The sequence below is a fragment of the Achromobacter sp. Bel genome (genome assembly GCF_012928505.1).
Lineage (GTDB): Bacteria > Pseudomonadota > Gammaproteobacteria > Burkholderiales > Burkholderiaceae_B > Achromobacter.
The window spans coordinates 1-55,458 of record NZ_JABBJN010000002.1 but is presented as its reverse complement, the minus strand read 5'-3'; the positions used below and the strand labels follow the sequence as shown (position 1 = coordinate 55,458).

Genomic DNA, 55,458 nt, shown 5'->3' with positions numbered 1-55,458 from the left:
AGCTTGGGCGTGAACACCTGCGTGCTGATGGCTTCGGCGATGACGGTTTCGCGCGGCAATTCGCCGCGATGCAAGGTCTTGAGCGTGGGCTCGGCGATGAAATACGAGGCGATCAGCTTGGAGGCCTGCGCCGGCTCTTTCTGCAGCAGCGCGATGGCCTGGTTCTGCGCGTCCAGCGCCTTCCAGACGTCCTCCTTGCGCTTGGCCAGCGTTTCACCCGAGGTGATCACGACCATGCACGGGAACGGCCACGCCTGGCCCACTTCGTAGATCTGCTTGACCGGCGCCACCAGTTGCGCGATGCGGTCGTAGGGTTCGAACAGGAAGGCCGCATCCACGCGCTTGCCCACCAGCGACTGCACCGCCACCGCCGGGCTCACGCCCATGACGTTGACGTCGTCGGCGCCCAGGTTGCCTTGCTTGAGCACGACGCCTTTGAGCACGACGTCCGCCGTGCTGCCTTCGGCTTGGGATGCCAGCGTCTTGCCCTTCAGGCCGGCGATGTCCTTGATGCCGGAATCATCGCGCACGATCAGCGAGTGATAGCCCTGCTGCGCGCCGCCCACGACTTTCAGGTCGGCGCCCTTGGACGCCCAGGCCACCGCGTTGGTGAAGCCCAGCACGCCGATATCCAGTTGGCCGCCGACGATCGCCTTGATCAGGTCGGTGCCCGACTTGAACTCGATCAACTCCGAATCCAGGCCCGCGTTCTTGTAGAAGCCGCCTTCTTGCGCGACGATCGCCTGCGCGTCGTCCATCACGCGCAGGTAACCGACGCGGAATTTTTCGGCGGCCATTGCGGGGGCCGCCGCCAGCAGTGCCGCGGCCAGCGGCAGGGTCAGCCATTGCTTCAATTTCATGAGTGGGAGCTCCAGGGGATTCAAAGTCGGCGGCGCCGTGGCACCGCCCGGAATAGGAATGCCGGTCAGGCGGCCAGGGCCAGGTCCGGGTGCGCCTGCGAACCGTCCACCGCGATGCCCAGCAAGCGCAGGATCTCGCGCTTTTCAGCAGCCAGGTCCGACAGGTCGTGGGTTTTCTCGCGGTGCGCAAGGTTGAATTCGCGCAATACGCGCGCCGGGCGCGGGCTGAAGACGACGATGCGGTCGGCCAGGAACAAGGCTTCGTCGACATCGTGCGTGACCAGCAGCACGGTGGGTTTTTCCTGGGCGATCAACTGGCGCAGCACATCCTGCAGGCTCAGGCGGGTCAGCGCATCCAGCGCGCCGAAGGGCTCGTCCATCAGCATCGTCTTGGGCTGCGCAATAAAGGCACGTGCCAGCGCGGCCCGTTGCCGCATGCCGCCCGACACCTGATGCGGGTAATAGTGCTCGAAGCCGCCCAGGCTGACGCGCGCCAACCAATGGCGGGCGGCCTCGCGGGCGCGCTTCTTGGGCGTGTTCTGGAATTCCAGCGCCAGCGCCACGTTGTCTTCCAGCGTCAGCCACGGATACAGGGCGTGTTCCTGGAACACCAGCGTGCGGCTGGGGTGCGGGCCACCAACTGCCTGGCCATCGGCCAGCACGTTGCCTTGCGTGGGTTTTTCCAGCCCGGCCGCCAGATGCAGCAACGTGGATTTGCCGCAGCCCGACGGGCCGACCAGGGCGACCAGCTCACCGGTCTGGATTTCGCTGGTAAAGCCATCCACGACGGGCAGGTCGCCGAAGTGCTTGTGGACGTGATCGAAGGTCAGGTTCATGGAACGAATCGTGGGCGCGCGTGGAGAACGAGGCCTAATCTAACAATTCGTTATATGAACTCAAACGATCAATATTGAATGTCTTAACTTCTTTTGGTTATGTAGAACACCAGCGGGGGCCCGCTACCCCGCTGCCTGTTGGCGCTGGGCGTGTCGCTGCAAGCCGAACGCGATCATGAACCCCGTCAGCACGGCCGCCGCGGCCGCCAGGAAGATGGACGGATATCCGTAGCCGCTGGAGATGTAGCCGGCGACCGGACCCGTCACGCCCAAGGCCAGGTCCAGGAAGGCCGAGTACGCGCCCAACGCGGCGCCACGGCTGCCGGCCGGCACGCGCGCCACGGCTTCCACGCCGATGGCCGGGAACACCAGCGCGAAGCCGCAGCCGGTCAACGCCGCGCCCAGCAGCGCCGCTGCGGGATTGGGCGCCAACCACAGCAGCAACAACCCCGCCGCTTCCACCAGGAAAGACACCTGCGCGACGCGGAAGCCGCCGAATCGGGTAATGGTGCCCGCGAACAGCAGGCGCACGCCGATGAATGCGCCGCCGAAGGCGCTGAGCGCGTTCGCCGCGCCTTCCCACGAGAAACTGGCGTAGTACAGCGCCACGAAGGCCGCCAGCGTGCCGAAGCCCACCGACCCCAGGCCCAGCGCCATGCCGTGTGGGAAGACGCGCAGCACCACACTCTTGAACGCCATCCGGTGGCCGCCCACGATCGCCACGGCCGCGCGTGATGCCGCCATCCCCAGCCCGGCCAGCCCCAGCAACAGCACCATGCCGCCCAGCGCGCCCATGCTCCATTCCTTCTCCAGATGGACGCCCAGCGGCGCGCCCAGCGCCAGGCCGCCGTAGGTGCAGATGCCGTTCCACGAGATCACGCGGGCGGTGTGCAACGGGCCGACGCGGGCGATCGCCCAGGTGGCCGACCCCGTGCCCACCCAGCTTTCACCGAACCCCAGCGCCAGGCGGCTGACGATGATGGCGGTCAGGCTGAGCCAGCCGCTGCGTTCGAAGGCATAGGCCAAGAGCAGGAAAACGCCGCTGGCCGCGCACGCGATCATGCCGATCACGACCGTTTGCTTGGGGCCCACCGTATCGGCCATGCGGCCCGCGTGCGAGCGGCTGAGCAGCGTGGCCACGTACTGCACGCTGATGGCCAGGCCGGCCAACACCGAGCCGTAGCCCAGGTTGCCATGCACGTAGCCCGGCAACACGGCCAGTGGCAGGCCGATGGCCAGATAGCAGATGAAGGTGAAGACGGCGATGGAAACGATGCGCGCGGTCAACGCGAACGTCCCGATGGGCTGGCCATCGGGCGTGGTGTGAGGTGTGGGGGGCATGAATCGGAAGGACGGAGTGGGCGCGCATTGCATCCGGGTTTACCCGAATCATAGCGCACGCCAAATTGCACCGGGCTGAACGCGGGAAGTCATGCCTCGGGCGATACGGAACTCGAATCACAGCCGCCGAAAACGATATTGGACGGCGTTGCCCGGGCTAATTACCGTGAAGCCACACATAACGGGGCCCACCCCGATCGGAGCGATATGGAACGAGACAACCACGCCGCGGCCCCGCCGCGCGGCGCGCTATCCCATTTGAAAGTCCTGGATCTGACGCGCGTGCTGGCCGGGCCCTGGGCCACCCAGACGCTGGCCGACATGGGCGCGGATGTCATCAAGATCGAACGACCGCAAGCCGGCGATGACACGCGGGCCTGGGGCCCGCCGTTCCTGGTCGGCGCCGATGGGGAAGAAACTCGGGACTCGTCCTATTTCCTGAGCGCCAACCGGGGCAAGCGGTCAGTGACGGTGGACCTTGCCACGCCCGAGGGCCAGGAGTTGATCCGCAATCTGGCGCGGGATTCGGATGTGCTGGTCGAGAACTACAAAGTGGGCACACTGGCGCGCTATGGCCTGGACTACGCCAGCCTGCGCGAGATCAACCCGCGCCTGGTCTACTGCTCGGTCACCGGTTTCGGGCAGGATGGCCCCTACGCCCCCCTGCCCGGCTACGACTTCGTGTTCCAGGGCATGGGCGGCCTGATGAGCATCACCGGCGAACCCGACCGGGAACCGATGAAGTCCGGCATCGCGATCACCGACTTGCTGACCGGCGTCTACACCAGCACGGCGATCCTGGCCGCGCTGGAACACCGCCACATCAGCGGCGAAGGCCAGCACATCGACATGGCCCTGTTGGATTGCGTGGTGACAATATCGTCGTATCAGGCCATCAATTACTTCCTGTCGGGCAAGGTGCCGCAGCGCATGGGCAATGCCCATTCCAACATGGTGCCCTACCAGGTGTTCGCTTGCCGGGAAGGCTCGGTGATCGTCGCGGTGGGCAATGACGGCCAGTACCGCGCGTTCTGCGCCGCGATCGGACGCCCCGAGCTCGCCGCCGACGACCGCTATGCCACCGCCGCCCAGCGCAACCGGAACCGCGCCACGCTGATTCCGCCCATCGCCGAGGCCATGCTGGCGCGGCCGATGCGCGAATGGGTCGACGCCCTGCAGACGGCCGGCGTGCCCTGCGGCCCGATCTACGACATTGAGCAGGTCTTCCAGGATCCCCACGTGCGCCACCGCGGCATGCAGTTGTCGCTGCCGCACGCCTCCGGCGTGCCGACGCCAGCGGTCGCCAATCCCATCCGCATGAGCGCTACACCCATGCGCTACGAACATGCGGCGCCCGAACTGGGCCAGCACACGGACGCCGTGCTGCGCGGCCGGCTGGGCCTTAGCGCCTCCCGCATTGCCGAATTGAAAGCCCGAGGCGTCGTCTGAACGCCCCCGACCCTGACGGAGACAACACCATGCGCATTCTCACTGCCGCCGCGCGCCGCGCGCTCTGGCTCCCGGCTCTGCTGGCCACCGTGCTGACCGCGCCGGCTTTCGCCCAGGAAGCCCCGGTCAGGTTCGTCGTGCCCTACCCACCGGGCGGCGCCGCCGACCAGATCACCCGGTTGGTCGCCCAGGAAATGAGCAAGGCCGGCGGCGCGCCCATCATCATCGAAAACAAGCCGGGCGCCGCGGGCATGATCGCCGCCGACCACGTCGCGCGCGCCAAGCCGGACGGCAAGACGTTCTTCGTGGGCTCCAATGCCCCGCTGGTGGTCAATCAGGCCCTGTACGCCAAGATGACCTACGACCCCGCGCGAGACTTCGTGCCGGTCTCCGGCATGGCCAAATCGCCGCTGCTGCTAGTGGTGCGCCACGATCTGCCGGCGCCCGATGTCAAGGCGCTGATCGCCCTGGGCCGGCAGGCGCCGGGCAAGTTGACGATGGGGTCGGCCGGCACCGGCAACATCACTTATCTGGCGGGCGAGTACGCGGTCAGCAAGCTGGGGTTCCAGGTCACCCACGTGCCCTATCAGGGCAGCGCGCCGGCCATCGTGGGCTTGATGGGCGGCAGCACCGACATGATGTTCGACGCCCTGCCCTCGTGCATGGCGCAGGCCCAGGCGGGCAAGATCCGGCCGTTCGCCGTGCTGGACGACAGGCGCTTCGCGGGCCTGCCCGACGTGCCCACCGCCGCCGAACTCGGCTACCCCGGCATCGACGCCAGCGCCTGGTTCGGCCTGGTGGCACCAGCCGGCACCCCGGACGCGGTGGTCCAACGCGTGAACCAGGACGTCAACCGCGCGCTGGGGCAAGTGGACCTGCAGCGCAAGCTGACCGCGATCGGCGCGGTGCCCATGCCGGGAGACTCCGGCGTATTTGCCGCGTTCGTGCAAGCCGAACGGGACCGCTGGCTGCCCGTCGCGCGCGACCTGGGCCTGAAAGCGCAATAGCGCCGCCCATCGTTGCGATCACCCCGACATCACGGAGGAGACATCACATGGCATTGACAATCACGCGCCACGGCGCGACGGCGGTCCTCAGCATGGAGCGGCCGGCCCAACGCAACGCGCTCAGCCAGGAAATGCGCGAGGCGTTCGACCGCGCGCTGCGCGACGTGCGCGACGACGACGCCGTGAAGGCGGTCGTGCTGACCGGCTCGGGCGGACACTTCTGCGCGGGCGGAGACATCAAATCGATCTCGCGAGCGCTGGCCGAGGGCCGGGACGGGTTCGAAGGCCGCGACCGCATCCGCCATATCCAGCGCTGGTTCGACATGCTGGTGGACCTGGAAAAGCCGGTGATTTGCGCGGTGGACGGCGCGGCCTTCGGCGCGGGCCTGTCGCTGGCGCTGTGCGCCGACTACGTCATCGCACAACGCAGCGCGACGTTCTGCGCGGTGTTCGCCCGCATCGGCTACGTGCCCGATCTGCTGGGCATGTACCTGCTGCCACGCGCCGTGGGCCTGGCGCGCGCCAAGGAACTGGTCTTTACGGCCCGCGTATGCGGCGCCGACGAGGCGCTGCGCCTGGGAATGGTGCAGGAGGTCTGCGACAACGCGCTGGACCGCGCGCTGGACATGGCCGAGCGCTTCCATTGCGCGCCCACGCAGGCCCTGGGCCTGGCCAAGACGGTCATGAACCGCAGTTTCGAATCCACGCGCGAGGCGGTCTACGCCCAAGAGGCAATGGCGCAAGCCATCTGCCGCGACAGTGCCTTCCACCGCGAAGCCGCCCGCCGCTTCGTGGACAAGCAACCTGCCCTTTACCAGTGGGACTGACCCATTGCCCGGCCGCGCGGGTGCGGCGGGGCAATGGGCATCCGGCCGGGATCAGGCCTCGATGCCGCGCGATTCCAGATAGTCTTCGTAGCCGCCGCGGTAGTCGATGATCTCGCCCGAGGGCAGGATTTCGATCACGCGGGTGGCCAGGCCGGACACGAATTCGCGGTCGTGCGACACGAAGACCAGCGTGCCTTCGTACTTTTCCAGCGCGAACTGCAGCGATTCGATCGATTCCATGTCCAAGTGGTTGGTCGGCTCGTCGAGCAGCAGGACGTTGTGCCGGCGCAGCATCAGGCGGCCGAAGGTCATGCGGTTCTTTTCGCCGCCCGACAGCACCTTGGGCGCCTTGGGCAGATCGTCCGCCGAGAACAGCAGGCGGCCCAGCACCGAGCGGATCGACTGGTCGTCATCGCCCGGCTGGCGATGGTCGCCCATCCAATCCAGCAGATTGATGTCGGTCTGCAGGAAATGGTCCGAGACGTCCTGCGCCATATAGCCAAGGTCGGCGTTGTCAGACCATTTCACCGAACCCGAGTCCGGCTGCAGTTCGGTGGCCAGCAGGCGCAGCAACGTGGTCTTGCCCACGCCGTTGGCGCCGATGATGGCGATCTTTTCACCGGCATCGACCATCGCCGAGAACTTGGTGATCACCGGCGCGTCGTAAGCCTTGGTCAGATTTTCGACCGTGACCGCCAGGCGGTGCATGACCTTGTTCTGCTCGAACCGGATGTACGGGTTCTGGCGCGACGACGGCTTGACCACGACCTGATCGGCCTTGATGCGGTCAATCTGCTTTAAGCGCGACGTGGCCTGGCGCGACTTGGATTTGTTGGCGGCGAAGCGGCGAACGAAGTCCTGCAGTTCGGCGACGCGTTCCTTGGCCTTGGCGTTGTTGGACACCAGGCGCTCGCGGGCCTGGGTCGACGCCAGCATATAGTCGTCGTAGTTGCCGGCGTAGATGCGGATCTCGCCATAGTCCACGTCGGCCATGTGCGTGCACACCTGGTTCAGGAAGTGGCGATCGTGGCTGATGATGATCATCGTGCTCTGGTAGCCGTTGAGCACGTTTTCCAACCAACGGATGGTGTTGATATCCAGGTTGTTGGTCGGCTCGTCCAGCAGCAGGACGTCGGGGTTCGAGAACAGCGCCTGCGCCAGCAGCACGCGCAGCTTCCAGCCCGGGGCGACTTCGCGCATCGGCAGGTTGTGCTGATCCACGGCGATTTCCAGGCCCAGCAGCAATTCGCCGGCGCGTGCTTCGGCGGTATAGCCGTCGTACTCGGCGAACTTGGCTTCCAGGTCGGCGGCGCGCATGTAGTCGTCTTCCGTCGCTTCCGGATTCGCGTAGATCGCGTCGCGCTCGGACATGGCGGCCCACATTTCGGTGTGGCCCATCATGACGACGTCCAGCACGCGAAGGTCTTCGAACGCGAACTGGTCCTGGCGCAGCTTGCCCAGGCGCACGCCCGGTTCAAGCGAGACGTTGCCGCCCGACGCTTCAAGGTCGCCGCCGATGATCTTCATGAACGTGGACTTACCGGACCCATTGGCCCCGATCAGCCCGTACCGGTTGCCTTCCCCGAACTTGACGCTGACGTTCTCGAAAAGGGGCTTGGGACCGAACTGGATGGTGAGATTGGCTGTGGATATCACGGTGTATTTGAGTCTGAGGGCGCCCGAAGACGCATGCGGAGAAACCCGATAGTGTAGCAAATGGGGCTGCGGCCCCGATTTTCAATGTCCGGTCCCGAATGAAAACGCCCCCGGGTTCCGGCCGGAGCCGGATCCCGGGGGCGTCTCGCCACGGGTAAATCAGTGGTGGTGTTCGTCCAGCACCAGATGCGCCAGGCCCTTTTCGGTGGCGATACCCACCTTCTGCCCGATCGGCAAGGTGGCCTTGGTGGCCACATGGCCGTAAGGCAGGCCGGTGACGACCGGCACCTTGACCGTCTTGCGCAGCCAGGCGACGACTTCGTGCAGGTCATAGCCCTTGTCGTGCGGTGCCAGCTTGTAGTCCGAGAAGCGGCCCAGCACGATCGCCTTCTGCTTGGCCAGGACGCCGGCCTGCCACAGCTGGATCAACATGCGCTCGACGCGGTAGGGATGCTCGGCCACGTCTTCCAGGAACAGGATGCCGCCACGGATCTTCGGGAAGTACGGCGTGCCGAGCAGCGACGTCAGCATGGCCAGATTGCCGCCCCACAGGATGCCGCGGGCATCGACCGGGTCGGCGTCTTGCGTTTCGAAGCTGAGGATTTCGAGCTCGCCGCGCATGACTTCGCCGAACAGCGCTTCCGTCAGGTCATCGACTTTCTTGCCGCCGAAGTCGGCGACCGCGGTGGCGCCGGTGTAGCTGACGGCGCCCGTCTGCGCCAGGAGGCCCAGGTTGAAGGCAGTGAAATCGCTCATGCCGACGAAGCGCTTGCCGCTGTCGGCCATCGCTTTCCAATCGATCTGATGCAGCAACCGGCCCATGCCGTAGCCGCCGCGCGTCACCATGACGATGGGCAGCTTCTGCTTGACGGCGCGCGTCAGGCTGGCCAGGCGCTGCGCGTCGGTGCCGGCGAAGCGCTGGTGTTCGGCGTAGGCGGTGCGATCGATGACCGTCTTGAAACCCTGCTGCTGCAGGCGTTCGCGGGCGAGTTCGACCGTGGCCGGGTCGCGCACGGCCGAGGACGGCGAGATCAGATAGATGCCCCGGGCGTCCGGCAGCGTGTGGCTGTGCCCGTGGTCGTGGCCGCAATCCTCGTCGCAGGCGGGGCCGTGGCCATGATCGTGGTCGTGGTCGTGGGCGGGGGTCTTGATGGCCGTCTTTGCAGCCGTCTTTGCAGCCGTCTTTGCAACGGTCTTTGCAGCCGGCTTGGCGGCGGTCTTGCCGGCGGCTGCCTTCGTGCCCGCCTTGGCGGCTTTGGGGGTGCTCATGCTATGGATTCCTTGGCGCGGCGTTCGCGGAAGAACCGGCGCAGCAAGTCGCCGCAAGGTTCCGCCAGCACGCCGCCAGTGACTGAAGTGTGATGATTGAGTTTCGGGACCGACCCGACGTCCAGCACGCTGCCGCAGGCGCCGGTCTTGGGGTCGTAGGCGCCGAACACGACACGCGCCAGCCGCGCATGCAGCATGGCGCCGATGCACATGACGCAAGGCTCCAGCGTGACATAGACGGTGATGCCCGGCAGGCGGTAGTTTTCCATCTGGCGCGCAGCGCTGCGCAAGGCGACGATTTCGGCGTGGGCCGTGGGGTCGTGGTCGATGATGGTGCGGTTATAGCCGCGCCCCAGGATCTCGCCTTTGGCGGACACGACCAGCGCACCCACGGGCACTTCGCCGATGTCGTAAGCGGCCTGGGCCTCTTGCAGCGCCAGGCGGATGTAGCGGGCGTCTTCTTCGGTCCAGGGCGGGACGGCCGCAAGCGGACCGGCCTCAACCACGGTACACCCGGGATTTCAGCGCAATGCGGCCGGCCAGGCTGGTCACGGCCTCTTCCAGCCACTGGTAAAGCTCGGCCTGTTCGTCGTAGCGCGCCTGGTTCAGGTTGGACACCCGCCCTTCTTCGATGAACCCCCACGCCCGGCTGCGCTTGTCGCGGTGCTTCGGATCCCAGACGCCGAAGGCAAAGCCGCCGGCCCGGCGGATCAGCGAGAAGCACGGGATGTCGGTGTAGCCGTCGCCGACGAACACCATCTGGTCAAACGGCACGCGCAAGCGGTCTTCGGGCACCTTGCGGTTGACCTCGAAGGGCTTGTTGCGGAAGTCGCGCCCGATGATGCCTTTCTGGATGTGGAACAGATAGCGTGTCTTGTCGGTGAAACTGACGATGCGGCGCGGGAACGTGATGCCGCCGTCGTCGCCATAGACGAATTCGGATGCCCAGATTTCGGTGAATTCATACGCGATGGGCGTGGAACGCACCACGTCGCCGATGCCGCTTGAGATCAGGTAGAACTCCAGCTGCACCTGCGGCTGTTCGGCCCGCACCGCCGTCCGCAGGCGCTGGAACAAGGTCGGCACCCCGTCGTGCAATTCCAGGCGCGAGCCCCATTCCTTCAGGCGCTGCTGCGTGATGAGGCCATGCGTGCCCGCCTGGGACAGCTGGATCATCTTGTATAGATAGGCGGGCACCGGATCCCAGTCCTGCTTGGACAGCAGCGGGTCGACCTCGTCTTTCCAGAACGAGGCCGTGTCCACCCCGATGCTTTCCAGGAAACCGGACGTGCTGTCCGAAGCCAGCGTGTCGTCGAAATCGAAAATCAGGGCGATGACATCGGACATGGGATGCGTGAATAAAGGGCGGAATAAGGGCGGAAAAAGCGCAGCAGCCGCCATTTTGCCTGAATGTGGCGGCCGCTGTGCGCCCTCCCGGGCCCTATCCGGCCATTATTGGCGCATCGGGGCGTTCATCGTGCCGGTAGCCGGCGCAGGCGCCATTGCAGGAGCCGGCGCCATGCCGGGAGCCGGCGCCATGCCCGGCGCCGTGGTGGCCGGCGGGACCGTGCCTGCCGGCACCTGGATCACCGTTTCACGCAGTACCCCGCCGCCCTGGACGCTGCCGCGCACATTGGTGGGCGACGACATCTGGGTCAGGCAGTCCTGGCGGGACGCCGCCGGCAGGCGATTGCAGCGGTCGACCATGTTCTGCTGATGCTGGTCGGCGCTGCCTTCCTTCAGGTTCTGACGATTAGCTTCATCGCGGGCCGCGCCAGCTTCGCGCATGCATGTCGCGCGGTCCTGGTTGGTATTGCCGCTTTTGCACTTCGCAACGTCCTGCTCGTATTGGGACTGGATGGCGGCGCGGCCGATCGCATCTGCCGCGTGGGCCGCGCCCGCGGCCAACATCAAGCCCGCCGCGCAGAGGGTCGCTGCGAGGCGTTTGGTATGCATGGGTCGTACGTTCATGGCCAGCTCCTTGAAAGAATTGAACCGTAAGCGGTCAAGACCACCTGCCCGTCCCGCCGCTTGCTTGCGACCACTATCCCACGATGCCGCGTCGGGGACATGTCCAGCAACTTGATTTCGTAAGGTTACGTATCAAGCGTCAGATTTGCGAGGGGCGCGCGCACGGACGCGAATAGCTCCCACACCGGGCACGCTTGGCATGCTTGCCGCCCCAAAGCGGGCATTTTTTCTCCTGGGACAGCCCGGCGACAACAAGACAGGGGCACCGGGCCCCTGTCTTGTTGTCGCGTGGCGCAGTGCAACATGCTGCGGCGCATTCACATGATGTGTCGCTTGTTACCGGCGTTAGCGGGCATCCAGGTCTGCGTCGGCCTTGGTCAGCCGGTTGCGGTAGGTTGCCGCGCGCATCAGCAGCATGGCCGTAACGGGAGACGACACGACCAGCAGCAGCATGATGATCACTTCGTGGAACACGGGCCGCGCGGACAAGGCCGAGAACACCAGGATGGACGCGGCCAGCACGCAGCCGCATCCCAGGGTATTGCCGAGCGTGGGCGCGTGGATGCGCGCGTAGAACGTGCGGAACCGCAGCAGGCCGGCCGATCCGGTCAGCGCCAGCAGACCGCCCAGCACCAGCAGGATGCAGGCCGGGATGCCGGCCCACAGGGGGATGGCGGTTTCGATCATGGCTCGATCACCTCGCCGCGCAGGAGGAAGCGAGCCATCGCGGTGGAGCCCACGAACCCGAACAGCGCAATCAGCAGCGCGATGTCGAAATACAGCGACGCCCCCGAGCGGATACCGAAAACCAGCATGGTGAGCATGCCGTTGATATACAGCGTGTCCAGGGCCAGGACGCGGTCTTGCGCGGTGGGGCCGCGCAGAAGGCGGACGGCGGCGAACACCATGCCCAGCGCAAAACACACCAGGGCAAAGGACGCGGCCCAATACAGTGCGGTATTCATAGTCATTCGAACATCTCCATCAACGGGCGCTCGTAGCGCTCCTGCACCAGCTTGATCCAGTCATCTTCGTTCTGCAGATCCAGCACATGCAGCTTCAGGCGGTGGTCGGGCGTCAGGTCGACCCAGACCGTGCCCGGGGTATAGGTGACGATGCAGGCCAGCATCGCCAGGCCGTGCGGATCGCGCATGGTCAGCGGGATCAGGATGAACCCGGGCGAAAAATTGTTCCGGCGCGGATTCAGGATCAGCTTGCCCACGGCGATGTTGGACTTGATGATGTCCGTCGTGACGTGCAGGAACAGCGGCACCGCCTTCCACAGGCGGCGCGGCCGCGCATGCAGCGGACGCAGGCGCGAGGCGGCCCACGTAAACCACAGCGCCAGCGCCGCGCCCAGCGCGATCTGGCCCGCGGACAGGCTTTCGTTCAGCACCAGCCACAGGACGAACAGGAAAACGGGCAGGAACAGGAAGTAAAGGCGGCGCATCAGCTTCCCCCCTTGATGCCACGGACGGTTTGCGCGGACATGACGGCATCGATATACGACTTGGGTTGATCCAGCGAACGCGCGGCGTCGTCCAGATAGGCCGACACCGGCCCCGCGCCCGCCGCCAGGCCCACGCACAGCAACAGCAGCACGGCCACCGGCCCGGCTTCGATCACGCGCAGGCGCGGCGTGCTGCGGTCGTCGCTGGCCCAGAACACGCGGATGCCGGTGCGGCCCAGGCCCACCAGGCCGGCCAGGCCCGATACCAGCACCGCGGCCACCAGGATCCACGCGTCCAGCGGCGGCGCGGATTCCGTGGCGGCGGACACCGCCGCCGACAGCAGGGAGAACTTGGCCACGAAGCCCGACAGGGGCGGCAGGCCCGTCACCAGCAGCGCGCAGCAGATGAAGGCCAGCCCCAGGAACGCCATCGCCGCCGGAATCGCCACGCCGACCACGTCGTCGGAACGGTTCACGGACGCAGGGTCGTCCAGGTCGAACGCGTCCAGCGTCACGGCCAGCACGTTGGCGCCGAAGCTGCGGGTGCGCTCGATCAGTTCGGCCAGCATGAAGAACGCGCCTGTCGTCAGCACGGAGCTGATCAGGTAGAACAGCGCCGGGCCAGTCAGGGTCACGCCGGGCATGCCCAGCGCCGTCAGCAGCGTGCCGGCCGACACGATGACGCAATAGCCGACCATCTTCTCCAGCTGCTGAGTCGCCAGCAGGCCCAGCGCGCCGAACAGCAGCGTGGCGAGGCCCGCCGCGAACATCCAGTCCAGGCTGAATGCCGCCGGCGCGCCGGACGGCAGCAGCAACGACCCGATGCGCAGCAACGCGTAGATGCCGACCTTCGTCATGATGGAGAACATGGCCGCGATCGGCGCGCCGGCCGAGCCATAGCCCTTCACCAGCCAGAAGTTCAGCGGCCAGGCGCCCGCCTTCACCAGGAAGGCCACCCCCAGGATGGCGGCGCCGGCTTCGAACAGCATGCGTTCGGCGCCTGTCAGGTTGCCGGCGCGCAGCGCCAGGTCGGCCAGGTTCAGCGTGCCGGTCACGCCGTAGATCAGCGCGATGCTGATCAGCAGCAGGAACGACGCCACCAGGTTCACGGCGATGTACTGCAGGCCCGCGCTGACGCGCGCGACGCCCGACCCGTGCAGCAGCAGGCCGTAGGACGCCGCCAGCAGCACTTCGAAGAAGACGAACAGGTTGAACAGGTCGCCCGTCAGGAAGGCGCCGTTCAGGCCCATCAGCAAGAACTGGAAGAGTGAATGGAAATGGACGCCGGCGCGATCCCAGCGCGCCAGGGCATACGTCAGTGTCGCCAGGCCCAGCACGGCGGTCAGCGTCAGCATGACGGCGGCCAGCCGGTCGACGACCAGCACGATGCCGAACGGCGCGGGCCAGTCGCCCACCAGGTAGACGCCTACCCCGCCCGGCCAGACGCCAGGCACGCCGCCGCCGGCGACCGCCAGCAGCGCGATCGCGGCAGCCAGTTGAGCCAGCGTGGCGACCACGGAAATCGTACCCCGCGTGTAGCGGCTGGTATCGGCCAGCAGCAGCATCGCCGCGCCTGCGAGCAGCGGCGTGATGATGGGCAGTACAGGAAGGTGTTGAAGCCAGAAACTCAAGATTGGGACTCCCGTCCATCAACGTGGTCGGTACCCGTGAGGCCGCGCGAGGCCAGCAGCACAACCAGGAACAGCGCCGTGGTGGCGAAACCGATCACGATCGCCGTCAGCACCAGGGCTTGCGGCAGCGGGTCGGCGTACCAGGAAGGATCATGCGCCATGGCGGGGTCCACCACCGGCGGGCGGCCGGACGTGAGCCGGCCCATGGCGAAGATGAAGAGATTCACCGCATACGACACCAGCGACAGGCCCATGATGAACTGGAACGTGCGCGGCCGCAGCAGCAGCCAGACGCCCGAACCCGCCAACACGCCGATCGCGACGGCATAGATCAATTCCATCAGGCTTCCCCTGTTTGTGCGGCGGCCGCCTGGATCTCGGCGGCGGCCTTGCGTTGCGCGCGCAGCGATTGGTGGGCCAGCGCCACCAGCACCAGCACGGTGGAGCCCACGACCAGCATGTACACGCCCAAGTCGAACAGCAGCACGCTGGACAGGTGGACGTGGCCGACAAGCGGCAACGCCACGTCCCAGGCCAGCGCGGCCAGGAAGGGCTTGTACGCCAGCCACGCGGTCACGGCCGCGATGCCGGCGGCCAGCAGGCCGATCCCGATCCAATTCTGCGGGTTGAGCCGGCTGCGCGACTCCACCCAGTACACGCCGCCCACCATGTATTGCAGGATGACGGCGGTGGCGAAGATCAGTCCGCCGACAAAGCCGCCGCCCGGCTGGTTGTGGCCGCGCAGCAGGAAGTACACCGAAATCAGCGCGGCGGTGGGCAGCAAGAGGCGCACCAGCACCGTCGGCACCATCATCGGGCCGTCGGGCACCAGCGACTTGATGTCGGGCGCGGCCGGCACGCCGCCGTCCTGTTCTTTCTGCTGGCGCGGCAGGTCGGCGCTTTCGGCGGCCGGACGGAAGCGGCGCAGCAGCGCGTAGACCGTCAGCGCCACGATGCCCAGCACCGTGATCTCGCCGAAGGTGTCGAAGCCGCGGAAGTCCACCAAGATCACGTTCACCACGTTTGTGCCGCCGCCGTCAGGCAGCGCGCGGTCCACGAAATAGGAAGAGATCGTCTCGCCTTGCGGACGCACCAACACCGCGTAGGCCAACGCCGCCATGCCGGTGCCAGCGGCCGTGGCCATCAGCAAGTCGCGGAAACGGCGGCCCCGGGCGCGCAACGTGGCCTTCAGCGGTTCTTCGTCGTCCTTCTCGATCCGGCGCGGCAGCCAGCGCAAACCCAGAAGCAGCAGCACCACGGTGACGACTTCGACGGACAACTGGGTCAGCGCCAGGTCGGGCGCGGAAAACCATACGAACGTCAGGCAGGTAATCAGGCCTGCACCGCCCGCCAGCGCCAACGACGCCAGGCGGTGGTACTTGGCCTGATACGCCGCGCCCAGCGCGCAGGCGCCGCCCACGAGCCACAACAGCGCGAAAGCGGGGTCGACCGGCGTCATGCGACCCGTGCCCTCCAGCCATCCGCCCGCGCGCAGCGGCAGCCACGCCACGAACAAGGTGCCCAGGACGATCAGCAGCATCTGCACCTGCAGGCGGGATGAAGCCACCCAGCGCAGCAGCCAGGCGGCCGCGACGCTGGAGCCGTCCAGCAGCGACTCGAAGGTGCGGCGTCCGTCCAGGCGGTAGATGAACGGCACGCGTCCCGGGTTGGCGCGCTGATGCACGCGCAGCGCCAGGTACAGCAGCACGCCGGCCGCGGTGGCGACCAGGCTCATCACTAGCGGCAGGTTCAGGCCGTGCCAGACGGCCAGGCTGTATTCAGGCATGTTCTCGCCCAGGATGCTCTGCGCCGCGGTCGCCAGGAACGGGCCGACCGTCAGGCCCGGCAGCACGCCCACCAGCAGGCACATGAACACCAGCAACGCGCTGGGCAACAGCATCCAGCGCGGCGGCTCGTGCGGCGCGCGCGGCAGGTCGGTGGCCGGGGGGCCGAAGAACACTTGCAAGATGAAGCGCAGCGAATAGGCCACGCTGAAAGCACCCGCAATGGTCGCCATGAGCGGCAGGCCGATCTGAATAAGGCGATCGCCGCTAACGAACGTGGTCTCGGCGAAGAACATCTCTTTGGACAGGAAGCCATTCAGCAACGGCACCCCCGCCATCGATGCCGCCGCCACCATCGCCAGCGTGGCGGTGATGGGCATGGCCTTGTACAGGCCGGACAGCCGGCTCAGGTCGCGGGTGCCGGTTTCGTGGTCGACCACCCCCGCCGCCATGAACAGCGACGCCTTGAAGGTGGCGTGGTTGATCATGTGGAAGATGGCGGCCACCAGCGCCAATTCGCTGTTCAGGCCCAGCAGCAGCGTGATCAGGCCCAGGTGACTGATCGTGGAATAGGCCAGCACGCCCTTCATGTCCTGCTGGAAGATGGCGGCATACGCCCCCAACACCAGCGTGATCAGCCCTGCTCCGCCGATGATCCAGAACCACTCGTCGGTGCCCGACAGCACCGGCCAGAAGCGCGCCAGGAGGAACACCCCGGCCTTCACCATGGTGGCCGAGTGCAGGTAGGCGGACACCGGCGTCGGCGCCGCCATCGCGTTGGGCAGCCAGAAATGGAACGGGAATTGCGCGCTTTTGGTCAGGGCGCCCAGCGCCACCAGCACCAGCACGGCGGGGTACCAGGGATCGGCGCGCACCAGGTCGCCGGAGGCCAGCACGCGGTCCATGTCGTAGCTGCCGACGATGTGGCCCAGGATCAGCACGCCGGCCAGCAGGCAGAGCCCGCCTCCGCCGGTCACCGTCAGCGCCATGCGCGCGCCGCGGCGGGCGTCCAGGCGGTGATGCCAATACGCGATCAGCATGAACGACGCCAGGCTGGTCATTTCCCAGAACATCACCAACTGGATCAGGTTGCCCGACAGCACCACGCCCAGCATGGCGGCCATGAAGGCCTGGAAGAACGAGAAGAAGCGCGGCACCGGGTCTTCCGGCGACATGTAATAGCGCGCATACAGGACCACCAGCGCGCCCATGCCGGACACGATCAGCGCGAACAGCCAGGCATAGCCGTCCATGCGCAGGGTGAATTGCAGGCCCAGGGCAGGCGCCCAGGGCATATCGAACCGGACCACGCCGCCGTTGGCGACTTCCGGGTACAGGCCGGCAATCAGAACCACACAGGCCAGGGCGATCAGGCCAGCCAACCACGCCTCGGCATTACGGGCGTTCGAAGGCAGCAGCGCGGCGCACAGGCTGCCGGCAAACGGCAGAGCGAGGATCAGGATCAGCGACATGGCGTTCCGAGAATGTCCGGGCCCCCCCCCGCCGGCACGTGGCGGCGAGAGACGAAACAGACCGGGGATTGAAAAACGGACGGAACCCTGGCCCGGTGCGTCGCTGCACTACACGTTGCCCCGCGGGGACATCAACCAACGCCCCATTGAACGGCGCAGACAGAAACAAACGCAATAGCTTTCTTGCAAGACCGGCCAAGAATCTCATCCGAAAAATATCAGATTCTTGTAAGTTATGCAGAGATTTATGTATGAAACCGTCTAATGACAGCATGATGACTGCGCAATGATTGCGCAATGACAGGTAATGGGAAAATGTTCATCTTGTTGTCAGACATGGCTTTTTCGGCGATCTGACGCTATTTCCGCACAACGATCCGTCACTAAAAAAATATTTTCCAAGCTTGGGGGCAGGGAGAATCCTGAGTTGACCGTAGGGGATTTCCTGTGTGGAATTGCGCCCACGAAGCGTTGGCTACGCCGGCATCCCGGCAACGCGCGCTTCACCGACGCCGGCCCAAGAAGCCGGCCGGCTCGGAACAACAAAATATGGAGAAGACTCTTGACCGTGCTGTCTCATGCCAAGGCCGTCCTGGCCGCCGCCATCGCCGGCGTCTGCTTTAGTTCCGGCGCCCAAGCCGCCGACCCCTACCCCAACAAACCCATCCGCCTGATCGTTCCCTTCGCCGCCGGCGGCACGACGGACATCGTCGCCCGCATCGTGGCCGAAGGGCTGGGCCGCGAGCTGGGCCAGGCTGTCGTGGTGGAAAACCGCGGCGGCGGCGGCGGCTCGATCGGTGCCGACGCGCTGGTGCGTTCCGCCCCCGACGGCTACACCCTGGGCGTGGCCACCGTCAGCACCATGGCCACGAACCCGGCCACCAACCCGAAGAACCCGTACAACCCGATCAAGGACTTCACCCCGATCACCAACCTGGTGAACGTGCCGAACGTGCTGACCGTCAACCCGGCCGTGCCCGCCAAGTCGCTGGCGGAGTTCATCACGCTGCTCAAGGCCAACCCGGGCAAGTACAGCTACGCCTCGTCCGGCGCGGGTGGCATCGGTCACCTGGACGGCGAATTGTTCAAGTCGCTGACCCAGACCGACATGGTCCACGTTCCCTACCGCGGCTCGGGCCCGGCGTTGAACGACGTGATCGCCGGCCAGGTCAATGCACAGTTCGACAACCTGCCTTCGTCCATGCCCCACATCCAGGCCGGCAAGCTGCGCGCCCTGGCCGTGGCCGCCCCGAAGCGCCTGCCCGCCCTGCCGGACGTCCCGACCTTCAAGGAAGGCGGCCTGCCCGAAATGGACAACATGGCCTGGTACGGCCTGGTCGCGCCCGCCGGCACGCCGCAAGCCGTGGTCGACCGCGTCCACGACGCCGCCGTCAAGGCGCTGAAAGACCCGAAAATCGCCCAGCGCCTGGCCGACGGCGGTTCGCTGGTGGACGGCAACACGCCTGCCGAGTACGCAGCGCAGATCAAGCGTGAACTGGAACTGCGCCAGCGCATCGCCAAGGAACGCAACATCGTGTCGACGAACTGATCCTCACGCCGGGGAAGGCTGCCCCTTGAGACGGGGCGGCCTTTCCCACTTGACTACGATTGCGCCGGTGTTAGCATCTGGCCCCGTGCGATCCGATTTTTCTCCCATCCCTCCCGCTGCCTGCGTCCTTTGCGCCCTGCGCTCGACTCTGTTGAGCTCGCAGGAAGTCGCCGCGCGTTCCGCTTACGCGCGCTCCAAGCCCGGCTAATCACCCGGCTCCCTCGCTTTTCCCCTTCCTGTTCCGGCCTGTCGCCGGTGGCCCCCGCACATCCGTGCGCGCGTCGCCTGCGCCATGCCGGCGAACGCCCTGCCGCGTGGCCGGGCGCCCGCAGCTGAATCTTCGCCGCCCGCCCTGCCCGCCGGCGGCCGCGCCACGCAACGATCTCGCCTTAAGCGCCATGCAACTTACCAAGAAATTCGTCAAAGCCAAGAACCCCTGCGCGGGCGGCTACAAATGGTTCATCCGCGACCACAACGGCCAGGGGGACTACCAGGCCGTGCTTGACGCGCTGGTGGCCGACGGCCGCGTCAGTGACGCCTGCTGGCTGCTGGACCAGTTCGGCCCCACCGACGCCGTGCTGAAGCTGGATGCCGTCGACGCCAATGCCATCGTCTTCGCCGGGACGCTGGAAGTGCGCATGGGCATCAATGTGGACAGCGTCGTGCGCGCGGGCCGCAGCATTGTCACGGGCGGCGGCATCCGGGCTGGCGAAACGATCATGGCCGGCGAGAACATCACCGCAGCCGCCAATATCGCCAGCGGCGGCAACTTGCGCGCGGGCGGCGACATTTCGGCCGACTGGGGCATCGAAGCCGCCACCCGCCTGGACTGCGCCGGCAACGTGCGCGCCAAGTGGGACATCTGCGCAGGCCAAGACCTGGCCGTGACGGGCCACCTGCATGCTGGACAGGATGTGCAGACGCAAGGCGCCATCAAATGCGGCCAAGGCATCAAGACTGGCGGCGACGTGCGGGCAGACAAGGAAATCAATGCGGCCTGCGGTATCCAGGCCGGCGGGTCCATCCAGTGCGGCGACCATCTGGCCTCCGGTTGGGGCATGATCGCGGGCGGCGACATCCGCGCCGACGGCTCGATCCGCGCCGGCGAAGGCGTGCAGGCCGAGGGCGCGATCCAGGCCGGCGACGGCCACGGCGTCTATGCCGGACTGAGCGTCCGGCTGGACGCGTGGTCCGTCTGCGCCCGCGTCTCGGCCCAGACCCGCCCCGCCCAGCTCGTCAGCGGCTACTGGGTCGGGCAGGACGCAGGCGAGAACGGCGACGCCGCACTTGGCGCTACGCGGCCGTCTTGGCAGGCGGCCGCTTATCCGACGCTGGCCTGACGGCCGCCGCCGGATGGCGCAGCACCAGCATCAGGCCAAGCAGGATTGCCCCCATGCCCGCCAGGCTCAGCGCCGACAAACGGTTGCCCAGGATCAGGTAGTCCAGCGCCGCGGTGCCAGCCGGCACCAGATAGAACAGGCTTGTCACGTTGACCAGGTTACCGGCCTGAATCATGCGGTAGAACAGCAAGGTCGCGCCCACCGAGATCACAAGCCCCATCCAGACCAGCGGCAGGACGAATCCAAGGGTCCAGTCGGCCCGGACGGGCTGAAACGGCACGAACAGCAGGCATAGCGCCAGACTGACGACGTACTGCAGGGGCATCACGTCCATGGGCGCCTGCTTCACGCGCTTTTGCAGGATGGCGCCTGCGGTCATGCTGGCCAGCGCGGCAAAGGCAAACGCCATGCCCGCCACGGAAAAGCGCGCCATGCCGATGCTTTGGTACACCACCATGACCAGGCCGCACAACGCCAGGAACAGCCCGGCCAGACGCGCTGGCGAGTAGCGCCGTTCCATCATCGCCAGCGTCAGGATGGGCTGCGCGCCCAGCAACGTGGCCAGCACCCCTGGCGTAATGCCATGGTCCAGCGCCAGCAGATAGCAAATGGAATAGCTGCCGATGAGCAACAGCCCCGTCAGCGCCACGGTGATGCGCGTGCCGCGTTCGGGCAGCCAGCGTTTGCGCCACAGGCAGATCGCCAGCAGCACGGCCAGGGCAAGGATGAAGCGCAGCAGCAGGAAGCCGAACGCCGAGGCGTGCGACAGCCCCCATTTGGCGAAGATCGCACCGCCGCTCCACAGCAGCACGAACAAGGTGGTGGAGCCGTAAGCGGTCCACGTGGATCGATCGAAAGACATGAGTTTCACCTGTCAGGGTAAGAACAGGCTCCCGCCTTGCGCGCGTATGCCGGTGGCGGCGCACGCGCACGGATCAGCCGCGCGTGACGGACGCGATACGCGTCAACCGGTCAAGCGCACTGAAAAGGAAAGGGACGGGAGCGTCGGTTTGGCGGTCAGCCGAACACGACCGCCGAAGGCGGGTGGACGCCCGAGACCACGCCGGAAGGCGGCGAGGCAGGCGGCGATACCACTGCCGCAACGACGGCGGAGATGACAGGGGAAACAACAGGAGAGATGACACCGGCATGCCCGGACAGCCCGCGCGCACGACGGCCGGCTGCAAGAGCAGCGGCAGTGGAAGCGGCGAAGGGCATGAAGTCAGGCATTCCCGTAGCCTATCCGTTGCCCCCATGCCGCGTCAAGTGGATCTAGACCCGCGGATCTAGACCCGCGGATCAGGCCCCGCCGATCCGCCGCTGTTCGACCCCCATGTCGCGCCATGCCTCGCCGTGGCAGGTGAACATCAGGATCTGGTGGCGTGTGGCGGCATCGAACAACGCCCGTTTCATGAAGTCGCGCCGCGCGTCGTCGGTGTGCACAAGCGCATCGTCCAGCACCAGCAGCGTGGGGCGTCCGGCTTCGCGCAGCAAATCGGCATACGCGAACCGCGCCAGGATGCCCAGTTGCTCGCGGGTGCCGAAACTCAAGGCTTCAAGCAGGTCTTCGCCATCCCCCCGCCGCAATGCGCTGGGCAGCAGCGCGTCGTCAAGGCGCAACGCGGCCTCGGGAAACAGCAAGGCCAGATAGTGGTTCAAGCGCCGCGCCAAGGGCGCCTGCAGTCGTTGGGTGGCGGCGGCGCGCTTGTCGGTCAGCAAAGTCAGCAACAACTCCAGCGCGGCCGCGCGGCGCGTGAAATCATCGCGGCGGCGCTCAAGCCGTTCGCACGCGGCGGCGGATTCGGACAGGCGTTCGCCCAAGCCTTGCGCGCCCGCTTGGTCCAGCTTGCCTTGCAACTGCAGGATTTCGCCGTGGCGTTTGTGCTGCGCATCGCGCTCAATGGCGGCCGATTTCTCGTAGCGCTGGACGTCTTGTTCGACCAGTTCGGGACGATGCGCGGCCAACGCCGCCTGCGCTTCGCGCACGCGGCGATCCAGTTCGTCATGACCGCTGCGCACTTCGGCCAGCCGGCCTGCGCGCGCCTGCCGTTGCGCGGCACGCTCGGCCGATTGCAATTCCGCGCCGCGCGCCGCCGCCTGGCCTTCCAGCAATTGCGCGCGGGCGCTGTCCGCATCCAGCGTCCGCTGGGCGGCCGCCAGCGACGCGTCGGCCTGTGCCGCCACCGCTTCGGCCTCGCGCAACGCCTGGACCGCGGCGGGCAGGTCGTCCTGATCGGGCGCCATGCCCGTGGCCGCCGCGGGCAGCTTGGCAAGCCGCTCCTGCAAGGGCACGCGCCGAGCCAACGCGTCGTCGCGTTGCCCGCGTAGCACATCCACGCCCTTGGGCGCGTGGATGGCCAGCGTCTTGCGCATGCCGTCCAGCTCGCGCTGCAACGCCGTATAGCGCGCGTGACGCTGTTCGGCATCGGCTAGCGCCGTGACGCCCAGCCGTTCCAGCAAGGCGGCCCATGCCGCCTGCCCGCTGGCCAGCTCGCGTTGCAGCGCCGGCAAGTCCTGGCCGCCCGGTTCGATGCGGAAGCGCCCCACGCCCGGCAGGTCCAGATCGGCGGCGGAGGTCAGCAGCACTTGGTCCGCGCCCGCCAAGGGCCGGCCGTCCAGGGTGGCCGCCCGCCCCGCTTCCAACTGGTACGACAGCCGCGTGGCAATGGCTTGCTGGCGCAGTTGCAGATTGGCCAGTTCACGCTCGCTTTTGCGCAGCGCCTCGATATCGACATCCGCGATTTCGATCCGCAGGGCTTCCGCCTTCAATGTGGAACCTTGCTCGATCAGCGTGGTGACGGCTTTGAGCGCGTCGTCCAGCCGGTCGACTTCGGCGTTCAATTGCGCCAGTTGGCGCTCCAGGTCGCGGCGGTCGGCCACGGCCTGCACCGCAGCCACCTGCAAGCGGGCCGCGTCGACCGCGGCCGCATGGGTTTCGCGCTGCTGCCGGGCCCGCGCCAGCGGGGATTGCGCCGCCTCGACCCGGGCACGGGCCGCCTGGGCTTCCTGGACCAGCGCCTGGTAGTCGGATTCGTCCTGCTGGTCGCGGCGCACCTGATCCTGCAGCAGACTCAGCGTCTGCGCGGCCTGGCCCTGCTCGCGGCGCAGGCCCTCGAAGGCTTCGCGCTCCTTCGCCAGGGCGGCCAGCCGGGCGCGGGCCTCGACGGCGCGGGCCTCGAAATCCTTCCAGGGCTGGCTGGTTTGGGCGCGCTCGTGGTCGCGGCGCAATTCGGCCAAGCGGTCCACGTCGGCATTCAGCTGCGCCATCGCCTGCGCGCAATCGTCCCGTTCCGCGATGGCGCGCGCCAGGGCGTCCTCGGCATCCTTGTAGGCGCCCTTGGGACGCCCGTTGCGCGCATCCAGCAAGGCGGCGCGTTCAGACGACACGCGTTCGAACAGCCGGTCGCCGTCGCTGGCGGCAAGTTCGCCGGACAGCTGCGTCAGCGCCTCGCGCAGATGAGCGCCCGCATGGCCGGCGGCCTCTTGCAGATTGTGGCCGTCGCCCTGTTGGATCCATAGCAGGCCGGGAATGCCGGCAAGGTCGGGTTTGCTTTGGCCGCGTCCCGGCAGTTCGAACCCGAGCAAGGCGGCCAGCGCGTTCTCGGCTTCCTCGCCGTCCAGGCGTTGCGCGCCATCGTCGATCAACAGTTCGCATCGGGCACGCGACAGGAATTGCTTCTTGAGCACATAGGCATGACCCGCGTGCGTGAACGCCAGTTCGACACTGGGCCGCGCGCCGGACTCTCCGCGCGGGGCCAGATCGGCGACCTTGCTGGTACTGTAGCGTTCCAGAAACGCCGCGCGGATGGCGGCGGCCACCGTGCTCTTGCCGGCCTCGTTGGCGCCGACGAACAGGTTCAAGCCGTCTTGCAGGCCGTCCAGCACCATCGGCTGGCGGAACTTGCGGAATTCTTCAAGCGCGATACGCGAGAGCTTCATTTGGCGGCCCCCTGCGTCGCGCTTTCGCGCTGGAACCGCAGCAGCAGCCGCAAGGCCTCGCCCGCCACCGCGGATTGCGCGGCATCCGCTTGCAAGGCCTGCAATTGCGCCGCCACTTCGCCGACGTATCCGCTGGCGCCCAATTCGGCCAGATCGGCCTGATCGGGTTCCAGCCGCAGACCGGACAGGTCAGGCAGCAAGGCCCGCACCTGGGCTGCGGCCTGATCCACCGCGCGTTGCAGCGCATCCCATGTTTCCATGTTGACGTGGCCCTGCACATCCAGGCGCAGCACGTCTTGCGCACGCAGCGCCGCCAGGCGTTCGGCCAAGGCCTGTGCATCGGTCGGCAGGCTGACGGTCTCGGTCCAGGCGGACCAGCGGTACTTGCCCGTCGCCACGCGTTCGACCACGGGCTCGTCGCGCGGGCCGTCGATGCGCACGTCCAGCACGTAGCCGGGTTCATTGCCGCGGAAACGGTCTTGCTCAGGCGTGCCGGCATACCAGGTACGCGCGTCGATCGACAGGCAGCCATGCCAGTCGCCCAGCGCCAGATAGTCCAGGCCGGCACGGGCCGCGCGGTCGGGCGCGATGGGATTGGTGGCGTCGATGGTGTCGGGCAGGCGGCCCGCGACGCTGCCGTGAGCCAGGCCGACGCGCACGCGGCCGGCCGCCGTCTCAAGCGTATCGAAGGCCTGCGTCACGTCGTCATAGGTGTGCCGTTGGGTGAGCGGCGCGGCCAGCACGGCGAGGTTGATGCCGGGCAGGTCGACGACGTCCGTGCGCAACGGCACGTGCACATTGCCGGGGATGCAGCCCAGCTGCATCGCGCGGCTCCATACGCTGTCGGCCAATGCCGCATCGTGGTTGCCGGCGATCATCACCCAGGGGCCGGCGTATGCGGCCATGGCGGCGAACAGCCGGCGGATCGTGCGGTCGGAAACGCCTTGCGTATCGAACACGTCGCCGGCTACCAGCACGGCGTCCACGCCACGTTCCGTGGCAAGCGCCGCGATGCGTGCCACGACGTCAAAGCGCGCCTCGGCCAGCATGGCGGCGTCATCGGTTTCGAACTGGCCGTACTGACGGCCGATCTGCCAATCGGCGGTATGCAGGAAATGGGTCATGGGCCGATTTTGGCACAAGCCGCGCGATTCAAAACAGACAACGGCCCGCCCTGCATTTTGCGCAGGGCGGGCCGTTGCGGGCATGGCTTTTGGCCGATGCCCGATAAGCGGTGCGGGGCGTGCCGGAAACGCCCGATCAGGCGCGGTTGCCGTCCAGCACCAGCGGCGAACGGGACGATGCGCGGCGGTCATAGCGCGACAGGCTCAGCCCGTCGGTACGGATTGCCGGGCGCTGGCCCATGACTTGGTCGGCGACCAGCTTGCCGGAGCCGCAAGCCATCGTCCAACCCAGGGTGCCGTGGCCGGTGTTCAGGAAAAGGTTGCCGTAGCGGGTCGGGCCGACAACGGGCGTGCTGTCGGGCGTCATCGGGCGCAGACCCGTCCAGAACTCGGCCTGGGCGACGTGCCCGCTGTCCGGGAACAAGTCGTTGACGACGAGCTCCAGCGTCCTGCGGCGGGCGTCCTTCAGGCGCAGGTCGAACCCGGACAATTCGGCCATGCCGCCCACGCGGATCCGCTCGTCGAAACGCGTAACGGCGATCTTGTAGGTTTCATCCAGGATGGTCGACACCGGCGCGGCGGCCTCGTCTTTGAGCGGAATGGTCAGCGAATAGCCCTTGACCGGGTAGACCGGCAGGTCCAGGCCCAGCGGTTCCAGGAAGCCGCGCGTGTAGCTGCCGAAGGCGGCCACGTAGCGGTCGGCCGTCAGGACTTCGCTACCCACGCGCACGCCCGTGATCTGGCCGCCGGCAGTGTTCAAGCCGGAGACGGTCTGGTTGTAGCGGAAGTCCACGCCCAGGGCCGCAGCCATCTCGGCCAGCCGCGTGGTGAACAGGCGGCAGTCGCCGGTTTCGTCGTTCGGCAGACGCAAGCCGCCGGCCAGCTTGTGGATCGAGCGCGCCAGGGCGGGCTCCGCCGTCATCAGGCGGTTGCGGTCCAGGAGTTCGTAGGGCACGCCCACTTCTTCCAGCACGGCGATGTCGCGGCGGGCGGCTTCCAGCTGGGCCTCGGTGCGGAACAGCTGCAACGTGCCACGCGTGCGCTCTTCATAATGGATGCCGGTGGACGCGCGCAGTTCGCGCAGGCAGTCGCGGCTGTACTCGGCCAGGCGCAGCATGCGTTCCTTGTTGACCGAATAGCGGTCGGCCGAGCAGTTGGCCAGCATCGCCGCCATCCACCTTAGCTGGTACAGGCTGCCGTCCGGCCGGATCGCCAGGGGCGCATGCTTCTGGAACAGCCACTTGATGGCCTTCAAGGGGATGCCGGGCGCGGCCCAGGGCGTCGAATAGCCCGGCGACACCTGGCCGGCGTTCGCGTAGCTGGTTTCCTGGGCGGCGGCGGGCTGGCGGTCCAGGACCGTCACCTTGGCACCCTGACGGGCCAGATAATAGGCGGTGGTGGTGCCAATAACGCCGCTGCCGAGGACGATCACATGCATGATTCTTTCCGTATTTGGATTTGGTCAGTATTTTCGGTAGTCTATGAGCCTATTCGCAGTGAAAAGCACTGATTATTTTCCTTTGCCAGTGCTTTTCCCGGGCCCGCCCCTGTTTTTCGATCGCCAAAAGTGAAATGCGCGACCTAGACCGAATCGACCTGAAAATCCTGGATATCCTGCAGCGGGAAGGCCGCATTTCGGTCACCGAACTGGCTGATCGGGTGAGCCTGTCCGCTACCCCTTGCTCGGACCGCATCAAGCGCATGGAGCGCGAAGGCGTCATCACGGGTTACCATGCGCGCGTCAACCCGGCCGCGTTGGGCAAGAACCTGCTCGTCTTCCTGGAAATCAAGCTGTCGGCCAAATCCGGCGACGTCTTCGACAAGGTCAAGAAAGAGCTGCTATATGTGCCCGAAGTCATGGAGTGCCACCTGGTTTCCGGCGACTTCGACTATCTGGTGAAGGCCCGCTTGACGGAAATGAACGAATACCGCCGCCTGCTGGGCGAGATCCTCAAACGACTGCCGGCTTCCGCTGAGTCGCGCAGCTACGTGGTCATGGAGGAAATCAAGGAAACCCTGTACCTGCCCGTCGACCGCTAGGCCGCGCGCGCAAGGGTTTCCTGGCCCCGATATCCCAGGGGCGATGCGGTTTATTACGGAATTCACAGGCGCCGGCTGCTATGCTGGCGGCCCTCCGACCCGCGCCGGCAAGCCTGGTCAGACCCTAATTCTTTACGACTGCTTATGAATCGTCTCTACAAATACTTCTTCCGCGGCCTGATCACCGTCCTGCCGCTGGCCTTGACCCTGTATCTGCTTTACATCTTCCTGGCCTGGACGGAAGCCGTGGCGCTGACCTTCCTGCGCCCCTTCATCGGCGGCTTCTACGTGCCGGGCATGGGTCTGGCGCTGGGCATCCTGGGCATTCTGGCCATCGGCTACCTGGTCTCCAAGCAGCGCGTGCAGCGTTTCCTGACCGTGGTCGAAATGCCGTTCACCAACCTGCCGGTGGTCAAGAGCATCTATTCGTCCCTGAAGAGCTTCGCGGACTATTTTTCGCCCAGCTCCAAGAACACCGCGCAGCAGGTCGTGATCCTGCGCGTGCCGGGCCAGCAACTGGAACTGGTGGGCCTTGTCACCCGCCGCAGCGTGGAAGGCCTGCCCGAAGGCTTCACCCAAGGCGACCGCGTGGCCGTCTACCTGCCGATGGGCTACATGATCGGCGGCTACACCGTCTTCGTGCCGCAGGACTGGGTGCAACCGATCCAGATGTCGGTCGAAGAAGCCATGCGCTCGTCCCTGATCGCCTGGATGGCGCGTGCGGAAAGCGCCCCGCGCCCCGCCGCCCCCAGCGTGCCCGAGGCGCCGGCGCCCACCCCCGACAACACGGGCAGCAGCGGCCCCGTCTGACACGATCTGGCGCGGCCCGACCCGACCGCTTCCCCACCTGAATCCACGCACTTCCTCCATGCCCATCATCGAATTCACGCTTGCCGACGGCTGCCCCTACATTGAAGTGAACCAATTGCTGAAAGCCACCGGCGTCTGTGACAGCGGCGGCGCGGGCAAGATGCTGGTGGCCGACGGCCTGGTCAACGTAGGCGGCGTCGTCGAAACCCGCAAGACGGCCAAGATCCGCGGTGGCCAGATCGTCACCTGCGGCGACGTCCGCATCGTGGTGCGCGCCGCCGACACACCTGCCGACAGCGCCTGACCCCTCCCCGCCTGACCCCACATTCCCGACCGCCCCCGCAACGCCGCGAGCCGCCATGAAATTCAAGATGTCCCAGAACTCCATCTTCGCCGTCCTGCTGCGCTCGCCGTGGTGGATGAGCGCCGGCGTGGCCGTGCTGCTGTGCGTGGGTGGCTTTGCCGCCCTGCCGCGGGACTTCGCGGCGATGGGCGTGTTTGCGGCGGTGCCGTTCGCGGTCATTTCCATCATGGCCGCCTACAAGCAGCTGCGGGCACCCTCCGGCGCCCGCGTGCAGGCGGTGGCCGAAGCCGCCGCCGCCATGTCGTGGGCGGAATTCGCGGACACGGTCGAGGCGGGCTTCAAACGCGACGGCTGCGAGGTGCAGCGCCTGCAGACGCCCGGCGCCGACTTCGCGCTCAGCAAAGACGGCCATGTGGCCATCGTCAGCGCCAAGCGCTGGAAGGCCGCCCGCGTGGGCGTCGATCCGCTGCGCGAACTGCAGGCCGCGCGCGAACAGCGCGGCGCCCGCGAAGCCATCTACATCGCGCTGGGCGACGTGTCCGACAATGCCTGGGCCTACGCGAAATCGCAAGGCGTCTCGCTGATGACGGCGCCCGAACTGGCCAAGCTGCTGCGCGACCTGAAAGTCTGACCGCCGCGGGCAGGCGTCAAACCACCATCACGGAACTGGCCGCGATCACGCGCCATTGGCCGGACGCCGCATCCGGCGCCCAGGTCCGCATGAAGCGGAACATGCCATTGGCGGGCACGCCGTTGTAGCTGCCCGAAATCCGCACCTGCACCGACACGACGGCGCATTCCGCGCGCGGCAGGATATTCAGTTCAGAGAAGTCCAGCCCATGGATCTTCAGCATGCCTGAGCGGTGCGCGTCCAGGTCGTCTTCGCGGGTGAAGCTCCAGCCCATATGGTTCGTGAACAGCAGCGCCGGATCCAGCAAGCGCTCAAGCGCCGCGACGTCGGAAGCCAGCATCGCCTGGCGCAATTCTTCTTCGGCGGCTTGAATCCGCCCTGCTATCGTCTGGCCCATTATCTTTGCCTTCGCGGTGTATCGACGCCGGCATTCTATTCCGACACCAAGCGTCGTGCTTTGTTGCCAAACTCCCGCCCGGCGCCGGCGGCCTTACGATTAAATGCGAATCCGGCACACTTGCCGGCTTTTCTGAACCCGCCGAGAATCTTCAATGACATACCGCATCCTTGCCGACCTGGTCCTGGTCGTGCACGGCCTCTTCGTCGCCTTCGTCATGTTCGGCGGCTTGCTTGCGCTATGGCGGCCCCGCATTGCGTACTGGCACCTGCCCGCGCTGGCCTGGGGCGCCATGGTGATCGGCATGGGCTGGATCTGCCCGCTGACGCCGCTTGAAGTGTCGCTGCGCCAGCAGGCCGGCCAACAGGGCTACGCCGGCGGTTTCATCGAACACTATGTGCTGGGCCTGATCTACCCCGAAGGCATCACCCGGACTACGCAGATCGTGCTGGCCGTGCTGCTGATCGTGGGCAATATCGTGGTGTACGCGCTGTGGGCACGGCGGCGCCGGCGCAATTTTTCCCAAGGATCCCACGCATGACCTCCCTTCCCGACCCCACCCGGATGATCCTCGCCTATGACGCCGACGGCCGCGAGATCCGCGTCACCCGCGAGCAATGGCGCGACAACGTGCTGCCGGGTGCCATCCAGCAGGACTGGAATGATGCCGACCGCCTGGCCGGCCTGATCATCCAGTCGCTGAACGACGGTTTCATCGACGAGATGGCCCGTCCCGCCGAGCGGCTGGTGGAACTGGACCGCAACGCCGAACGCGCCGTGGTGCTGCAAGCCATCGTCTACATGAAACAAGGCCGACTGGACGACAGCGAACGCGTGCTCCAGACGTTCTGCGTGCAGCACGGCGAAACCGGCATCGTGCTGACCAATCTGGCCAAAGTCCATGCCGAACGCGATGACGAAGCCCGCGCGCTCGACACGTTGTGGCACGCGCTGCAGTTGGACCCGAACCAGGACAACGGCCTGGGCTGGTTCGAGGCCATCCACCGCGATGTCGGCGGCGACACGGCGGGCATCGCGGCGATGCGCAAAGTCGCCGGGTTACCCGGCAGCTGGCGCGCGCAACTGTGGCTGGCGCGCGGCGAGCTCGGGTCGCACAATTACGCGGGCGCGCTTGCCCTGTACCGCGAAGCGCTGTCGCGCGTGGGCCAGCCCGCGCCGGCCGACCTGCTGATGCAAATGAGCGGCGACCTGGGCAATGCCGGCCGCATCGCCGACATCCTGGAATTGGCCGGCCCCCAATTCCAGGTCCACGCGCATGGCCTGCAAGTCGGCAACAACCTGATCAAAGCCAACCTGCACATGGGCCGGTTGGACGATGCGCAACGCATCCTGGACGAACTGCGCGCGCAAAACCGTCCCGACTGGGGGGAAAACCTGGCATATTGGAACAAGGAACTGACGCAGGCCCGCCTGGGCAGCGCCCCGAACAACGGCTGAATCAGGATCGGCCGCGGCGGCGCGGCTTGGCAGGAAAACGCGCCGCCAAGCGGCCTAGAGGCTGCGGGCGATCACCAGCCGCTGGATGTCGCTGGTGCCTTCGTAGATCTGGCACACGCGCACATCGCGGTAAATGCGCTCGACCGGGAAATCCTTCAGATAGCCGTAGCCGCCCAGTGTCTGGATCGCTGCCGAGCAGACCTTCTCGGCCATCTCGGAGGCAAAGAGCTTTGCCATCGATGCCTCGGTCAATGCCGGCCTGCCGGCTTCGCGCAGTGCGGCGGCATGCAGCACCATCTGGCGTGCCGCATGGATCTGGGTCGCCATATCGGCCAGGCGGAACGACACGGCCTGGTGTTCCATGATGGGCTTGCCGAACGCCTGGCGGTCGCGAGCGTAGTCGCGCGCGCATTCGAACGCCGCGCGCGCCATGCCCACGGATTGCGACGCGATGCCGATACGCCCGCCTTCCAGGTTGGACAGCGCGATCTTGTAGCCCTCGCCCTCCGCGCCCAGCCGGTACGCGGCGGGGATGCGCATGTCTTCGAAGGCGATCACGCAGGTGTCCGAGGCGTGCTGGCCCAGCTTGTCCTCCACCCGCAACACTTGATACCCCGGCGTGTCGGTCGGCACGATGAACGCCGAAATGCCGCGCTTGCCGGCGTCGGGGTCCGTGACGGCGAAGACGATCACCGTCTGGCCGCTTTTGCCGGACGTGATGAATTGCTTGGCGCCGTTCAGGATGTAGTCGTCGCCGTCGCGGCGGGCGCGGGTGCGCAGGCTGCTGGCGTCGGACCCCGCCTGCGGCTCCGTCAGCGCGAAACCACCGATGTGCTCGCCGGTCGCCAGCGGACGCAGGAACTGCTCTTTCTGCGCGTCGGTGCCGAACTTCAGGATGGGCATGCAGGCCACCGAATTGTGCACGCTCATGATGGTGGAGCACGCGCCGTTGCCCGCGGCGATCTCCTCCAGCGCCACCGCATACGAGATATAGCCGCTGGCGTTGCCATCCCATTCTTCCGGCACCAGCATGCCAAAAAACCCCAGTTGCGCCATCTCCTGGATGGCGTCTGCGGGGTATTCGTGGTCGCGGTCCCAGCGTTCGGCGTTGGGCGCCAGGCGTTCCGCCGCAAAACGGCGCGCCATTTCCTGAATGCTCTGCTGTTCTTCCGTCAACAACATGGTCCTGTCTCCTGGATATTCGAGTGCGAAGCGGGCGCCGGATGGGCGCTGCCCGCTTTGTTCTGCTTCGCGCGCGCTTGGCTTGGTTGGCAGGCGCGCCACGCAATCGAGAATACACCGTCAAACGTGCGGGCTCTATGCGCCGGGTTTGCGCGGACGCGTCAGCTCGGCACGCGTCAGAAAGAAGTCCCGGTTGTCCGCCAGGCGCTCCACCATGAAATCGATGAATGCCTTCACGCGCAGGGGCTGTTCCGTCCGCCGCCGATAGTAGATGTAGAACGATTCCCGCTGCGTCAGATGCTGCGTCAACAGCGGCACCAGCAAGCCGGCGCGGATGGGTCCGGCGGCTGAAAAACTGCCGAGTTGCCCGATGCCCAGTCCCGCCACCACGGCATCGGTTTCCGCTTCGGCATCGTTGGTGCACAACACGGCCGGCACGTCGCGATACTGGATTTCGTCCCCGACCATGAACTCCCAGGGTGCTAGCTTGCCGGTGTTGACGCGCCGGTAGCCCGTGCAGCGGTGTTCGTCCAGCGCCTCGATGGTCCGGGGCGTGCCGTGGCGAGCCAGATAGGTGGGCGAGGCGCACACGATCAGTTGGATCGGCACGAGTCGGCGCGCGATGGCGCCTTCGGCCGGCGGCGAACCGCCCCGGAACCCGACATCGGCGCGGTCCGCGACCAGATCGGTGAACTGGTCATCGAACTGCACGTCCAGCTGCACGCTGGGATGTTGCGCGGCGAACGCCATCAGGGCGGGCCAGATCACGTGGCGCGCCATCGTCCTGGGCGCGCTGACGCGCAAGGGGCCGGCGATGTCCTGCCGCGACCGGCGCGCGTCATCCAGCGCGGTCGCGAACATTGCCAGGGCCGGCGCCACGCTTTCGAGCAGTTGCTGGCCTTCTTCGGTCAGGCTGAGCTTGCGTGTGGTGCGGTGGAACAAGCGCACGCCCAACTCCTTTTCCAGCTGCATCACTGCGTGGCTGGCGGCCTGGGGCGAAATGCCCTGGTCCACCGCCGCGCGGCGCAGGCTGCCCAGCACGGCGGCGCGCGCAAAGATGGTGACGGCACGGATTTCGTTCATGGCAGGCCCATTCGCAAATTTTTGTTGATTATATTTCCGCTATTTCCTATCTATTCCTGGATTATCGATCCCCCTACGATCGAGGCTCATTCCCCCCTTTCGGAGCCTCTCCATGCAAACCCCCGTCACCTCCTTCAAACGCGTCTGGCTCATCACCGGCGCCTCGCGCGGCATCGGTGCGCTGATCGCCGAGGCGGCACTTGCCGACGGCAACGCCGTCATTGCCGCCGGCCGCAATGTCGACGCCATCGCAAAACGCCTGGGCGACTCGCCCGCCCTGCTTCCCGTTGCGCTGGACGTCACCAACGAAGCCCAGGCCAAGGCGGCCGTCGCCGCCGGCCTGGCGCGATTCGGCCGTATCGATGTGCTGGTGAACAATGCGGGCTTCGGCTTGCTAGGCGCCGTTGAAGAGTCCAGCGACGCCGACGTGCGCCGCATGTACGACACCAACGTGTTCGGCCTGCTGAACGTGACGCGCGCCGTGCTGCCCACGCTGCGGGCGCAACGTGCCGGCCACGTGATCAACCTGTCTTCGCTGGGCGGCTACCGGTCCGGCGCGGGGTTCGGCGCGTACTGCTCGACCAAGTTCGCTGTCGAAGGGCTGACCGAAGCGCTGCATGCGGAACTCAAGCCGCTGGGCATCCACGCGACCGTCGTCGAACCCGGCTACTTCCGCACCGATTTCCTGGACGCGACGTCGCTGACCGTGGCAGGCGCCATCATCGACGACTACGACGCCACGTCAGGCAATGTGCGACGGATTGCGGCCGGCCTGAATCACCAGCAACCGGGCGACCCGGCAAAGCTGGCTGCGGCCATGATCACCCTGGCCGATGCCGAAACGCCCCCGCTGCGCCTGCCCTTGGGCACGGACGCCCTGCGCGTGATCGCGGAAAAGAACGCGTATGTGGCCGAGGAAACGGACGCCTGGAAGGCGCTGGCGCAGTCGACGGATTTCCCGGTGTAGGTGGAACGTGGCCTTCCACGGCAAGATACGACACATGACAAGTTGCATGAAACTCGGGTTCCGCCCTATCATGCAACTTAAGAAGTATCTTGATAGTCACTGAATAGGAATCCCGCCGATGACTTACGACGCCATCATCGTGGGCGGCAGCTTTGCTGGCCTGTCCGCCGCCCTGCAATTGGCCCGCGCCCGCCGGCGCGTCCTGCTGATCGACGGAGGTCAGCCGCGCAACCGTTTTGCCGCGCATGCGCACGGCTTCCTGGGCCAGGATGGCAAGCCCCCCCGGGAAATCTTGCGGCAGGCAAGCGACCAGTTGGCCCAGTACCCCTCCGTCAAATTCCTGGATGGCGAGGCGGTCAGCGCCAGCGCGCACGAAGGGCTGCTGCGCGTGACGATGGCGGCGGGACAGGAAGTCCAGGGCAGGCACCTGATCCTGGCAACCGGGCTGCGCGACCAATTGCCTGCGCTGGCCGGCCTGCAGGAACGCTGGGGGCAGACCGTGCTGCATTGCCCCTATTGCCATGGCTATGAAGTGGCCGGCCGCCCGCTGGGCGTGCTGGCCGCGCATCCGCTATCCGCGCACCAAGCCGTGCTGCTGCCGGATTGGGGCCCCACCACCTATTTCACGCAAGGCGAGTTCGAGCCGGATGCGGAACAGACAGCGCTGCTGGACAAGCGCGGCGTGCGTATCGAACGCACGCCCATCGTAGAACTCATGGGCACGACGCCCGTGCTGGATGCCGTCAAGCTCGCCGATGGGCGGCGCATGGCGGTGCACGCGCTGTTCGTCGCCAGCAAGACCCATATGGCCAGTCCGCTCGCGATGCAGCTGGGTTGCGCGTTCGACGACGGCCCACTCGGCCCCGTGATCCGCACCGACGAGTTCAGGCAGACGACGGTGCCCGGCGTCTATGCCGCGGGGGATGCGGCCATTCCGATGAGCAACGCAACGCTTGCCAGCGCGTCAGGCGTGATGGCGGGCGTGTGCGTGCATCGCGCGCTGGTCATGGCGTAGGCGGTGCCAGGCCAGGCCGGTCCCGGCCTGGCCTGACGTGAAGTGGCCTGGAGCGGCCTACAGGTGGGCCTTGAAAAACTCCACGACCTTCGCATTCAGGTCCTGGTGGAACTGCTGGCGGTCGAAGCCCGCCGCCTCCATGCAATATACGGACAGGGTCTCGGCCTGCTCCGCCGAGCAACGCGCCAGGAAATCGAAGTGCCCCGCCCCCATCGCCATCTGGAAGTCCGGCGCGGCGGGCAGCCCCTGGCGCACCGCCTCCACGCTGGCAGGGCTGACGCCATCGCCGCCCCGTTCCGATGCCCACAATTGCACCGGAATCTTCACGGCCTTCAAGGCATCGCCGGGAAACGCGTTCAACGGGTCCGCGATGACGGCCACCTTGATGCGGTCGTCATGCACATAAGACTGCTGCGGGATCTTCCCGGTGGCAATGTCGCGGCACATTGGCAGCGTCGGGGTGGTCTGGCAAATGGCAAGGCCGGCGCGGAAATCCGGCACGGCCCCCGCCAGCACCAGCGCGGTATAGCCGCCGCGTGAAAAGCCGTAAATGCCGATCTTGCCGTTATCCACCGTGGCCTTCTGCGGCCAGGCGGTCGTCATGTAGTCGATCAACCGCCGCATTTCCCGAGGGCGCGTCGAGAAAATCGATAGATACCCCTGCCGCGACCGGTCCTCCCAGTTGTCGCCCACATGATTGACGGCCGCGACCACGAAACCCGCATTGGCCAGCGCGGCAGCGGTGTCGTGATGGCCCAGGAACGAGCCGCTGGATCCGTGCGACATGACGATAAGCGGATGCCGGCCTTCAGGTACCGGGCAGTTCAGGACGCCGGAGATCGGCGTCCGACCGACCTTGATGTCGGCGGCGGGTGCTGCACACGGATACCAGATGGCGCCGGACAGACCGGGGCCGTTCTGGTCCATGGGAAGGGTCAGGCGCTGGAAACCGGCAGCTTGGGTGTGAGCGGCAGCGAGGCCGAGGAACGCGGACAGGCAAAAGCGGCCAAGAAGATGCGCAGACATGCGGAATGGAAGACCTGAAAAGAAACCAAGAGGAATCGTACAGGTGGCGATTATCCCATCGGCGCGTCGAAGAGAAACGTAGGATGGGGGCAACACGAACTTCTCGCGCCACACCCCTCCTACGGTCCCGTGCTGCCCTACCGGACCTTGCCCTCCTTCCAGGCCGCCAGCAGCTTTTCATAAGGAATGGTCTCGCCCTTGGGCTTCTCGTTCGCCAGTTTCTTCCAGGGCGCATGCTGATCCGACAGCCACTTGCCGGGGTCGCTCTTGGCGTTCAGCTTCGGCGCGCATTGCGCCATCCCTGCCCGCTCCAGGCGCGCCATCACCTGGTCCATTTCATTGGCCAGGTTGTCCATCGCGGCTTGCGGGGTCTTTTCGCCCGTGACGGCCGTGGCGACGTTCTTCCACCACAGTTGCGCCAGCTTCGGATAGTCCGGCACGTTGTTGCCCGTGGGCGTCCATGCCACGCGGGCGGGGCTGCGGTAGAACTCGATCAGGCCGCCGTAGTTCGCCGCGTTCTTGGTGAAGAAGTCGCTATGAATGTCGCTGTCGCGGATGAAGGTCAGGCCAGTGATGGATTTCTTCAGCGACACCGACTTCGACGTGACGAACTGCGCGTATAACCACGCGGCGGCCATCTTGTCGGGGTTGGTGGACTTGAAGAACGTCCATGAACCCACGTCCTGGTAGCCGTTCTGCATGCCGTCCTTCCAGTACGGACCGTAAGGCGACGGGGCCATGCGCCATTTCGGGGTGCCGTCGTCGTTGACGACCGGCAGGCCCTTCTTGGTCATGTCGGCGGTAAACGCCGTGTACCAGAAGATCTGCTGGGCGATCTGGCCCTGCGCCGGAACGGGGCCGGATTCCGAGAACGTCATGCCCATGGCCTGCTGCGGCGCGTACTTCTTCATCCAGTCGATGTACTTCGTCAACGCGTAGACGGCGGCCGGACTGTTGGTCGCGCCGCCCCGCGAGACCGACGCGCCCACCGGGGTGCATTTGTCGTCGGCGACGCGGATGCCCCATTCGTCCACAGGCATGCCGTTGGGCAAGCCCTTATCGGCGGCGCCGGCCATGGACAGCCACGCATCGGTGAAGCGCCAGCCCAGCGACGGGTCCTTCTTGCCGTAGTCCATGTGGCCGTAGACCTTCTTGCCATCGATCTCCTTGACGTCGTTGGAGAAGAAGTCGGCGATGTCCTCGTAGGCGGACCAGTTGGTGGGCACGCCCAGGTCGTATCCGTACTTCGCCTTGAACTTGTCTTTCAGGTCCTGGCGGGCGAACCAGTCGGCGCGGAACCAGTACACATTGGCGAACTGCTGGTCGGGCAGCTGGTACAGCTTGCCGTCGGGCGCGGTGGTGAACTTGGTGCCGATGAAATCCTTGATGTCCAGGTTGGGGTTGGTCCATTCGCGGCCGGCCCCAGCCATGTAGTCCGACAGCGGCAGGATGGCGCCGTAGCGATAGTGGGTGCCAATCAGGTCGGAGTCCGAGATCCAGCCGTCGTAGATGGACTTTCCGGACTGCATGGAGGTCTGCAGTTTCTCGACGACGTCGCCTTCCTGGATCAGGTCGTGGTTGACTTTGATGCCGGTGATTTCACTAAACGCCTTGGCCAGCGTCTTGGATTCGTACTCGTGCGTGGTGATGGTTTCGGATACGACGCTGATTTCATTGACGCCCTTGGCACGGAGTTTGGCGGCGGCGTCCATGAACCACTTCATTTCCGCCATCTGCTGGTCTTTGGACAACGTTGATGGCTGGAACTCGGCATCCACCCACTTCTTCGCTTCCGGCTCGCCGGCCCACGCCCCTGACGTCCCGATCAGGGCGATAGCGGCTGCCATGGCATGCATGCGCAATTTCATGACCTGTCTCCTCGAATGGCCTTCCCCATCTTTTGCTGCGGACCTCTGGCCGGGGAAGATGCGGGCCCGTAGTCCTTGAACCAATTGAGGGATCGAAACGCCCCTTCAGCCTTTCCTCATAATGAAGGCCAACAGCAGCATGGACAGCACGAAGCTGATCCACACCGATGGCGGCTCATCCAGCGAAAACCATTCCACCGCCTTTTGGCCGAACCCCAGGAACGCCAGGTTCACCCAGGCTGCGGCCATCAGGCCGATGAACAGCCTGTCGCCCCGGGTGGTGCGCAACGGCAGGAAGCCCTTGCGCTCGACCGTGGGCGATTTCAATTCCCAGACCGTCATGCCGATCAGCATCAGCACGATGCAGGTGAAGAACACGGCGACGGGTGTGGTCCAGACCATCCAGCTGAACATATCGCGCCCCTCCCCCTAAACCCGGCCCATCGCGAAGCCCTTCGCGATGTAGTGCCGCACGAACCAGATGACAATGCCGCCCGGCACGATGGTCAGGACGCCCGCCGCCGCCAGCACGCCCCAGTCCATGCCGGAGGCCGACACGGTGCGGGTCATGGTGGCCACGATGGGTTTCGCGTTGACCGACGTCAGCGTGCGCGCCAGCAGCAGTTCCACCCAACTGAACATGAAGCAGAAGAACGCCGCCACGCCCACGCCCGACTTGATCAGCGGCAGGAAGATCGTCAGGAAAAAGCGCGGAAAGGAATAGCCGTCGACATAGGCGGTCTCGTCGATTTCGCGCGGCACGCCGGACATGAAGCCTTCCAGGATCCACACGGCCAACGGCACGTTGAACACCAGGTGCGCCAACGCCACGGCCAGATGCGTGTCCATCAGCCCGAACGAGCTGTACAACTGGAAGAACGGCAGCAGGAACACGGCGGGCGGCGTCATGCGGTTGGTCAGCAGCCAGAAGAACACGTGCTTGTCGCCGATGAAGCGGTAGCGCGAAAATGCGTAGGCGGCGGGCAGCGCGACGGCCAGCGAGATCACGGTGTTGATCACCACATAGATCAGCGAATTGATGTAACCCGAATACCAGGCCGGGTCCGTGAAGATCGTACGGTAGTGCTCGAACGTGAAATCGCGCGGCCACAGGGTCAGGGTGCTGACGATCTCGGTATTCGTCTTGAACGACATGTTCAGCATCCAGTACAGCGGCAGGATGGCGAACACCAGGTACAGGATCAGGAAGGCGGAACGCCACCAGGTGGATTGGTCACGCATTCGCACGCTCCTCGTCGACGCCGCCCGCCGTGCCCGCGCGCTGCATCCAGTTGTAGAGGATGAAGCACAGCAGCAGGATGATCAGGAAGTAGATGATCGAAAACGCCGCAGCCGGCCCCAGGTCGAACTGGCCCACGGCCTTCTGCGTCAGGTACTGCGACAGGAACGTGGTGGCGTTGCCCGGCCCGCCGCCGGTCAATACGAAGGGCTCGGTATAGATCATGAAACTGTCCATGAAGCGCAGCAGCACCGCGATCATCAGCACCCCGCGCATCTTGGGCAGCTGGATGTAGCGGAACACGGCCAGCCGCGACGCGCCGTCGATGCGGGCGGCCTGGTAGTAGGCGTCAGGAATGGCCCGCAGGCCCGCATAGCACAGCAGCGCGACCAGCGGCGTCCAATGCCAGACGTCCATCACCAGCACCGTCACCCAGGCATCCACGTCGTTGCCGGTGTAGTTGTAGTCCACGCCCAGCCACGACAAGGTGGCGCCCAGCAGGCCGATGTCGGTGCGGCCGAACACCTGCCAGATGGTGCCGACGACGTTCCAGGGGATCAGCAGCGACAGCGCGATGATCACCAGCACGGCGGAAGCGCGCCAGCCGCTGGCGGGCATCGATAGCGCCAGCAGGATGCCCAGCGGGATCTCGATAGCCAGCACCGCCAGCGAAAAGCCGATCTGCCGGAACAAGGCGCCATGCAGCTCCTCGTCCTGCAGGACGGCGGCGAACCATTCCGTGCCGACGAAGACGCGGCGATCGGGGGAGATAATGTCCTGCACCGAATAATTGACGATGGTCATCAGCGGCAGGATGGCCGAGAACGCCACGCACAGCACCACGGGAAGAACCAGGAACCAGGCCCGGTGATCGATAGGTTTCATGGGATCAGCGCCTCGTCGCGGTAGAAGCAGGTGTGCGGATTCAGTACCGACAGCCAGACCGTGCCGCCGGGCGCGGCCGGCACCACATTGCTGCCCAGCCGCGCACGCACGGGCGTGCCCTCGAAATCGGCCACCAGCAAGGTGTAGGTGCCCACGTCCTGCACCCGGTCGACGCGCATGGGCACGGCGCCTGCCGCGCCGGCTTCGGTCACCCGCAGGTATTCAGGGCGCACGCCAAGCTTGACCGGGCCGGCGCCGGCCAGCTTGGCGCCCAGGGCCTCGGGTGCGCCGCCGACCTGGCTTTGCCCGACCCGCAGCGCGCCGTCGCGCCATTGCGCAGGCAGGAAGTTCATGCCGGGCGAGCCGATGAAGTGGCCCACGAAGGTGTGCGCGGGCCGTTCGAACAGGTCGTCCGCGCTGCCCACCTGCACGGCGCGGCCACGCGCCATCACCATGACCTGGTCGGCGAAGGTCAACGCCTCGGTCTGGTCGTGGGTCACGTAGATCAGCGTCAGTTTGAATTCGTGGTGGATTTCCTTGAGCTTGCGGCGCAGTTCCCATTTCAGTTGCGGGTCGATGACGGTCAGCGGTTCATCGAACAGGATGGCCGACACGTCGCTGCGCACCAGGCCGCGCCCCAACGAGATCTTCTGCTTGGCGTCGGCCGTCAGGCCGCTGGCGCGGCGGTCCAGCACCGCGGACATCTCCAGCATTTCGGCGATGCGGCCGACGCGTTCGCGGATGCGGTCCGGCGCAATGCCGCGGTTGCGCAGCGGGAATGCCAGGTTTTCCGCCACCGTCATCGTGTCGTACACGACGGGAAACTGGAACACCTGGGCGATATTGCGTGCCTGGGGGGTCTTGGCCGTGACGTCCTGCCCGTCGAACAGGATGCGGCCATGCGACGGACGCAGCAGGCCCGACACGCAATTGAGCAGCGTGGTCTTGCCGCAGCCGGACGGCCCCAGCAAGGCATAGGCGCCGCCGTCGCGGAAGGTGAACTTCAGCGGCAGCAGCGCGTAGTCCTCGTCGGTCTTCGGGTCGGCCACGTAGGAGTGCGACAGGTCCAGCTCGATCTGCGCCATCAGGCTGCCTCCCCCGCGCCGGCGGCTTGCCGTGGCGCGGCCAAGAGCGCGCCATCGGCGCCAAAGGCATAGGTCTGCGCCGGGTCGAAATACAGCTCGACGCGCTGGTCCAGCGTATACCGGTGCACGCCCGGCAATTGCGCGACGACATTGCCGGCCGCCGTTTCGGCATGAACGAAGGTGTCCGAGCCGGAGATTTCCGCCAGCTTCACCACGCCGGGCAGGCCGATGTGGCCGGGACGCGGCTCGATATCCAACGCCCCGGCGCGCAGGCCGGCAGTCAGGTCCGCGCCCGTGCCGGGCGGCAAGTCGCGCGCCACCGCCATCTGGCCTTCCAGGACGAAGCCCGCGTCCGTGCGGCGCGCGGCGAACAGGTTCATGGGCGGGTCGCTGAAGGCGCGCGCCACCCGGATGGAATTGGGCCGGTGAAAGACCTCGGCCGTGGGCCCGTATTGCAGCAGTTCGCCCGCGTCCAGCACGGCGGTATGGCCGCCCAGCAACAGCGCTTCGCCGGGCTCGGTCGTGGCGTAGACCACTGTCGACCGCCCTTCGGCGAACAATTCGGACAGTTCGTCGCGCAGCTCTTCGCGCAGCTTGTAGTCCAGGTTGACCAGCGGCTCGTCCAGCAGGATCAAGGGCGCGTCCTTGACCAGGGCCCGGGCCAGCGCCACGCGCTGCTGCTGCCCGCCGGACAGTTCCGAAGGGTAGCGTTCAAGCAGGTGCTCGATATGCAGGCGCGCCGCCATGGCGCGGACTTTTTCGCGGATGTCCCGTTCCCCGCGCAGTTTCAGCGGCGACGCGATGTTGTCGTAGACCGACATCGACGGGTAATTGATGAACTGCTGGTAGACCATGGCGACGTTGCGCTGGCGCACCGGCACCCCGGTCACGTCGGCGCCGTCCACCAGCACCCGGCCCTCGGTGGGCCGGTCCAGTCCGGCCATGATGCGCATCAGGGAGGTCTTGCCGGCCAGGGTCACCCCCAGCAGCACCGTCATGGCGCCCGGAACGGGAGCCAGACTCATGGGTGTCAGGTGCGTCTGCGAGCCGGCCCGCAAAGCAATCCTGTCCAAGGTCAGCTGCATCTAGTCTCCTCTACCTACTTATACGTCCCTATTTTTGACACGGACTTCGGTATTCGGTACAGCGGTCCCGCCTGTGCGCCTGCGAGCGCAGCAGGATGAGCATACTCTTTCAGATGGCTTTCGTTTTTTGTGCGTTTTACTCAAGAAGCGAACAAAAAACAATCTTGCACTGCGGCATTATTTTTCGCTTTTGTTGTTTTATCATTCGTCTATGACACTGAATCCACGACAAAGCGCTTTGATCGAAATGGTGCGAGCCCAGGGCTCGGCATCGATCGAAGAGCTGGCCAAACGCTTTGACGTCACGCTGCAGACCGTGCGGCGCGACGTGAACATCCTTTCCGAAGCCGGCCTGCTGTCGCGCTTTCACGGCGGCGTGCGCATCGAGGCCTCGACCATCGAGAACATCGCCTATCGCAAGCGCCAGGGCCTGCACGCAGCCGGCAAGCAACGCATCGCGGAAGCGGTGGCGCGCGCCGTGCCCGACGGCTGTTCGCTGATTCTGAATATCGGCACCACCACCGAGGCGATCGCGCGCGCCCTGCTGCGCCACCGCGGCCTGCGCGTCATCACGAACAACCTGCATGTGGCGGACATCCTGTCCGACAACCCCGACTGCGAAGTCATCGTGGCCGGCGGCGTGGTGCGTTCGCGCGACCGCGGCATCGTCGGGGAAGCCACCATGGACTTCATCCGCCAGTTCAAGGTGGATATCGGGCTGATCGGTATTTCGGGCATCGAAGCCGACGGCACGCTGCGCGACTACGACTTCCGCGAAGTGCGCGTGGCGCGAACCATCATCGAACAGTCGCGCGAAGTCTGGCTGGCGGCCGACAGCAGCAAGTTCAAGCGCCAGGCCATGGTGGAACTGGCGCACATTTCGCAGATCGACCGCTTCTTCACCGACGCGCATCCACAAGAGCCGCTGGCGCAAGTGCTGCTGGATTCCGGCGTGCGCTGCGACGTGGCGGCAGCGCCGAACGCGGCAGGCGCAACTGCCGCGGCGGCCTCCACGAATACTTCGGCATCCGACGCTTGAACCGGCGAGCCGGCCCCGGGCCCACCGCCCGCCTCCGGCTGCCCGCATACGACAACCACGCCTTTACCTGGCGGCGCCGCCGCAACGACTTATGAACCAACCGCTAGCCAACGTCACTCCGCCCGACCGCAACCGCCTGTTGTCCACCCTGGACAACACGCCCTCCTGGGACGTCATCGTCATCGGCGGCGGCGCGACCGGCCTGGGCACCGCCGTCGATGCCGCCTCGCGCGGCTACCGCACACTGCTGATCGAAGGCGCCGACTTTGCCAAGGGCACGTCCAGCAAAGCCACCAAACTGGTGCATGGCGGCGTGCGTTATCTGGCCCAAGGCAACATCAGCCTGGTGCGCGAGGCGCTGCACGAGCGCGGCCTGCTCAACCGCAACGCGCCGCATCTGGTGTGGCCGCTGGGTTTCGTCGTGCCCGCGTACAACTGGACGGACCAACCCTTCTACGGCATCGGCCTGAAGATGTACGACATGCTGGCCGGCAAACTGAACCTGGCGCCCAGCCGCTGGCTGTCGCGCCGCGACACCCTGGCCAACGCGCCGACGCTGGCGGAAAACGTCAATGGCCGCGGCCTGAAGGGCGGCGTCCTGTACTACGACGGCCAGTTCGACGACGCACGCCTGGCCATGAGCCTGATGCGCACGCTCTTCGACCTGGGCGGCACGGCGGTGAACTACGTGCGCGCCACGGGCCTGACGACCAGCAACGGGAAGGTCGACGGCGTGACCGCGCAAGACGTGATCGGCGGCGCCAGCTTCTCGCTGCGCGCCCGTTGCGTGATCAACGCCACCGGCGTCTGGGTGGATGCCGTGCGCCGCATGGAAGACAAGAACGCACCGACCATGGTCGCCCCCAGCCAGGGCGTACACCTGACCCTGCCGCGCGACTTCCTGCCCGGCAAGCGCGCCATCCTGATCCCCAAGACCGATGACGGCCGCGTGCTGTTCGTCGTGCCATGGAACGGCCACACCATCGTGGGCACGACCGACACGCCGCGCGACGACCTGCCGCTGGATCCGGAAGCCGGCGCCCAGGACGTGGACTTCATTCTGGGCACGGCCGCGCGCTACCTCAGCCGCAAGCCTACGCGCGACGACGTCACCAGCGTCTGGGCCGGCCTGCGTCCGCTGGTCAAGGCCACGGGCGACGCCTCGACCAAGCAACTGTCCCGCGAACACACCATCCTGGTGTCCAACGCCGGGCTGGTGACGGTGACGGGCGGCAAGTGGACGACGTACCGCCGCATGGCGCAAGACGTGGTGGACACCGCCATCCAGCATCAGCTGCTGACGCAGGCCACCTGCCGCACCGAATCGCTGCCGCTGCACGGCGCGTCGGGCCTCGCGCCTTCGCAGGAGCACGCCGGCACGCCGGACAGCTACTACGGCAGCGACCTGGCGACCCTGAAAGCGCTGCCCGGCGCGGACCGCATGCTGGTCAATGCCAGCGGCCTGTCCGAAGCACATGTGCGTTTCGCCGCGCGTTTCGAGTTGGCGCGCAGCGCCGAAGACGTGCTGGCCCGCCGCAACCGCGCGCTATTCCTGGACAGCGAAGCCGCGATGCTGGCCGCCCCGGAAGTGGCGCGCATCCTGGCCGAAGAACTGGGCCACGACGCCGCCTGGCAGCAGCGCACGCTGCAAAGCCTGGCCGTGGTCGCGGCCAACTATCGCCTGAAATGATGCCGGCGCGTGCCGCTACGGCACGCGCAACGGGCTTTTCAATATCATCGCTTCGAACAGCCGCAGCAGGTCCGGATCGCACTTGGATCCGGCCTCGCGGTTCAGGATGCGCATGATCTCGGCGTGTGAACGCGCCGGGTGGTAGGGGCGCGTGTCGCCCAGCGCATCGTAGGAATCCGCCAGCGAAATGATGCGCGAATGCAGCGGGATATCGTGGCCCGACAAGCCGGCCGGGTAGCCGGAACCGTCGAAGTGTTCGTGATGATGGCGCACCGCGTGCGCGATCAGCTCGCGTTGCGGCATCGCACTTTGCATGATGATGTCGGCGCCGGTGGCGGCATGCGACTTCATGATTTCCCATTCGTCGGGGTTCAGGCGCTTGGGGGAAAACAGCACGCGGTCGGGCGTGCCGATCTTGCCCACATCATGCAGCCTGGCGGCGACGGCCACGGCCGCTTGCTCGGGTTCGGGCAGGCCGCAGGCCTCGGCCAGCGCCACACTCAGCGCGACCACCCGGTCGCAATGCCGGCCTGTGGCCGGGTCACGCACCTGCATGGCGGCGAACAGCGCGGCCACACAGGAACCGTCGGGGTATTCGGGTACGTCTGGGGGCATCAGGAAAGATGCGTGGCGTTGCAGCGGAACGGCACGCAGTGTGTCAGAAAGTAGCAATTCTGACACACTGCGCAGCAATGCTGACCAAACAGATGTCAGTTCTTCAACCGTTCCAGCAAGGCTTGCGCCACACCGACGGACGATGCCGGGTTCTGCCCGGTGACCAGCAAGCCATCGCTGACCACATGGGGCTGCCAGTCCGGCCCGCTGCTGTATAAGCCGCCCAGCCCGGTCAATTCGTCTTCGACCAGGAACGGGACCACATCGGTCAGCTGCACCGCCGCCTCTTCGGCGTTGGAAAAGCCGGTGACCTGGCGTCCCTGCACCAACGGCTTGCCGTCGGCGGTCTTGGCGTGGCGCAGCACGCCGGGCGCATGGCACACCGCCGCCACGGGCTTTCCCGCGGCCAGCATGGTTTCGATCAGGCCCACCGACTTGGCGTCTTCCGCCAGGTCCCATAGCGGACCATGGCCGCCGGGATAGAACACCGCGTCGTAGTCGGCGGCCTGCACGTCGGCAAGCCGCAGCGTCGACGCCAACCGGCGCTGCGCATCGCCGTCCTGGCGAAAGCGCCGCGTGGCGTCGGTCTGCGCGTCCGGGTCATCGCTTTTGGGGTCCAGCGGCGGCTGGCCGCCCTGGGGCGAAACCAGCGTCACGGCGGCGCCCGCGTCCACGAACGCGTAGTACGGCGCGGCGAACTCTTCCAGCCAGAAGCCCGTCTTGCGGCCAGTGTCGCCCAGCGTGTCATGCGAAGTCAGCACGATCAGGATTTTCATGTTGTGCTCCGTTGTGTGGCGCTATTCGTCCGGACCGACGCGCACGATGCGCTTGCCGGCGTTCTCGCCCTTGAGCAGCCCCATCAAGCCGCGCGGCGCGTTCTCCAGCCCGTCGACCACGTCCTCGCGGTACTTGATGCGGCCTTGCCGGATCAGGTCTTCCATCGCCTCGCGGAATTCGCCATAGCGGTGCGCGTATTCGTTGAAGATGATGAAGCCCTGGAACGTCAGGCGCTTGGTCAGTATGGTGCGCATCAGCAGCGCCAGGCGGTCCGGGCCGTCAGGCTGGCTGGTGGCGTTGTAGGCCGAGATCAGCCCGCAGACCGGCACGCGGGCGCGCGGGTTCAGCAGCGGCAGGACGGCGTCGAACACCGCCCCGCCCACGTTTTCGAAGTACACGTCGATGCCTTGCGGCACGGCGCGCGCCAGCCGGCCCGGCAGGTCGGGCGCTTTGTGGTCCAGGCAGTCGTCGAAGCCCAGTTCGTCGACCACGTAGCGGCATTTGTCCGCACCGCCCGCGATGCCCACCACCTTGCAGCCGTGGATCTTGGCGATCTGCCCCACCACCGCGCCCACTGCGCCGCTGGCCGCGGCCACGACCACGGTTTCACCGGCTTTGGGCCGGCCGATGTCCAGCAAGCCCATGTAGCCTGTGAAACCGGGCATGCCCAGCACGCCCAGCGAATAGGAAGGATGCTGCGGATTGGATCCCAGACGCAGCAGGCCCGTGCCGTCGGACACGGCGAAATCCTGCCAGCCGGATTGGGCCAGCACCCAGTCTCCAGGCTGATAGTCGGGATGGTTGGACGCCTGGACCCGCGTCACGGTGCCGCCCACCATTGGCTGGCCAACCTGGACGGGTTCGGCATACGACGGCGCATCGCTCATGCGACCGCGCATATAGGGATCCAGCGACAGATACACGGTGCGCAGCAGTACCTGGCCGGGGCCGGGCTGCGGGACGTCGCTTGTTTCCAGACGGAAATCGCTGTCTGCGGGTTCGCCGTGCGGGCGCGCGGCCAGCACGATACGGCGATTGATCGACGATGATTGCGGCATGAAGTCCAGCCTCCTACAGGAAGCCGCCCGGGCCTTGCGGGCAAAACCCGGGTGGCAAGTTGGGGAACCGGACCATTACACCATCGATGTCCACCGCCCCGTCCGGTAACCCTGCCATCACGCCCCCTTTTAATTAATTAAATACTTAATTAAACTGTGCGCCATGTGCCCCCTACCGCCTCCCGCCCCACGTCGCCCCGGGCGCCCCGCGCGGCCCGACAACGCCGCCATGCGCGCCCAGCTGCTTGACATCGCCACCGGCCTGTTCGCGTCGCAGGGCGTGGCCGCCACCACCATCGCCCGCATCGCCCAGCGCGCCGCCGTGACGCCGGCGATGGTGCACTACTACTTCAAAAGCCGTGACCAGTTGATCGACGCCGTCGTGCAAGAACGCGTCTTGCCGGTCATCGGATACGTCTGGGCGCCGGTGCCGCTGGCATGGAACGCCGACGCCAGCCAGGATCCCGCTGGCGCCGCGCGCGGGTACCTGGTGGAAATCGTGAACCGGATCGTACAAAGTGCCACCGAACGCCCCTGGCTGCCCGCCTTGTGGATGCATGAAGTCGTCAACGAAGGCGGCCAACTGCGCGAACGGGTGCTGCCGCATCTGCCGGCCGGGCGCTTGCAGGCCTTCGCCGGCCTGATCGGGCATGCCCAGCGCGTGGGCGCCGTCACGCCGGGCGTCGAACCCCGCCTGGTGTTCCTGTCCATCCTGGGGCTGACCCTGCTGCCGCTGGCCACCTCCAGCCTGTGGCGCCGCATCTGGCAAGGCGACGCGCAAGCGCAGGCCATCGATACCGCCGCCATCGCCGCTCACGCCATCGCCATGTTGACCGGCGGGCTGTTCTTGCCGCCCGCTTCGCTTTCCGCCGCCCCCTGAGAGACGCCGACCATGCGAACCCGCTCCGCTCCGCTTCGTGCCCTGCCTGCCCTGCCGCTGCTGGCCCTGTTGTTGGCCGGCTGCGGCAAGGATCCCGCGCCCTTCTACCAAGGCTATGTGGAGGGCGACTACGTGTACGTGGCTTCGTCCGAGGCCGGCCGGCTGGATGCCTTGGCGGTCAAGCGCGGACAGCAGGTGGCGGCCGATGCGCCGCTATTCACGCTTGAGGCCACGCGCGAACGCGCCGCCCGCGACCAGGCCGGCGCGCAGTTGACCGCGGCAACGGCGCAGTTGGAAGACATCGCGACCGGCAAGCGGCCGCCTGAAGTCGATGTCACCCGTGCCCAGTTGGCGCAGGCCGAAGCCGCCAGCCGCCGGTCGGCGGCGCAACTGCAGCGCGATACCGCACAGTTGCGCATCGGCGGCATCGCGCGGGCGCAATTGGACGATAGCCGCGAACAGGCGCAGTCCGACGCCGCCCGCGTACGCGAACTGCGGGCGCAACTGGAAGTCGTCGCCCTGCCCGGGCGCGACGACCAGCGGCGCGCCCAGGCGGCCCAGGTGGACGCGGCCCGCGCGACGCTGGCCCAGGCCGAATGGACCCTGGGGCAAAAGCAGTTGGGCGCCCCGGCGGCGGGGCAGGTCTTCGACACGATGTACCGCGTGGGCGAATGGGTGCCTGCGGGCAGCCCCGTCGTGAGCCTGCTGCCGCCCGGCAACATCAAGGTGCGCTTCTTCGTGCCTGAAGCGGTGGTGGGATCGCTGAAGGTCGGCCAGCAGGCCAGCTTGCGGTGCGACGGCTGCGGCGACCCGATACCGGTGCACATCGATTACGTGTCGAGCCAGGCCGAGTACACGCCGCCCGTCATCTACAGCCGCGAAAGCCGCAGCAAGCTCGTCTACATGATCGAAGCCCGGCCGGCGCAAGACGCCGCCACGCGGCTGCATCCAGGCCAACCCGTCGAGGCCACGCTGCAATGACCGCGCCCGCCGACACCGCCGCCGATCCCGGCAGCACCGCGGATGACGCGCGCGCGGCCGTCATCGACGTCCACGGGCTGAACAAGCACTTCGGCGACAAGCACGTTGTCAACGACGTGTCCCTGCGCGTGCGGGAAGGCGAAATCTTCGGTTTCCTGGGCCCTAACGGCAGCGGCAAGACCACCAGCATCCGCCTGATGTGCGGCCTGCTGACGCCGGATTCGGGCAGCGGCACCTGCCTGGGCTACGACATCCTGCACGAAAGCGCCGAGATCAAGCGGCACGTGGGCTACATGACGCAGAAGTTCTCGTACTGGGACGACCTGACGATCCGCGAGAACCTGGATTTCGTGGCGCGGATGTACGGCATGGCGAACCGCAAGGAAACCGTGGACCGCGCGCTGGAGGACCTGGGGCTGCACAGCCGCGCCAGCCAACTGACGGGATCGCTGTCGGGCGGATGGAAGCAGCGCCTGGCGCTGGCGGCCTGCCTGCTGCATGAGCCCCGCCTGCTGCTGCTGGACGAACCGACCGCCGGCGTGGACCCGACGGCGCGGCGCGATTTCTGGGAACAGCTGCACGAATTGGCCGCGCGCGGCATCTCGGTACTCGTCAGCACGCATTACATGGACGAAGCCGAACGCTGCCACAAGCTGGCCTACATCTCTTACGGCAGGTTGTTGACCCAAGGCACGGCCGAAGAAGTGATCGCCGAACAACACCTGACCACCTGGGCCATCCATGGCCATAACCTGGTGCCGCTGGGGCAACGGCTGCGCGGCGCGCCGGGCGTGGACCAGACGGTGGCCTTCGGGTCGGCGCTGCATGTCAGTGGCCAGGACGCGGCGCTGCTGGAACGCACGCTGCGCGGCGCCATCGACGGCCAGGACCTGCGGCTGGAGCGCATCGACACCAGCCTGGAAGACGTTTTCATCTACCTGATGAACCGCTCCACCGACAACTTCGCGAGCCCCTCATGATGCGCCATCTGCAAGGCTTTTCGTGGGCCCGCTGGTGGAGCATGGTGCTGAAGGAATTCCTGCAACTGCGCCGCGACCGCATCACCTTCGGCATGATCGTGGGCCTGCCCATCATGCAGCTGGCGCTGTTCGGCTACGCCATCAACACCGATCCCAAGCAGATGCCCACGGCCGTCATCACGGCCGACCACAGCCCGTTCACGCGCAGCTTCATCGCGGCGATGAAGTCGTCGGACTACTTCCACATCACGGAAGAGCTGGACAACGAAGAAGCCGGGCGCGCCGCGCTGGCCCAAGGGCGCGTGCTGTTCGTGGTGACGATACCGCCCGACTTCTCGCGCCGGCTGCTGCGCAGCGAACGCCCCGCCCTGCTGATCGAAGCCGACGCCACCGACCCCATGGCCACGGGCATGGCGATCGGCGCGGCCACCCAGCTGACCCAGGCCGTGGCGCAGAAAGACCTGACCGGGCCGCTGGCCGGGCTGGCGGGCGGGCAGCCGGCCTTCGATGTGCGCGTGCACCAGCTCTACAACGAAGAGCAGATCTCGCAATACAACACCGTGCCCGGGCTGATGGGCGTGATCCTGACGATGACGCTGGTGATGATGACGGGCCTTGCCATGACGCGCGAACGCGAGCGCGGCACGATGGAGAATCTGCTGTCGATGCCGGTGCGCCCGATCGAGGTGATGACGGGCAAGATCGTGCCCTACATCGCCATCGGGCTGATCCAGGCCACCATCATCCTGCTGGCCGCGCACCTCGTCTTCCATGTGCCGATCCTGGGCAGCCTGCTGTCCGTCTATCTGGCGGCGCTGCTGTTCGTGGCCGCCAACCTGACGGTGGGCATCACGCTGTCGTCGCTGGCGCAGAACCAGTTGCAGGCCATGCAGCTGACCATGTTCTATTTCCTGCCCAACATGCTGCTGTCGGGCTTCATGTTCCCGTTCCAGGGCATGCCGATATGGGCGCAGTACCTGGGCAACCTGCTGCCACTGACCCACTTCAACCGGTTGATCCGCGGCATTCTCCTCAAGGGCAATGGATGGTGGGACCTGTGGCCCAGTATCTGGCCGCTGATGCTGTTCACTATGGTCGTCATGACCGCCGCCGTGAAGTTCTATCGCCGAACCCTGGATTGACGCGCCATGCCCCGCCTTGCCCGCCCGATTTGCGATTTCCGTCCGCAGCCGCGCCGCCACCCGGCGATGGCCGCCCTGAGCCTGCTTGCGCTGGTTTCGGGCTGCACGGTCGGGCCCGACTTCGCGTCCCCCGCCACGCCCGACGTCGCCGCCTACACTGCGCCGCAGCACGCCCCCGCGGCAGCCGGCGACCAACAGCTGCTGGCAGGCGCCGACATTCCCGCGCAATGGTGGCAACTGTTCCATTCCGACGCGCTGGACCAGTTGGTGCGTCAGGCGCTGGACGCCAATCCGACGCTGGAACAGGCGCGCGCCAGCCTGCGCCAGGCCACCGAGGACCTGAACGCCGAGACCGGCGGGCGCCTGTTGCCGTCGGTCGACGCCAACCTGTCGGTGGCGCGCAAGAAAGTGGATCCGTCCGCCTACGGCGTGCCGGTGTCCGAATTGCCGCCCCCCTTCACGCTGTACAACGCGTCGATCGACGTGTCCTACACGCTGGACGTGTTCGGCGGCAACCGCCGGGCGCTGGAGGGCATGGCCGCGCAGGTGGATTACCAGGCGCATGAATTGCAAGCCGCGCGCATGTCGCTGGCCGCGAACGTGGTGACGGCGGCCATCCGGCAGGCCGACCTGTCCGAACGGGTGGTCGCCACCCGCGAACTGCTGGACGCGCAGCTGCGCCAGCAGGACATCATGCGGCAACGGCTGGCCGCCGGCGGCATTGCAGCGGCCGACTTGAGCAACCAGGAACTGCTGGTCGCCCAGACGCGTGCCACCCTGCCGCCGCTGGACAAGCAACTGGCGCAGGTCACGCACCAGTTGGCGGTTTACCTGGGCCAGCGGCCGGCTGCACTGAGCGTGGCACCGCTACGCCTGGCCGATCTGACTTTGCCCGCAAGCATCCCCACCGGCGTGCCATCCGCGCTGACCCGACAGCGGCCGGACATCCTGGCTGCCGAAGCGCTGTGGCACAAGGCGTCGGCCGATGTGGGCGTGGCCACCGCCAACCAGTATCCCCAGTTCACGCTGACCGCCAGCTTCGGGTCGCAACGCACCCGCGTGGGCGATCTATCCGATGGCGTGAACGTGTGGAACCTGGGCCTGGGCCTGGTGCAACCGCTATTCCATGGCGGTGAACTGCGCGCGCGCAAACGGTCGGCCGAAGCGGCCTACGATGCCGCGGCCGCGGCGTACCGGCAAACGGTGCTGGACGGTTTCCGGCAGGTCGCCGACGCTTTGCGCGCCGTGCAGACGGACGGCGAGGCCTACCAGGCCTACGACGACGCCTGGCGCCGCGCGGCGGACGCCGAGCGCATCGCGCAAGGCCGCTACCAGGCCGGCGGCATCAGCCATCTGAGCCTGCTGGACAGCCAGCGCCAGCTCTTGCAGACACGCATTGCACGCACCGAAGCCGATGCCGCGCGCTACGCGGATACCGCCGCGCTGCTGCAGGCGCTGGGCGGCGGCTGGTGGAACGAACCCGCCGCGCCGGCAGCCGCCCAGCTTCCGGTTCCAGCGTTGCCGCAGCAATAGCGCTGCCGGTAACACCGGAAGTACGACTGGGAATCGCACCGGAGGTAGGACCGGAGCTCGGCGACGCACGCCTCGGCCCCTCCACGCGTCGCGCGTAACAGACGCGCCGTAATCATGTCTGAGAATTCGGGTACGAAACGGGCGTTGTGCGAGGTTTGGGAATTCGATGTATCCGTAGCATCATGCATGCGCTCAAGCTGCACAGATCACTACGATTCATGAATGACCTACTAGACCTGATCGTCTTCTCGCCCGACCCCGACCAACGCATGCGCCGCAGCGACGCACTGGCGGGCATGGGATTCTCGCCACGCCGTTGCGAAGACTCCAACGGCCTGTTCCGCCTGTTCCAGGCGCGCCGCACGCCGCTACTGGTGATGGAAGCCGAATTATCCGATCTCTGCATGGCCGTCGCAGGTCTGCGCGCCATGGACACGACCGCAGGCATCGTCGCCGTCTCTACTTTCGATTCTCCGGAGAACCGCATCCTGGGCCTGCATTGCGGCGCTGACGCCTGCTTCCAGCCCGACGTGGCCACGGCGGAAATCGCGGCCGCGTTACAGGCGCTGGTGCGGCGGGTGCCCGCCACGGCGAGCCGCCGTCCCTCCGCTGAGGCCGAACCGCGCGCCCCCGCCATGACGGCGTCCGGGGACGCCTCGGGCAAATGGCAATTCCATGACGCGGCCTGGACGCTGGTCAGCCCGCAAGGCGCGCGCCTATCGCTGACGCTGGCCGAGCGCGAGTTCCTGCTGAAGCTGACGACATCCACCGATAAGCGGCTGCCGCGCAGCGATCCGCCGGGCATCGACCCGCAAGCGGGCCGCGAGTCCATCCGCCGTACCGACGTGGTCGTCAGCCGCTTGCGGCGCAAGGCGCTGGACATGAACATGGAACTGCCGATCCGCACCGTCTGGGGCTGGGGGTACGCCTTCACCGGCGAGATCTAAGCGCTGCGGCGCGGGCGTATCATGCGATGTGTGCCGCGCCGACTCCCGGCGCCGGCCCCACTCAGCCTCGCCGCCCCGACATGGAAGTCTTTGAACGCCTGCAAGCCCTGCTCACCCAGAATCAGGCCCGCCACCGCCTGATCGAACACCCTGCGGCCGGCCGCTCGGTCGAAGTCGCCGCCATCCGCGGCACCGCCGTCAGCCAGGGCGCCAAGGCGCTGGTCTGCCGCGTGAAGATCTCGTCCAACCAGCGCAAGAACGTGCTGGCCGTGTTTCCCGCCGACAAGCAGGCCGACCTGGATGCGATCGCGCGCGCGGCCGGCGGCAAGAAGGCATCGTTGGCATCGCAGGACCTTGCGCGCGAATTGACCGGCTGCGAGATCGGCGCCATTCCCCCATTCTCCTTCAATCCCGATCTGCATCTGCTGGTGGATCCCAGCCTGCGCGACCGCCACGACGAAATCGTGTTCAACGCCGGACGCCTGGACGCGTCCATCCTGCTGAACACGGAAGACTACTTCCGGCTGGCCGCGCCGGAAGTCGCCCCCCTGATCAAACCCTGACCCACCACGCCATGAGGCCGCCGTGTCCCGCCCCCTGACCCGCCGAGGCGCGCGCACGTCCAACATGCGGTGGCTGATGAGCCTGGCGCATATGGAGCCGTCGCCGGTCAGCCGCTGGGTGGCGTTGCGCGCCGCCCTGGCGATCGGACTGCCGTCGGCCGTGGGACTGGCGCTGGACCAGAGCGCGGCCGCCGCGCTGGTGGCCCTGGGCGCCCTGCCCGCGATCACCGGCGACAACGGCGGGCCCTACCGCAACCGCGCGCTGTCCATCGGATCGACCGTTTTCGGCGGTGCGCTGGGCTACCTCTTGGGCAATCTGGTGGCCGGGCACGGTCTGCTGACGTCGGCCGCCATGACCGTGCTGGTGCTGATCGCCAGCCTGGTCGGCACCTTCAACAACATCGCCGCCGTGGCGACGCTGCAATTCGCGGTGTATGTCATCGTCGGCGCCAGCCTGACCTCGACCCTGCCGCCCTGGATGCCGTCGGTGCTGGTGGGCGCGGGCGGGCTGTTCGGCCTGGCGTTGACCTTGTCGGGCTGGGTGGTGAATCCCATCGCACCGGAACGCGCCGCCGTCGCGCTGGCCTATCGCAAGCTGGCCGCGATGTTCGCGGCCATCGGCACCTCCCGCACCATGGCGGCGCGCCGTGACATGGAAGCGGCCATGACCAC

53 protein-coding genes and 1 pseudogene (1 of these 54 only partly in view) are annotated in these 55,458 nt (G+C 66.6%); 23 read left to right on the top strand and 31 right to left on the bottom strand.

The window, feature by feature from the left end; all coding sequences use genetic code 11:
- From HG262_RS01630 to HG262_RS01620, 3 genes are all read right to left on the bottom strand, one after another.
- Positions 1-860, bottom strand: partial view of an ABC transporter substrate-binding protein gene (locus HG262_RS01630; RefSeq protein ID WP_169269375.1) — the 5' portion only. It extends 139 nt beyond the left edge of the window; 860 of the gene's 999 nt are visible here — the first part of the coding sequence; its start codon is at positions 858-860; its stop codon lies off the left edge, out of view.
- Positions 861-925: 65 nt separating this feature from the next.
- Entirely contained in the window at positions 926-1,696 is a 771-nt protein-coding gene (locus tag HG262_RS01625; RefSeq protein WP_169269374.1) for an ABC transporter ATP-binding protein, read from the bottom strand.
- Positions 1,697-1,819: 123 nt separating this feature from the next.
- Entirely contained in the window at positions 1,820-3,037 is a 1,218-nt protein-coding gene (locus HG262_RS01620; RefSeq protein ID WP_169269373.1) for an MFS transporter, read from the bottom strand.
- A gap of 207 nt (positions 3,038-3,244) precedes the next feature.
- On the opposite strand from HG262_RS01620, the gene HG262_RS01615 reads away from it, so the two are divergent.
- The 3 genes from HG262_RS01615 to HG262_RS01605 are packed head-to-tail and all read left to right on the top strand — an operon-like array spanning position 3,245 to position 6,320.
- Positions 3,245-4,486: a CaiB/BaiF CoA-transferase family protein gene (locus HG262_RS01615; protein ID WP_169269372.1), complete on the top strand. Its 1,242-nt coding sequence runs from the start codon at positions 3,245-3,247 to the stop codon at positions 4,484-4,486.
- 29 nt (positions 4,487-4,515) lie between these two features.
- Positions 4,516-5,493 (top strand): tripartite tricarboxylate transporter substrate binding protein, encoded by a 978-nt coding sequence (locus HG262_RS01610; protein ID WP_169269371.1) that lies wholly within the window; start codon positions 4,516-4,518, stop codon positions 5,491-5,493.
- A 47-nt stretch (positions 5,494-5,540) separates the two neighbouring features.
- The gene (locus HG262_RS01605) at positions 5,541-6,320 is read left to right on the top strand and encodes an enoyl-CoA hydratase/isomerase family protein (RefSeq protein WP_169269370.1); all 780 of its coding nucleotides are present in this window, start codon (positions 5,541-5,543) and stop codon (positions 6,318-6,320) included.
- A 51-nt stretch (positions 6,321-6,371) separates the two neighbouring features.
- On the opposite strand, the gene HG262_RS01600 is transcribed toward HG262_RS01605, so the two are convergent.
- From HG262_RS01600 to HG262_RS01550, 11 genes are all read right to left on the bottom strand, one after another.
- A complete protein-coding gene (locus tag HG262_RS01600) occupies positions 6,372-7,976 on the bottom strand; it encodes an ABC-F family ATPase (RefSeq protein WP_169269369.1) in 1,605 nt (534 codons plus the stop codon).
- A gap of 159 nt (positions 7,977-8,135) precedes the next feature.
- Positions 8,136-9,245 (bottom strand): LD-carboxypeptidase, encoded by a 1,110-nt coding sequence (locus tag HG262_RS01595; RefSeq protein WP_211186921.1) that lies wholly within the window; start codon positions 9,243-9,245, stop codon positions 8,136-8,138.
- Positions 9,242-9,751 (bottom strand): tRNA adenosine(34) deaminase TadA, encoded by a 510-nt coding sequence (tadA, locus tag HG262_RS01590; protein WP_169269368.1) that lies wholly within the window; start codon positions 9,749-9,751, stop codon positions 9,242-9,244. The genes HG262_RS01595 and tadA overlap by 4 nt, the downstream gene beginning before the upstream one ends.
- Complete coding sequence (locus tag HG262_RS01585) at positions 9,744-10,592, bottom strand: HAD family hydrolase (protein ID WP_169269367.1); 849 nt, start codon at positions 10,590-10,592, stop codon at positions 9,744-9,746. Before HG262_RS01585 ends, tadA begins: the two co-directional genes overlap by 8 nt.
- A gap of 105 nt (positions 10,593-10,697) precedes the next feature.
- A complete protein-coding gene (locus HG262_RS01580; protein ID WP_248293202.1) occupies positions 10,698-11,156 on the bottom strand; it encodes a hypothetical protein in 459 nt (152 codons plus the stop codon).
- Positions 11,157-11,561: 405 nt separating this feature from the next.
- On the bottom strand, positions 11,562-11,903 hold the full coding sequence (gene mnhG / locus HG262_RS01575) for a monovalent cation/H(+) antiporter subunit G (protein WP_169269366.1): 342 nt from the start codon (positions 11,901-11,903) through the stop codon (positions 11,562-11,564).
- On the bottom strand, positions 11,900-12,181 hold the full coding sequence (locus HG262_RS01570; RefSeq protein WP_169269554.1) for a K+/H+ antiporter subunit F: 282 nt from the start codon (positions 12,179-12,181) through the stop codon (positions 11,900-11,902). Before HG262_RS01570 ends, mnhG begins: the two co-directional genes overlap by 4 nt.
- Before the next feature lie 2 nt (positions 12,182-12,183).
- The gene (locus HG262_RS01565; protein WP_169269365.1) at positions 12,184-12,666 is read right to left on the bottom strand and encodes a Na+/H+ antiporter subunit E; all 483 of its coding nucleotides are present in this window, start codon (positions 12,664-12,666) and stop codon (positions 12,184-12,186) included.
- Entirely contained in the window at positions 12,666-14,297 is a 1,632-nt protein-coding gene (locus HG262_RS01560; RefSeq protein WP_169269364.1) for a monovalent cation/H+ antiporter subunit D, read from the bottom strand. The genes HG262_RS01565 and HG262_RS01560 overlap by 1 nt, the downstream gene beginning before the upstream one ends.
- Positions 14,294-14,638: a Na+/H+ antiporter subunit C gene (locus HG262_RS01555; protein WP_169269363.1), complete on the bottom strand. Its 345-nt coding sequence runs from the start codon at positions 14,636-14,638 to the stop codon at positions 14,294-14,296. Before HG262_RS01555 ends, HG262_RS01560 begins: the two co-directional genes overlap by 4 nt.
- Entirely contained in the window at positions 14,638-17,553 is a 2,916-nt protein-coding gene (locus HG262_RS01550) for a monovalent cation/H+ antiporter subunit A (protein ID WP_169269362.1), read from the bottom strand. The genes HG262_RS01555 and HG262_RS01550 overlap by 1 nt, the downstream gene beginning before the upstream one ends.
- 562 nt (positions 17,554-18,115) lie before the next feature.
- Here HG262_RS01550 and HG262_RS01545 point away from each other — a divergent pair.
- Together HG262_RS01545 and HG262_RS01540 are read left to right on the top strand one after the other, a co-directional pair.
- The gene (locus HG262_RS01545) at positions 18,116-19,102 is read left to right on the top strand and encodes a tripartite tricarboxylate transporter substrate binding protein BugE (protein WP_169269361.1); all 987 of its coding nucleotides are present in this window, start codon (positions 18,116-18,118) and stop codon (positions 19,100-19,102) included.
- A gap of 398 nt (positions 19,103-19,500) precedes the next feature.
- Complete coding sequence (locus HG262_RS01540; protein WP_169269360.1) at positions 19,501-20,442, top strand: hypothetical protein; 942 nt, start codon at positions 19,501-19,503, stop codon at positions 20,440-20,442.
- On the opposite strand, the gene HG262_RS01535 is transcribed toward HG262_RS01540, so the two are convergent.
- From HG262_RS01535 to HG262_RS01520, 4 genes are all read right to left on the bottom strand, one after another.
- Positions 20,396-21,304, bottom strand: coding sequence for a DMT family transporter (locus tag HG262_RS01535; protein WP_169269359.1), 909 nt, complete (start codon positions 21,302-21,304; stop codon positions 20,396-20,398). The two genes, HG262_RS01540 and HG262_RS01535, sit on opposite strands and share 47 nt — an antisense overlap.
- Before the next feature lie 437 nt (positions 21,305-21,741).
- Positions 21,742-24,381 carry an AAA family ATPase gene (locus tag HG262_RS01530; protein ID WP_169269358.1) on the bottom strand — a complete coding sequence of 880 codons (2,640 nt, stop codon included), beginning with the start codon at positions 24,379-24,381 and terminating at the stop codon, positions 21,742-21,744.
- Entirely contained in the window at positions 24,378-25,505 is a 1,128-nt protein-coding gene (locus HG262_RS01525; RefSeq protein WP_169269357.1) for a DNA repair exonuclease, read from the bottom strand. The genes HG262_RS01530 and HG262_RS01525 overlap by 4 nt, the downstream gene beginning before the upstream one ends.
- 136 nt (positions 25,506-25,641) lie before the next feature.
- Complete coding sequence (locus HG262_RS01520) at positions 25,642-26,943, bottom strand: D-amino acid dehydrogenase (RefSeq protein ID WP_169269356.1); 1,302 nt, start codon at positions 26,941-26,943, stop codon at positions 25,642-25,644.
- A 134-nt stretch (positions 26,944-27,077) separates the two neighbouring features.
- On the opposite strand from HG262_RS01520, the gene HG262_RS01515 reads away from it, so the two are divergent.
- From HG262_RS01515 to HG262_RS01500, 4 genes are all read left to right on the top strand, one after another.
- Positions 27,078-27,545: a winged helix-turn-helix transcriptional regulator gene (locus HG262_RS01515; protein ID WP_169269355.1), complete on the top strand. Its 468-nt coding sequence runs from the start codon at positions 27,078-27,080 to the stop codon at positions 27,543-27,545.
- A 144-nt stretch (positions 27,546-27,689) separates the two neighbouring features.
- Positions 27,690-28,355: a DUF502 domain-containing protein gene (locus tag HG262_RS01510; protein ID WP_169269354.1), complete on the top strand. Its 666-nt coding sequence runs from the start codon at positions 27,690-27,692 to the stop codon at positions 28,353-28,355.
- A 58-nt stretch (positions 28,356-28,413) separates the two neighbouring features.
- Positions 28,414-28,659: an RNA-binding S4 domain-containing protein gene (locus HG262_RS01505; RefSeq protein WP_169269353.1), complete on the top strand. Its 246-nt coding sequence runs from the start codon at positions 28,414-28,416 to the stop codon at positions 28,657-28,659.
- Between the two features lie 55 nt (positions 28,660-28,714).
- Positions 28,715-29,290, top strand: a complete 576-nt coding sequence (locus HG262_RS01500) for a restriction endonuclease (protein ID WP_169269352.1) — start codon at positions 28,715-28,717, stop codon at positions 29,288-29,290.
- Between the two features lie 16 nt (positions 29,291-29,306).
- Here HG262_RS01500 and HG262_RS01495 read toward each other — a convergent pair whose 3' ends face one another.
- Positions 29,307-29,687: a nuclear transport factor 2 family protein gene (locus tag HG262_RS01495; protein WP_169269351.1), complete on the bottom strand. Its 381-nt coding sequence runs from the start codon at positions 29,685-29,687 to the stop codon at positions 29,307-29,309.
- Between the two features lie 154 nt (positions 29,688-29,841).
- On the opposite strand from HG262_RS01495, the gene HG262_RS01490 reads away from it, so the two are divergent.
- Together HG262_RS01490 and HG262_RS01485 are read left to right on the top strand one after the other, a co-directional pair.
- Positions 29,842-30,228: a DUF2784 domain-containing protein gene (locus HG262_RS01490; protein WP_169269350.1), complete on the top strand. Its 387-nt coding sequence runs from the start codon at positions 29,842-29,844 to the stop codon at positions 30,226-30,228.
- Positions 30,225-31,145, top strand: a complete 921-nt coding sequence (locus HG262_RS01485) for a hypothetical protein (protein WP_169269349.1) — start codon at positions 30,225-30,227, stop codon at positions 31,143-31,145. The genes HG262_RS01490 and HG262_RS01485 overlap by 4 nt, the downstream gene beginning before the upstream one ends.
- Positions 31,146-31,199: 54 nt before the next feature.
- Here HG262_RS01485 and HG262_RS01480 read toward each other — a convergent pair whose 3' ends face one another.
- On the bottom strand, positions 31,200-32,327 hold the full coding sequence (locus HG262_RS01480) for an acyl-CoA dehydrogenase family protein (RefSeq protein ID WP_169269348.1): 1,128 nt from the start codon (positions 32,325-32,327) through the stop codon (positions 31,200-31,202).
- Between the two features lie 135 nt (positions 32,328-32,462).
- Entirely contained in the window at positions 32,463-33,410 is a 948-nt protein-coding gene (locus HG262_RS01475; protein WP_169269347.1) for a LysR family transcriptional regulator, read from the bottom strand.
- A gap of 112 nt (positions 33,411-33,522) precedes the next feature.
- Between HG262_RS01475 and HG262_RS01470 the strand changes: the two genes are divergently transcribed.
- Together HG262_RS01470 and HG262_RS01465 are read left to right on the top strand one after the other, a co-directional pair.
- Complete coding sequence (locus tag HG262_RS01470; RefSeq protein ID WP_169269346.1) at positions 33,523-34,377, top strand: oxidoreductase; 855 nt, start codon at positions 33,523-33,525, stop codon at positions 34,375-34,377.
- Positions 34,378-34,495: 118 nt separating this feature from the next.
- The gene (locus tag HG262_RS01465; RefSeq protein WP_169269345.1) at positions 34,496-35,392 is read left to right on the top strand and encodes an NAD(P)/FAD-dependent oxidoreductase; all 897 of its coding nucleotides are present in this window, start codon (positions 34,496-34,498) and stop codon (positions 35,390-35,392) included.
- Between the two features lie 57 nt (positions 35,393-35,449).
- Here the strand turns inward: HG262_RS01465 and HG262_RS01460 are convergent, their stop codons facing one another.
- The 7 genes from HG262_RS01460 to HG262_RS01430 form a co-directional block, all read right to left on the bottom strand.
- Positions 35,450-36,418, bottom strand: coding sequence for a prolyl oligopeptidase family serine peptidase (locus tag HG262_RS01460; protein WP_248293196.1), 969 nt, complete (start codon positions 36,416-36,418; stop codon positions 35,450-35,452).
- Between the two features lie 137 nt (positions 36,419-36,555).
- Positions 36,556-38,286: an ABC transporter substrate-binding protein gene (locus tag HG262_RS01455; protein WP_169269344.1), complete on the bottom strand. Its 1,731-nt coding sequence runs from the start codon at positions 38,284-38,286 to the stop codon at positions 36,556-36,558.
- Between the two features lie 105 nt (positions 38,287-38,391).
- Positions 38,392-38,700, bottom strand: coding sequence for a DUF2160 domain-containing protein (locus tag HG262_RS01450; RefSeq protein ID WP_169269343.1), 309 nt, complete (start codon positions 38,698-38,700; stop codon positions 38,392-38,394).
- A gap of 15 nt (positions 38,701-38,715) precedes the next feature.
- A complete protein-coding gene (locus tag HG262_RS01445; RefSeq protein ID WP_006219773.1) occupies positions 38,716-39,528 on the bottom strand; it encodes a carbohydrate ABC transporter permease in 813 nt (270 codons plus the stop codon).
- Positions 39,521-40,411 carry a sugar ABC transporter permease gene (locus tag HG262_RS01440; RefSeq protein ID WP_169269342.1) on the bottom strand — a complete coding sequence of 297 codons (891 nt, stop codon included), beginning with the start codon at positions 40,409-40,411 and terminating at the stop codon, positions 39,521-39,523. Before HG262_RS01440 ends, HG262_RS01445 begins: the two co-directional genes overlap by 8 nt.
- On the bottom strand, positions 40,408-41,496 hold the full coding sequence (locus HG262_RS01435) for an ABC transporter ATP-binding protein (RefSeq protein WP_169269341.1): 1,089 nt from the start codon (positions 41,494-41,496) through the stop codon (positions 40,408-40,410). Before HG262_RS01435 ends, HG262_RS01440 begins: the two co-directional genes overlap by 4 nt.
- Entirely contained in the window at positions 41,496-42,581 is a 1,086-nt protein-coding gene (locus HG262_RS01430) for an ABC transporter ATP-binding protein (protein WP_169269340.1), read from the bottom strand. Before HG262_RS01430 ends, HG262_RS01435 begins: the two co-directional genes overlap by 1 nt.
- A gap of 190 nt (positions 42,582-42,771) precedes the next feature.
- On the opposite strand from HG262_RS01430, the gene HG262_RS01425 reads away from it, so the two are divergent.
- Together HG262_RS01425 and HG262_RS01420 are read left to right on the top strand one after the other, a co-directional pair.
- Positions 42,772-43,620, top strand: coding sequence for a DeoR/GlpR family DNA-binding transcription regulator (locus HG262_RS01425; protein WP_169269339.1), 849 nt, complete (start codon positions 42,772-42,774; stop codon positions 43,618-43,620).
- A 91-nt stretch (positions 43,621-43,711) separates the two neighbouring features.
- On the top strand, positions 43,712-45,310 hold the full coding sequence (locus tag HG262_RS01420; RefSeq protein ID WP_169269338.1) for an FAD-dependent oxidoreductase: 1,599 nt from the start codon (positions 43,712-43,714) through the stop codon (positions 45,308-45,310).
- A 15-nt stretch (positions 45,311-45,325) separates the two neighbouring features.
- On the opposite strand, the gene HG262_RS01415 is transcribed toward HG262_RS01420, so the two are convergent.
- The 3 genes from HG262_RS01415 to HG262_RS01405 all read right to left on the bottom strand — a co-directional run bounded on the left by HG262_RS01415 (position 45,326) and on the right by HG262_RS01405 (position 47,760).
- Positions 45,326-45,925 carry an HD domain-containing phosphohydrolase gene (locus HG262_RS01415; protein ID WP_169269337.1) on the bottom strand — a complete coding sequence of 200 codons (600 nt, stop codon included), beginning with the start codon at positions 45,923-45,925 and terminating at the stop codon, positions 45,326-45,328.
- Positions 45,926-46,020: 95 nt separating this feature from the next.
- Positions 46,021-46,701 (bottom strand): type 1 glutamine amidotransferase domain-containing protein, encoded by a 681-nt coding sequence (locus tag HG262_RS01410; RefSeq protein ID WP_169269336.1) that lies wholly within the window; start codon positions 46,699-46,701, stop codon positions 46,021-46,023.
- 21 nt (positions 46,702-46,722) lie between these two features.
- Positions 46,723-47,760 carry an NADP-dependent oxidoreductase gene (locus HG262_RS01405; RefSeq protein WP_169269335.1) on the bottom strand — a complete coding sequence of 346 codons (1,038 nt, stop codon included), beginning with the start codon at positions 47,758-47,760 and terminating at the stop codon, positions 46,723-46,725.
- 229 nt (positions 47,761-47,989) lie between these two features.
- On the opposite strand from HG262_RS01405, the gene HG262_RS01400 reads away from it, so the two are divergent.
- The 8 genes and pseudogenes from HG262_RS01400 to HG262_RS01365 form a co-directional block, all read left to right on the top strand.
- Positions 47,990-48,640 carry a helix-turn-helix domain-containing protein gene (locus HG262_RS01400; RefSeq protein WP_248293195.1) on the top strand — a complete coding sequence of 217 codons (651 nt, stop codon included), beginning with the start codon at positions 47,990-47,992 and terminating at the stop codon, positions 48,638-48,640.
- Positions 48,641-48,652: 12 nt separating this feature from the next.
- On the top strand, positions 48,653-49,621 hold the full coding sequence (locus tag HG262_RS01395) for an HlyD family efflux transporter periplasmic adaptor subunit (RefSeq protein ID WP_169269333.1): 969 nt from the start codon (positions 48,653-48,655) through the stop codon (positions 49,619-49,621).
- On the top strand, positions 49,618-50,601 hold the full coding sequence (locus HG262_RS01390; protein ID WP_169269332.1) for an ABC transporter ATP-binding protein: 984 nt from the start codon (positions 49,618-49,620) through the stop codon (positions 50,599-50,601). Before HG262_RS01395 ends, HG262_RS01390 begins: the two co-directional genes overlap by 4 nt.
- Complete coding sequence (locus HG262_RS01385) at positions 50,598-51,743, top strand: ABC transporter permease (protein ID WP_169269331.1); 1,146 nt, start codon at positions 50,598-50,600, stop codon at positions 51,741-51,743. Before HG262_RS01390 ends, HG262_RS01385 begins: the two co-directional genes overlap by 4 nt.
- A 66-nt stretch (positions 51,744-51,809) precedes the next feature.
- Positions 51,810-53,276 (top strand): efflux transporter outer membrane subunit, encoded by a 1,467-nt coding sequence (locus tag HG262_RS01380; protein ID WP_169269552.1) that lies wholly within the window; start codon positions 51,810-51,812, stop codon positions 53,274-53,276.
- Between the two features lie 218 nt (positions 53,277-53,494).
- On the top strand, positions 53,495-54,223 hold the full coding sequence (locus HG262_RS01375) for a response regulator transcription factor (protein ID WP_169269330.1): 729 nt from the start codon (positions 53,495-53,497) through the stop codon (positions 54,221-54,223).
- Positions 54,224-54,303: 80 nt separating this feature from the next.
- Positions 54,304-54,786 carry a YbaK/prolyl-tRNA synthetase associated domain-containing protein gene (locus tag HG262_RS01370; RefSeq protein WP_169269329.1) on the top strand — a complete coding sequence of 161 codons (483 nt, stop codon included), beginning with the start codon at positions 54,304-54,306 and terminating at the stop codon, positions 54,784-54,786.
- A 22-nt stretch (positions 54,787-54,808) separates the two neighbouring features.
- A pseudogene (locus tag HG262_RS01365) lies at positions 54,809-55,458 on the top strand (FUSC family protein); the annotation flags it as partial.

What these genes read in the sequence shown, in the direction of transcription:
- HG262_RS01615 (WP_169269372.1), top strand. Translation starts at nt 3,245, where the DNA reads ATGGAACGAGACAACCACGCCGCGGCCCCGCCGCGCGGCGCGCTATCC.
- HG262_RS01400 (WP_248293195.1), top strand. Translation starts at nt 47,990, where the DNA reads ATGCGCGCCCAGCTGCTTGACATCGCCACCGGCCTGTTCGCGTCGCAG.
- HG262_RS01570 (WP_169269554.1), bottom strand. Translation starts at nt 12,181, where the DNA reads ATGAATACCGCACTGTATTGGGCCGCGTCCTTTGCCCTGGTGTGTTTT.
- HG262_RS01505 (WP_169269353.1), top strand. Translation starts at nt 28,414, where the DNA reads ATGCCCATCATCGAATTCACGCTTGCCGACGGCTGCCCCTACATTGAA.
- HG262_RS01375 (WP_169269330.1), top strand. Translation starts at nt 53,495, where the DNA reads ATGAATGACCTACTAGACCTGATCGTCTTCTCGCCCGACCCCGACCAA.
- HG262_RS01480 (WP_169269348.1), bottom strand. Translation starts at nt 32,327, where the DNA reads ATGTTGTTGACGGAAGAACAGCAGAGCATTCAGGAAATGGCGCGCCGT.
- HG262_RS01495 (WP_169269351.1), bottom strand. Translation starts at nt 29,687, where the DNA reads ATGGGCCAGACGATAGCAGGGCGGATTCAAGCCGCCGAAGAAGAATTG.
- HG262_RS01485 (WP_169269349.1), top strand. Translation starts at nt 30,225, where the DNA reads ATGACCTCCCTTCCCGACCCCACCCGGATGATCCTCGCCTATGACGCC.
- HG262_RS01510 (WP_169269354.1), top strand. Translation starts at nt 27,690, where the DNA reads ATGAATCGTCTCTACAAATACTTCTTCCGCGGCCTGATCACCGTCCTG.
- HG262_RS01415 (WP_169269337.1), bottom strand. Translation starts at nt 45,925, where the DNA reads ATGCCCCCAGACGTACCCGAATACCCCGACGGTTCCTGTGTGGCCGCG.
- HG262_RS01445 (WP_006219773.1), bottom strand. Translation starts at nt 39,528, where the DNA reads ATGCGTGACCAATCCACCTGGTGGCGTTCCGCCTTCCTGATCCTGTAC.
- HG262_RS01525 (WP_169269357.1), bottom strand. Translation starts at nt 25,505, where the DNA reads ATGACCCATTTCCTGCATACCGCCGATTGGCAGATCGGCCGTCAGTAC.
- HG262_RS01430 (WP_169269340.1), bottom strand. Translation starts at nt 42,581, where the DNA reads ATGCAGCTGACCTTGGACAGGATTGCTTTGCGGGCCGGCTCGCAGACG.
- HG262_RS01455 (WP_169269344.1), bottom strand. Translation starts at nt 38,286, where the DNA reads ATGAAATTGCGCATGCATGCCATGGCAGCCGCTATCGCCCTGATCGGG.
- HG262_RS01540 (WP_169269360.1), top strand. Translation starts at nt 19,501, where the DNA reads ATGCAACTTACCAAGAAATTCGTCAAAGCCAAGAACCCCTGCGCGGGC.
- HG262_RS01470 (WP_169269346.1), top strand. Translation starts at nt 33,523, where the DNA reads ATGCAAACCCCCGTCACCTCCTTCAAACGCGTCTGGCTCATCACCGGC.
- HG262_RS01620 (WP_169269373.1), bottom strand. Translation starts at nt 3,037, where the DNA reads ATGCCCCCCACACCTCACACCACGCCCGATGGCCAGCCCATCGGGACG.
- HG262_RS01580 (WP_248293202.1), bottom strand. Translation starts at nt 11,156, where the DNA reads ATGTTGGCCGCGGGCGCGGCCCACGCGGCAGATGCGATCGGCCGCGCC.
- HG262_RS01500 (WP_169269352.1), top strand. Translation starts at nt 28,715, where the DNA reads ATGAAATTCAAGATGTCCCAGAACTCCATCTTCGCCGTCCTGCTGCGC.
- HG262_RS01595 (WP_211186921.1), bottom strand. Translation starts at nt 9,245, where the DNA reads ATGAGCACCCCCAAAGCCGCCAAGGCGGGCACGAAGGCAGCCGCCGGC.
- mnhG (WP_169269366.1), bottom strand. Translation starts at nt 11,903, where the DNA reads ATGATCGAAACCGCCATCCCCCTGTGGGCCGGCATCCCGGCCTGCATC.
- HG262_RS01490 (WP_169269350.1), top strand. Translation starts at nt 29,842, where the DNA reads ATGACATACCGCATCCTTGCCGACCTGGTCCTGGTCGTGCACGGCCTC.
- HG262_RS01440 (WP_169269342.1), bottom strand. Translation starts at nt 40,411, where the DNA reads ATGAAACCTATCGATCACCGGGCCTGGTTCCTGGTTCTTCCCGTGGTG.
- HG262_RS01535 (WP_169269359.1), bottom strand. Translation starts at nt 21,304, where the DNA reads ATGTCTTTCGATCGATCCACGTGGACCGCTTACGGCTCCACCACCTTG.
- HG262_RS01565 (WP_169269365.1), bottom strand. Translation starts at nt 12,666, where the DNA reads ATGCGCCGCCTTTACTTCCTGTTCCTGCCCGTTTTCCTGTTCGTCCTG.
- HG262_RS01380 (WP_169269552.1), top strand. Translation starts at nt 51,810, where the DNA reads ATGGCCGCCCTGAGCCTGCTTGCGCTGGTTTCGGGCTGCACGGTCGGG.
- HG262_RS01475 (WP_169269347.1), bottom strand. Translation starts at nt 33,410, where the DNA reads ATGAACGAAATCCGTGCCGTCACCATCTTTGCGCGCGCCGCCGTGCTG.
- HG262_RS01370 (WP_169269329.1), top strand. Translation starts at nt 54,304, where the DNA reads ATGGAAGTCTTTGAACGCCTGCAAGCCCTGCTCACCCAGAATCAGGCC.
- HG262_RS01435 (WP_169269341.1), bottom strand. Translation starts at nt 41,496, where the DNA reads ATGGCGCAGATCGAGCTGGACCTGTCGCACTCCTACGTGGCCGACCCG.
- HG262_RS01555 (WP_169269363.1), bottom strand. Translation starts at nt 14,638, where the DNA reads ATGGAATTGATCTATGCCGTCGCGATCGGCGTGTTGGCGGGTTCGGGC.
- HG262_RS01460 (WP_248293196.1), bottom strand. Translation starts at nt 36,418, where the DNA reads ATGTCTGCGCATCTTCTTGGCCGCTTTTGCCTGTCCGCGTTCCTCGGC.
- HG262_RS01405 (WP_169269335.1), bottom strand. Translation starts at nt 47,760, where the DNA reads ATGCCGCAATCATCGTCGATCAATCGCCGTATCGTGCTGGCCGCGCGC.
- HG262_RS01385 (WP_169269331.1), top strand. Translation starts at nt 50,598, where the DNA reads ATGATGCGCCATCTGCAAGGCTTTTCGTGGGCCCGCTGGTGGAGCATG.
- HG262_RS01625 (WP_169269374.1), bottom strand. Translation starts at nt 1,696, where the DNA reads ATGAACCTGACCTTCGATCACGTCCACAAGCACTTCGGCGACCTGCCC.
- HG262_RS01610 (WP_169269371.1), top strand. Translation starts at nt 4,516, where the DNA reads ATGCGCATTCTCACTGCCGCCGCGCGCCGCGCGCTCTGGCTCCCGGCT.
- HG262_RS01390 (WP_169269332.1), top strand. Translation starts at nt 49,618, where the DNA reads ATGACCGCGCCCGCCGACACCGCCGCCGATCCCGGCAGCACCGCGGAT.
- HG262_RS01585 (WP_169269367.1), bottom strand. Translation starts at nt 10,592, where the DNA reads ATGTCCGATGTCATCGCCCTGATTTTCGATTTCGACGACACGCTGGCT.
- HG262_RS01395 (WP_169269333.1), top strand. Translation starts at nt 48,653, where the DNA reads ATGCGAACCCGCTCCGCTCCGCTTCGTGCCCTGCCTGCCCTGCCGCTG.
- HG262_RS01410 (WP_169269336.1), bottom strand. Translation starts at nt 46,701, where the DNA reads ATGAAAATCCTGATCGTGCTGACTTCGCATGACACGCTGGGCGACACT.
- HG262_RS01520 (WP_169269356.1), bottom strand. Translation starts at nt 26,943, where the DNA reads ATGCATGTGATCGTCCTCGGCAGCGGCGTTATTGGCACCACCACCGCC.
- HG262_RS01550 (WP_169269362.1), bottom strand. Translation starts at nt 17,553, where the DNA reads ATGTCGCTGATCCTGATCCTCGCTCTGCCGTTTGCCGGCAGCCTGTGC.
- HG262_RS01515 (WP_169269355.1), top strand. Translation starts at nt 27,078, where the DNA reads ATGCGCGACCTAGACCGAATCGACCTGAAAATCCTGGATATCCTGCAG.
- HG262_RS01530 (WP_169269358.1), bottom strand. Translation starts at nt 24,381, where the DNA reads ATGAAGCTCTCGCGTATCGCGCTTGAAGAATTCCGCAAGTTCCGCCAG.
- HG262_RS01420 (WP_169269338.1), top strand. Translation starts at nt 43,712, where the DNA reads ATGAACCAACCGCTAGCCAACGTCACTCCGCCCGACCGCAACCGCCTG.
- HG262_RS01465 (WP_169269345.1), top strand. Translation starts at nt 34,496, where the DNA reads ATGACTTACGACGCCATCATCGTGGGCGGCAGCTTTGCTGGCCTGTCC.
- HG262_RS01605 (WP_169269370.1), top strand. Translation starts at nt 5,541, where the DNA reads ATGGCATTGACAATCACGCGCCACGGCGCGACGGCGGTCCTCAGCATG.
- HG262_RS01450 (WP_169269343.1), bottom strand. Translation starts at nt 38,700, where the DNA reads ATGTTCAGCTGGATGGTCTGGACCACACCCGTCGCCGTGTTCTTCACC.